The organism is Streptomyces sp. NPDC003393, assembly GCF_053589015.1.
The window spans coordinates 1-56,278 of record NZ_JBSFRB010000005.1 but is presented as its reverse complement, the minus strand read 5'-3'; the positions used below and the strand labels follow the sequence as shown (position 1 = coordinate 56,278).

General features: G+C 71.9%; 51 protein-coding genes and 3 pseudogenes (1 of these 54 cut by a window edge). 21 read left to right on the top strand and 33 right to left on the bottom strand.

The window, feature by feature from the left end; translation table 11 throughout:
* Window positions 1-21, top strand: the final stretch of a protein-coding gene (locus ACWDUZ_RS06980) for a chitinase (protein ID WP_451630758.1). It extends 1,044 nt beyond the left edge of the window; 21 of the gene's 1,065 nt are visible here — the last part of the coding sequence; its start codon lies beyond the left edge, outside the window; it ends in the stop codon at window positions 19-21.
* A gap of 8 nt (window positions 22-29) precedes the next feature.
* Here ACWDUZ_RS06980 and ACWDUZ_RS06975 read toward each other — a convergent pair whose 3' ends face one another.
* Together ACWDUZ_RS06975 and ACWDUZ_RS06970 are read right to left on the bottom strand one after the other, a co-directional pair.
* A complete protein-coding gene (locus ACWDUZ_RS06975) occupies window positions 30-641 on the bottom strand; it encodes a LysE family translocator (protein ID WP_451630757.1) in 612 nt (203 codons plus the stop codon).
* Between the two features lie 271 nt (window positions 642-912).
* Window positions 913-2,295 carry a glycine--tRNA ligase gene (locus ACWDUZ_RS06970; protein WP_451630756.1) on the bottom strand — a complete coding sequence of 461 codons (1,383 nt, stop codon included), beginning with the start codon at window positions 2,293-2,295 and terminating at the stop codon, window positions 913-915.
* A 183-nt stretch (window positions 2,296-2,478) separates the two neighbouring features.
* On the opposite strand from ACWDUZ_RS06970, the gene ACWDUZ_RS06965 reads away from it, so the two are divergent.
* From ACWDUZ_RS06965 to ACWDUZ_RS06950, 4 genes are all read left to right on the top strand, one after another.
* Complete coding sequence (locus tag ACWDUZ_RS06965) at window positions 2,479-3,435, top strand: metal ABC transporter substrate-binding protein (RefSeq protein WP_451630755.1); 957 nt, start codon at window positions 2,479-2,481, stop codon at window positions 3,433-3,435.
* A 20-nt stretch (window positions 3,436-3,455) separates the two neighbouring features.
* Window positions 3,456-4,247, top strand: a complete 792-nt coding sequence (locus ACWDUZ_RS06960; RefSeq protein ID WP_451630754.1) for a metal ABC transporter ATP-binding protein — start codon at window positions 3,456-3,458, stop codon at window positions 4,245-4,247.
* Window positions 4,247-5,149: a metal ABC transporter permease gene (locus ACWDUZ_RS06955; RefSeq protein ID WP_451630753.1), complete on the top strand. Its 903-nt coding sequence runs from the start codon at window positions 4,247-4,249 to the stop codon at window positions 5,147-5,149. The genes ACWDUZ_RS06960 and ACWDUZ_RS06955 overlap by 1 nt, the downstream gene beginning before the upstream one ends.
* A gap of 72 nt (window positions 5,150-5,221) precedes the next feature.
* Entirely contained in the window at window positions 5,222-5,641 is a 420-nt protein-coding gene (locus ACWDUZ_RS06950) for a Fur family transcriptional regulator (RefSeq protein ID WP_451630752.1), read from the top strand.
* A gap of 88 nt (window positions 5,642-5,729) precedes the next feature.
* Here ACWDUZ_RS06950 and ACWDUZ_RS06945 read toward each other — a convergent pair whose 3' ends face one another.
* The 3 genes from ACWDUZ_RS06945 to ACWDUZ_RS06935 form a co-directional block, all read right to left on the bottom strand.
* Window positions 5,730-6,596 carry an isoprenyl transferase gene (locus ACWDUZ_RS06945; protein ID WP_451630751.1) on the bottom strand — a complete coding sequence of 289 codons (867 nt, stop codon included), beginning with the start codon at window positions 6,594-6,596 and terminating at the stop codon, window positions 5,730-5,732.
* Between the two features lie 40 nt (window positions 6,597-6,636).
* Window positions 6,637-7,383 carry a DNA repair protein RecO gene (recO, locus tag ACWDUZ_RS06940; protein WP_451630750.1) on the bottom strand — a complete coding sequence of 249 codons (747 nt, stop codon included), beginning with the start codon at window positions 7,381-7,383 and terminating at the stop codon, window positions 6,637-6,639.
* A gap of 101 nt (window positions 7,384-7,484) precedes the next feature.
* Window positions 7,485-7,673, bottom strand: coding sequence for a hypothetical protein (locus ACWDUZ_RS06935; RefSeq protein WP_451630749.1), 189 nt, complete (start codon window positions 7,671-7,673; stop codon window positions 7,485-7,487).
* Window positions 7,674-7,715: 42 nt separating this feature from the next.
* On the opposite strand from ACWDUZ_RS06935, the pseudogene ACWDUZ_RS06930 reads away from it, so the two are divergent.
* Window positions 7,716-8,195: pseudogene (locus ACWDUZ_RS06930) on the top strand (Scr1 family TA system antitoxin-like transcriptional regulator); the annotation flags it as partial.
* A complete protein-coding gene (locus ACWDUZ_RS06925; RefSeq protein WP_451630748.1) occupies window positions 8,180-8,464 on the top strand; it encodes a DUF397 domain-containing protein in 285 nt (94 codons plus the stop codon). The pseudogene ACWDUZ_RS06930 and the gene ACWDUZ_RS06925, both read left to right, overlap by 16 nt.
* Here ACWDUZ_RS06925 and ACWDUZ_RS06920 read toward each other — a convergent pair.
* From ACWDUZ_RS06920 to leuA, 6 genes are all read right to left on the bottom strand, one after another.
* Window positions 8,461-8,922 (bottom strand): protein-tyrosine phosphatase family protein, encoded by a 462-nt coding sequence (locus tag ACWDUZ_RS06920; RefSeq protein WP_451630747.1) that lies wholly within the window; start codon window positions 8,920-8,922, stop codon window positions 8,461-8,463. The two genes, ACWDUZ_RS06925 and ACWDUZ_RS06920, sit on opposite strands and share 4 nt — an antisense overlap.
* A gap of 44 nt (window positions 8,923-8,966) precedes the next feature.
* A complete protein-coding gene (locus ACWDUZ_RS06915; protein WP_451630746.1) occupies window positions 8,967-9,632 on the bottom strand; it encodes a response regulator in 666 nt (221 codons plus the stop codon).
* A complete protein-coding gene (locus ACWDUZ_RS06910; RefSeq protein WP_451630745.1) occupies window positions 9,629-10,849 on the bottom strand; it encodes a sensor histidine kinase in 1,221 nt (406 codons plus the stop codon). Before ACWDUZ_RS06910 ends, ACWDUZ_RS06915 begins: the two co-directional genes overlap by 4 nt.
* A gap of 47 nt (window positions 10,850-10,896) precedes the next feature.
* Window positions 10,897-12,972, bottom strand: coding sequence for an MMPL family transporter (locus tag ACWDUZ_RS06905; RefSeq protein WP_451630744.1), 2,076 nt, complete (start codon window positions 12,970-12,972; stop codon window positions 10,897-10,899).
* A 310-nt stretch (window positions 12,973-13,282) separates the two neighbouring features.
* On the bottom strand, window positions 13,283-13,981 hold the full coding sequence (locus ACWDUZ_RS06900; RefSeq protein WP_451630743.1) for a TerB family tellurite resistance protein: 699 nt from the start codon (window positions 13,979-13,981) through the stop codon (window positions 13,283-13,285).
* Window positions 13,982-14,175: 194 nt separating this feature from the next.
* Complete coding sequence (gene leuA, locus ACWDUZ_RS06895; protein WP_451630742.1) at window positions 14,176-15,897, bottom strand: 2-isopropylmalate synthase; 1,722 nt, start codon at window positions 15,895-15,897, stop codon at window positions 14,176-14,178.
* 382 nt (window positions 15,898-16,279) lie between these two features.
* Between leuA and ACWDUZ_RS06890 the strand changes: the two genes are divergently transcribed.
* The 8 genes from ACWDUZ_RS06890 to ACWDUZ_RS06855 all read left to right on the top strand — a co-directional run bounded on the left by ACWDUZ_RS06890 (window position 16,280) and on the right by ACWDUZ_RS06855 (window position 22,761).
* The gene (locus tag ACWDUZ_RS06890) at window positions 16,280-17,350 is read left to right on the top strand and encodes a M4 family metallopeptidase (RefSeq protein ID WP_451630741.1); all 1,071 of its coding nucleotides are present in this window, start codon (window positions 16,280-16,282) and stop codon (window positions 17,348-17,350) included.
* 21 nt (window positions 17,351-17,371) lie between these two features.
* Window positions 17,372-17,638: a protealysin inhibitor emfourin gene (locus ACWDUZ_RS06885; RefSeq protein WP_451630740.1), complete on the top strand. Its 267-nt coding sequence runs from the start codon at window positions 17,372-17,374 to the stop codon at window positions 17,636-17,638.
* 85 nt (window positions 17,639-17,723) lie between these two features.
* Window positions 17,724-19,097, top strand: a complete 1,374-nt coding sequence (locus ACWDUZ_RS06880; RefSeq protein WP_451630739.1) for a GH1 family beta-glucosidase — start codon at window positions 17,724-17,726, stop codon at window positions 19,095-19,097.
* 116 nt (window positions 19,098-19,213) lie between these two features.
* Window positions 19,214-20,293, top strand: a complete 1,080-nt coding sequence (locus ACWDUZ_RS06875) for a PhoH family protein (RefSeq protein WP_451630738.1) — start codon at window positions 19,214-19,216, stop codon at window positions 20,291-20,293.
* 12 nt (window positions 20,294-20,305) lie between these two features.
* Window positions 20,306-20,803, top strand: a complete 498-nt coding sequence (gene ybeY / locus ACWDUZ_RS06870) for an rRNA maturation RNase YbeY (protein ID WP_306187084.1) — start codon at window positions 20,306-20,308, stop codon at window positions 20,801-20,803.
* 7 nt (window positions 20,804-20,810) lie between these two features.
* Window positions 20,811-22,118, top strand: a complete 1,308-nt coding sequence (locus tag ACWDUZ_RS06865) for a hemolysin family protein (protein WP_451630737.1) — start codon at window positions 20,811-20,813, stop codon at window positions 22,116-22,118.
* Entirely contained in the window at window positions 22,115-22,405 is a 291-nt protein-coding gene (locus ACWDUZ_RS06860) for a hypothetical protein (RefSeq protein WP_451630736.1), read from the top strand. The genes ACWDUZ_RS06865 and ACWDUZ_RS06860 overlap by 4 nt, the downstream gene beginning before the upstream one ends.
* On the top strand, window positions 22,402-22,761 hold the full coding sequence (locus ACWDUZ_RS06855; RefSeq protein WP_451630735.1) for an MmcQ/YjbR family DNA-binding protein: 360 nt from the start codon (window positions 22,402-22,404) through the stop codon (window positions 22,759-22,761). The genes ACWDUZ_RS06860 and ACWDUZ_RS06855 overlap by 4 nt, the downstream gene beginning before the upstream one ends.
* 49 nt (window positions 22,762-22,810) lie before the next feature.
* Here ACWDUZ_RS06855 and ACWDUZ_RS06850 read toward each other — a convergent pair.
* Window positions 22,811-23,287 (bottom strand): annotated as a pseudogene (locus ACWDUZ_RS06850) (MFS transporter); the annotation flags it as partial.
* Here ACWDUZ_RS06850 and ACWDUZ_RS06845 point away from each other — a divergent pair.
* Window positions 23,283-23,504: pseudogene (locus ACWDUZ_RS06845) on the top strand (MmyB family transcriptional regulator); the annotation flags it as partial. The pseudogenes ACWDUZ_RS06850 and ACWDUZ_RS06845 overlap by 5 nt on opposite strands.
* Before the next feature lie 39 nt (window positions 23,505-23,543).
* A complete protein-coding gene (locus ACWDUZ_RS06840; protein WP_451630734.1) occupies window positions 23,544-23,906 on the top strand; it encodes a cytidine deaminase in 363 nt (120 codons plus the stop codon).
* A 61-nt stretch (window positions 23,907-23,967) separates the two neighbouring features.
* Here the strand turns inward: ACWDUZ_RS06840 and ACWDUZ_RS06835 are convergent, their stop codons facing one another.
* Both ACWDUZ_RS06835 and ACWDUZ_RS06830 read right to left on the bottom strand, forming a co-directional pair.
* On the bottom strand, window positions 23,968-24,306 hold the full coding sequence (locus tag ACWDUZ_RS06835; RefSeq protein WP_030173001.1) for a P-II family nitrogen regulator: 339 nt from the start codon (window positions 24,304-24,306) through the stop codon (window positions 23,968-23,970).
* Window positions 24,303-25,616 carry an ammonium transporter gene (locus ACWDUZ_RS06830; protein WP_451630733.1) on the bottom strand — a complete coding sequence of 438 codons (1,314 nt, stop codon included), beginning with the start codon at window positions 25,614-25,616 and terminating at the stop codon, window positions 24,303-24,305. The genes ACWDUZ_RS06835 and ACWDUZ_RS06830 overlap by 4 nt, the downstream gene beginning before the upstream one ends.
* 151 nt (window positions 25,617-25,767) lie before the next feature.
* Between ACWDUZ_RS06830 and era the strand changes: the two genes are divergently transcribed.
* Window positions 25,768-26,754 (top strand): GTPase Era, encoded by a 987-nt coding sequence (era, locus tag ACWDUZ_RS06825; RefSeq protein ID WP_451630732.1) that lies wholly within the window; start codon window positions 25,768-25,770, stop codon window positions 26,752-26,754.
* A 252-nt stretch (window positions 26,755-27,006) separates the two neighbouring features.
* On the opposite strand, the gene ACWDUZ_RS06820 is transcribed toward era, so the two are convergent.
* From ACWDUZ_RS06820 to hrcA, 13 genes are all read right to left on the bottom strand, one after another.
* Window positions 27,007-29,094 (bottom strand): glycoside hydrolase family 31 protein, encoded by a 2,088-nt coding sequence (locus ACWDUZ_RS06820; RefSeq protein WP_451630731.1) that lies wholly within the window; start codon window positions 29,092-29,094, stop codon window positions 27,007-27,009.
* Between the two features lie 290 nt (window positions 29,095-29,384).
* Window positions 29,385-30,506, bottom strand: coding sequence for a carbohydrate kinase family protein (locus tag ACWDUZ_RS06815; RefSeq protein ID WP_451630946.1), 1,122 nt, complete (start codon window positions 30,504-30,506; stop codon window positions 29,385-29,387).
* A gap of 216 nt (window positions 30,507-30,722) precedes the next feature.
* Window positions 30,723-32,030 carry a glucarate dehydratase family protein gene (locus tag ACWDUZ_RS06810; protein WP_451630730.1) on the bottom strand — a complete coding sequence of 436 codons (1,308 nt, stop codon included), beginning with the start codon at window positions 32,028-32,030 and terminating at the stop codon, window positions 30,723-30,725.
* A gap of 1,533 nt (window positions 32,031-33,563) precedes the next feature.
* Complete coding sequence (locus tag ACWDUZ_RS06805; RefSeq protein WP_451630729.1) at window positions 33,564-34,568, bottom strand: adenosine deaminase; 1,005 nt, start codon at window positions 34,566-34,568, stop codon at window positions 33,564-33,566.
* Between the two features lie 20 nt (window positions 34,569-34,588).
* Window positions 34,589-35,494, bottom strand: coding sequence for a ribonuclease Z (locus ACWDUZ_RS06800; RefSeq protein ID WP_451630728.1), 906 nt, complete (start codon window positions 35,492-35,494; stop codon window positions 34,589-34,591).
* Between the two features lie 15 nt (window positions 35,495-35,509).
* Complete coding sequence (locus tag ACWDUZ_RS06795; RefSeq protein ID WP_451630727.1) at window positions 35,510-35,863, bottom strand: histidine triad nucleotide-binding protein; 354 nt, start codon at window positions 35,861-35,863, stop codon at window positions 35,510-35,512.
* A gap of 126 nt (window positions 35,864-35,989) precedes the next feature.
* Window positions 35,990-39,184: a S41 family peptidase gene (locus ACWDUZ_RS06790; protein WP_451630945.1), complete on the bottom strand. Its 3,195-nt coding sequence runs from the start codon at window positions 39,182-39,184 to the stop codon at window positions 35,990-35,992.
* A gap of 113 nt (window positions 39,185-39,297) precedes the next feature.
* Window positions 39,298-39,852 (bottom strand): hypothetical protein, encoded by a 555-nt coding sequence (locus ACWDUZ_RS06785; protein WP_451630726.1) that lies wholly within the window; start codon window positions 39,850-39,852, stop codon window positions 39,298-39,300.
* 162 nt (window positions 39,853-40,014) lie between these two features.
* Window positions 40,015-40,407 (bottom strand): VOC family protein, encoded by a 393-nt coding sequence (locus tag ACWDUZ_RS06780; protein ID WP_451630725.1) that lies wholly within the window; start codon window positions 40,405-40,407, stop codon window positions 40,015-40,017.
* Window positions 40,408-40,438: 31 nt separating this feature from the next.
* The gene (locus tag ACWDUZ_RS06775) at window positions 40,439-41,179 is read right to left on the bottom strand and encodes a 16S rRNA (uracil(1498)-N(3))-methyltransferase (protein WP_451630724.1); all 741 of its coding nucleotides are present in this window, start codon (window positions 41,177-41,179) and stop codon (window positions 40,439-40,441) included.
* Entirely contained in the window at window positions 41,176-42,264 is a 1,089-nt protein-coding gene (locus tag ACWDUZ_RS06770) for a nitronate monooxygenase (protein WP_451630723.1), read from the bottom strand. Before ACWDUZ_RS06770 ends, ACWDUZ_RS06775 begins: the two co-directional genes overlap by 4 nt.
* A 111-nt stretch (window positions 42,265-42,375) precedes the next feature.
* Complete coding sequence (dnaJ, locus tag ACWDUZ_RS06765) at window positions 42,376-43,512, bottom strand: molecular chaperone DnaJ (RefSeq protein WP_451630722.1); 1,137 nt, start codon at window positions 43,510-43,512, stop codon at window positions 42,376-42,378.
* The gene (gene hrcA, locus ACWDUZ_RS06760) at window positions 43,513-44,529 is read right to left on the bottom strand and encodes a heat-inducible transcriptional repressor HrcA (protein WP_451630721.1); all 1,017 of its coding nucleotides are present in this window, start codon (window positions 44,527-44,529) and stop codon (window positions 43,513-43,515) included.
* 148 nt (window positions 44,530-44,677) lie between these two features.
* Here hrcA and ACWDUZ_RS06755 point away from each other — a divergent pair, with 148 nt between their 5' ends.
* A complete protein-coding gene (locus ACWDUZ_RS06755) occupies window positions 44,678-45,418 on the top strand; it encodes an MBL fold metallo-hydrolase (protein WP_451630720.1) in 741 nt (246 codons plus the stop codon).
* A gap of 32 nt (window positions 45,419-45,450) precedes the next feature.
* Window positions 45,451-46,269 carry a DUF3097 domain-containing protein gene (locus ACWDUZ_RS06750; RefSeq protein ID WP_451630719.1) on the top strand — a complete coding sequence of 273 codons (819 nt, stop codon included), beginning with the start codon at window positions 45,451-45,453 and terminating at the stop codon, window positions 46,267-46,269.
* Here the strand turns inward: ACWDUZ_RS06750 and ACWDUZ_RS06745 are convergent.
* The 5 genes from ACWDUZ_RS06745 to lepA form a co-directional block, all read right to left on the bottom strand.
* Window positions 46,241-46,825, bottom strand: coding sequence for a Uma2 family endonuclease (locus ACWDUZ_RS06745; RefSeq protein WP_451630718.1), 585 nt, complete (start codon window positions 46,823-46,825; stop codon window positions 46,241-46,243). The genes ACWDUZ_RS06750 and ACWDUZ_RS06745 overlap by 29 nt on opposite strands.
* Before the next feature lie 99 nt (window positions 46,826-46,924).
* Window positions 46,925-48,157 (bottom strand): radical SAM family heme chaperone HemW, encoded by a 1,233-nt coding sequence (gene hemW / locus ACWDUZ_RS06740; RefSeq protein WP_451630717.1) that lies wholly within the window; start codon window positions 48,155-48,157, stop codon window positions 46,925-46,927.
* 107 nt (window positions 48,158-48,264) lie between these two features.
* The gene (locus ACWDUZ_RS06735) at window positions 48,265-50,136 is read right to left on the bottom strand and encodes a SpoIIE family protein phosphatase (protein WP_451630716.1); all 1,872 of its coding nucleotides are present in this window, start codon (window positions 50,134-50,136) and stop codon (window positions 48,265-48,267) included.
* Between the two features lie 209 nt (window positions 50,137-50,345).
* Entirely contained in the window at window positions 50,346-52,220 is a 1,875-nt protein-coding gene (locus ACWDUZ_RS06730) for an AMP-dependent synthetase/ligase (RefSeq protein WP_451630715.1), read from the bottom strand.
* A gap of 315 nt (window positions 52,221-52,535) precedes the next feature.
* A complete protein-coding gene (lepA, locus tag ACWDUZ_RS06725; RefSeq protein ID WP_451630714.1) occupies window positions 52,536-54,404 on the bottom strand; it encodes a translation elongation factor 4 in 1,869 nt (622 codons plus the stop codon).
* Window positions 54,405-54,613: 209 nt separating this feature from the next.
* On the opposite strand from lepA, the gene rpsT reads away from it, so the two are divergent.
* A complete protein-coding gene (gene rpsT, locus ACWDUZ_RS06720) occupies window positions 54,614-54,880 on the top strand; it encodes a 30S ribosomal protein S20 (RefSeq protein ID WP_451630713.1) in 267 nt (88 codons plus the stop codon).
* A 252-nt stretch (window positions 54,881-55,132) separates the two neighbouring features.
* Here rpsT and holA read toward each other — a convergent pair whose 3' ends face one another.
* Complete coding sequence (gene holA / locus ACWDUZ_RS06715) at window positions 55,133-56,122, bottom strand: DNA polymerase III subunit delta (protein ID WP_451630712.1); 990 nt, start codon at window positions 56,120-56,122, stop codon at window positions 55,133-55,135.
* Between the last annotated feature and the right edge of the window lie 156 nt (window positions 56,123-56,278).

The window sequence follows — 56,278 nt, the reverse complement described above, 5'->3', positions numbered from 1 at the left end:
AAGGCGCTCCAGGCGCGTTGAGACTCCGCTCACCGCGCGGTGAGGGCGAGTTTGGCGCCGAGCGCGACGAACGACCCCGCGAAGCTCCGCCGCAGCCACGTCATCACACGCGGCCGTGAGACGACGTGGCTGCGCACGGATGCGGCGAGGATGCCGTACGCGGCGAACACCACGAAGGTCGCCAGCATGAACACCGCGCTCAGCCCGAGCATTCGCGGCAGGGCGTGCGGCTCGCCCGGGTCCACGAACTGCGGCAGGAAGGCGAAGAAGAAGATCGTCAGCTTCGGGTTGAGGATGTTGATGAGCACCCCGCGCGCGATCACGCGCCCCGCCGAACCGGGAGTGTCCTCCTCCGCGACGACGATCGCCTCCTTGGACCGTGCCGTCGCCCACGCCATGTACAAGAGGTAGGCGACCCCGGCGTACTTGAGGACCTGGAAGGCCGCCGCACTGGCGTTCAGCAACGCGGCCAGCCCGCTCACACCGGCCAGGACATGCGGCACGATCCCCAGCGTGCAGGCAAAGGCGGCGACGACACTCGCGCGGCGCCCCCGGGACAGCCCGGCGGCGAGGGTGAAGACGACGCCGGTACCGGGCGTGGCGACGACGACCAGGGTGGTGAGGAGAAAGGCGAGACTCATGGGACCACCCTGTCGACACGGTGGCCGGACACACAGGTCCAAAGCAGGGCGCCTATCGGGGACCAATGAGTGACAGACGAACACCGGGCGAGCTGATCGCCGCGCCCACACCCGGTGGCCGCGCTCCGCGGCGAGCCGGGGGTGCAGGGGGCGGAGCCCTCGCTGGGGTCTGGGGCGGAGCCCCCGGGCGGTCGGCTCTCGAGTCACCGAGACGGGCGGGCGGGTGGGCGAAGAACCCACCCGCCGAGCCTGCGCAGCGACTCCCCAGGGACTAGGAGCCCAGAAGCCGCCCGGCCAGGTACCCCTCGATCTGGTCCAGCGACACGCGCTCCTGCTTCATCGAGTCACGCTCGCGCACGGTGACCGCGTTGTCGTCCAGGGTGTCGAAGTCGACCGTCACGCAGTACGGCGTGCCGATCTCGTCCTGGCGGCGGTAGCGGCGGCCGATGGCGCCGGCGTCGTCGAACTCGATGTTCCAGTTCTGGCGCAGGGCCTGGGCCAGGCCCTTGGCCTTGGGCGACAGCTCCGGGTTGCGGGACAGCGGCAGCACCGCGACCTTCACCGGGGCCAGGCGGTGGTCCAGGCGCAGCACCGTGCGCTTCTCCATCTTGCCCTTGGCGTTGGGCGCCTCGTCCTCGATGTAGGCGTCGAGGAGGAAGGCGAGCATCGCACGGCCGACACCGGCCGCGGGCTCGATGACGTACGGCGTCCAGCGCTCGCCGGCCTCCTGGTCGAAGTACGACAGGTCCTGGCCGGAGGCCTTGGCGTGCGAGGAGAGGTCGTAGTCGGTGCGGTTGGCGACGCCCTCCAGCTCGCCCCACTCGTTGCCGCCGAAGTTGAAGCGGTACTCGATGTCGGCGGTGCGCTTGGAGTAGTGGGAGAGCTTCTCCTTCGGGTGCTCGTACCAGCGCATGTTCTCCTCACGGAGACCCAGGCCGGTGTACCAGTTCCAGCGCTGCTCCATCCAGTACTCGTGCCACTTCTCGTCCTCGCCCGGCTTGACGAAGAACTCCATCTCCATCTGCTCGAACTCGCGGGTGCGGAAGATGAAGTTGCCGGGCGTGATCTCGTTGCGGAACGACTTGCCCATCTGGGCGATGCCGAACGGCGGCTTGCGCCGCGAGGTGGTCTGCACCTGGCCGAAGTTGGTGAAGATGCCCTGGGCGGTCTCCGGGCGCAGGTAGGCGACGGAGCCGGTGTCCTGGGTCGGGCCGAGGTGGGTGGAGAGCAGGCCCGAGAACTGCTTGGGCTCGGTGAACTGGCCCTTGTTGCCGCAGTTGGGGCAGTTGACGTCCGCGAGGCCGTTCTCCGGCACACGGCCGTGCTTGGCCTCGTACGCCTCCTCCAGGTGGTCCGCGCGGAACCGCTTGTGGCAGGCGGTGCACTCGGTCAGCGGGTCCGTGAAGGTGGCGACGTGACCGGAGGCCACCCAGACCTCGGGGGCCAGGATCACGGACGAGTCGATACCGACCACGTCCTCGCGCGACGTCACCATGTAGCGCCACCACTGGCGCTTGAGGTTCTCCTTGAGCTCGACACCCAGCGGCCCGTAGTCCCAGGCGGCGCGCTGGCCACCGTAGATCTCACTACTGGGGAATACGAAGCCACGGCGCTTGCTCAGGCTGACGATGGTGTCGATCTTGTCGGCGGCCACGGTGCTCTCTTCATTACGACGACGGGCGACGAAGCGAGACGCTTCACAGCGAATGCTTCAGGGTACCGGCGGGGGCTCCCCCTCAATCAAATCGGTGCCGGGTGCGGAGCCTGTTCGGGTCTCCAGGGCCCCTCCACGGGTGCTTGTTGACAATGGTTTCCATATTTGTTGAAAATGACTGTCATGAACGTACGACGACGCCTCATATCCGGGGCCGCGCTCGCGGCCTCCACCACCCTCGCTCTCGGAACCCTCTCCGCCTGCTCCACCGGCTCCGCGGCGGGCAGCACGGACAAGTTCGACGTCGTAGCGTCGTTCTATCCGATGGCCTTCCTCGCCGAGCGGATCGGCGGCAGCCACGTCCACGTCACCAGTCTCACCCAGCCCGGCCAGGAGCCGCACGACCTGGAGATCAGCGCCCGGCAGACCGCGCGCCTCCAGGAGTCCGACGCGGCGCTCTACCTCAAGGGCCTGCAGCCCTCGGTGGACAAGGCCATCGCCCAGTCGGAGATCAGGACGAAGATCGACGCCGCCTCCCTGACCACGCTGGAGGAGCACGGCAACGAGGTCGGCGGGCACGCCGCCGCGCACGACACCCACCAGGGCGAGGAGACCGGCGGCAAGGACCCGCACGTCTGGCTCGACCCGGTGCGCTACGCCCAGATCGCCGAGGGTGTCGGCGAGGCGTTCGAAAAGGGCGACCCGGACCACGCGGCCGACTACCGGAAGAACACCGCCGCCCTGGTCAAGCAGCTGAACGAGCTGAACACCCGGTTCAAGGACGGTCTCGCGCACACCAGGACCAAGGTCTTCATCACCACCCACGCCGCCTTCGGCTACCTCGCCGAGCGCTACGGCCTGACCGAGGAGGCCATCAACGGCCTCGACCCGGAGTCCGAGCCCAGCGCCGCCCGGGTCAAGGACCTGGAGACGATGGCCGAGGCCGACGGCGTCACCACCGTCTTCTACGAAACGCTCGTCAGCGGCAGCACGGCGAAGACCATCGCCGCGGACGCGGGCCTGAGGACGGACGTCCTCGACCCGATCGAAGGCATCACGAAGAAGTCCCGGGGCACCGACTACTTCTCGGTCCAGGAGGCCAACCTCAAGGCCCTCCAGCAGGCCCTGGGCGCCCGGTGACCGACATGGAGGACCACGTCATGCGGGATGTCACGAGCGGTGCCGGCGCCGAGCCCGTCATAGCGATGCGCCGGGTGACCGCCGAACTCGGCTCGCGCCCCGTCCTGCGGGGCATCGACCTGACCGTGCGCCGCGGCGAGGTCGTCGCCCTGCTCGGCGCGAACGGCTCCGGCAAGTCCACCGCCGTGCGCAGCCTCATCGGCCAGGTGCCGGTCAGCGGCGGCATCATCGAACTGTTCGGCACCCCGCACCGCTCGTTCCGCGACTGGGCGCGCGTCGGCTACGTGCCGCAGCGCACCACGACCGCCGGCGGGGTCCCCGCGACGGTCACCGAGATCGTGTCGTCCGGCCGGCTCTCCCGCACCCGCTTCGGCGTCTTCCGCCGGGCCGACCAGGCGGCCGTGCGGCGGGCCCTCGAGCGGGTCGGCATGGCGGACCGGGCCAAGGACTCGGTGAACGCCCTGTCCGGCGGCCAGCACCAGCGGGTGCTGATCGCCCGCGCGCTCGCCGCCGACCCCGAGCTGCTGATCATGGACGAGCCGATGGCGGGCGTGGACCTGGCCAGCCAGGAGGTGCTGGCCCACACGCTTCGCGAGCAGACCGCCCGGGGCACGACGGCCCTGCTGGTGCTGCACGAACTCGGCCCGCTGGAGCCGCTCATCGACCGGGCGGTGGTCCTGCGCGACGGCTGCGTCCTGCACGACGGCCCACCGCCGAAGGCGGTCGGCCAGCATGCCCTGCCCGGCCACGACCATGTACACCCGCACGGCGCCATGGGCGCCGATCCGATCCGCACGGGACTGCTGAGCTGATGGACCTGTTGAACTACGCCTTCATGCAACGGGCGCTGCTGGCCGCCGTCCTGGTCGGCATCACCGCGCCGGCCGTCGGCATCTACCTCGTCCAGCGCCGCCAGGCCCTGATGGGCGACGGCATCGGCCACGTCGCGATGACGGGCGTCGGCCTGGGCTTCCTGCTGTCCACGTCGCCGGTGTGGATGGCGACACTGGTGTCCGTACTGGGCGCCGTCCTGATGGAGCTGATCCGCTGGTACGGCCGCACCCGGGGCGACATCGCCCTCGCCATGCTCTTCTACGGCGGCATGGCGGGCGGTGTCATGTTCATCAACCTCGCCCCGGGTGGCTCCAACGCCAACCTCACGTCGTATCTCTTCGGCTCCCTCTCGACGGTCTCGCAGTCGGACGTCGTGGCGATCTGCCTGCTGGCGGCCTTCGTCGTGCTGGTCACCCTGGGGCTGCGCCGCCAGCTGTTCGCGGTCAGCCAGGACGAGGAGTTCGCCCGGGTGACCGGACTGCCGGTGCGCGCCCTGAACCTGCTGACGGCGGTCACGGCGGCGGTGACGGTGACGGTCGCGATGCGGGTGGTCGGCCTGCTGCTGGTCTCGGCGCTGATGGTCGTCCCGGTCGCGGCGGCCCAGCAGCTCAGCCGCAGCTTCGCGGCGACGTTCGCGATCGCCGTCGCCATCGGGGTGAGCGTCACGATCGGCGGCACGGTCACGTCGTACTACCAGGACGTGCCGCCCGGTGCGACGATCGTGTTGCTGACCATCGCCGCGTTCATCGCCCTCACCGCGCTCGCCACGCCGCTGGCCCGGCGCCGCGCCCGGGCGCTGGCCGCGGCGCGGCCCGCCGGGGACCCGGCGGAGTGCGCGATCCCGGCCGGCCGGGGTGCCGGGGACGAGGTCGGCGTCTGACCCCGCGGTGCCCGGACTGGCACAATGGCCCGGGCAGACGCACGTGTGCGCGCCAGCAGAAGGAGGCAACCGGTGACGACCGCTGGACCGCCCGTCAAGGGCCGCGCGACCCGGCAGCGGGCAGCCGTGGCGGCGGCCCTGGACGAGGTCGACGAGTTCCGCAGCGCGCAGGAACTCCACGACATGCTCAAGCACAAGGGCGACTCGGTCGGCCTGACCACGGTCTACCGCACCCTCCAGTCCCTCGCCGACGCCGGCGAGGTCGACGTCCTGCGCACCTCCGACGGCGAGTCCGTCTACCGCCGCTGCTCCACCGGCGAACACCACCACCACCTGGTCTGCCGCGTCTGCGGCAAGGCCGTCGAGGTCGAGGGCCCGGCGGTGGAGAAGTGGGCGGAGTCGATCGCGGCGGAGCACGGCTACGTCAACGTGGCCCACACGGTGGAGATCTTCGGCACCTGCGCGGACTGCGCGAAAGCCTCCAGCGGTTGAGCCGGGGCCTGTGTGCGAGTGAGCTGAACTGACCGGCCCTGGGGGCTGCCGCCCCGAGCCCCCCGGCTTGGGCCTGAACGGCTCGTCCTCAATCTCCCTGAGAGGAGGCACCCCCGGACAGGCCGCTTTCGTCGCCCTCCATCGCGAGCAGCTCCTCGTTCGGGATCGCGCCGCCGAACCGCCGGTCCCGGGAGGCGAACTCGACGCACGCCCGCCACAGGTCGCGCCGGTCGAAGTCCGGCCACAGCACGTCCTGGAAGACCATCTCGGCGTACGCGCTCTGCCAGAGCAGGTAGTTGGAGGTGCGCTGCTCGCCGCTGGGCCGCAGGAACAGGTCCACATCCGGCATGTCCGGGTAGTACAGATACTTCTGGATCGTCTTCTCGGACACCTTCGCCGGGTCGAGGCGCCCCGCCCTCACGTCCTCCGCCATCGCCTTCGCCGCGTCGGCGATCTCGGCGCGCCCGCCGTAGTTCATGCAGAAGTACAGCGTGAGCAGGTCGTTCCCCTTGGTCTGCTCCTGCGCGACCTGCAGCTCCTTCGCGACCGACTTCCACAGCCTGGGCATGCGGCCCACCCACCGCACCCGTACGCCGAGCTCGTCGAGCTGGTCGCGGGTCTTGCGGATGAAGTCGCGGTTGAAGTTCATCAGGAAGCGGACCTCTTCCGGCGAACGCTTCCAGTTCTCGGTGGAGAAGGCGTAGAGGGAGATGTTGCGGACGCCGATCTCGATCGAGCCCTGGAGGACGTCGAGCACCCGCTCGGCACCCACCTTGTGCCCTTCGGTCCGGGGCAGGCCACGCTCCTTGGCCCACCGCCCGTTGCCGTCCATGACGATGGCCACGTGGTTCGGCACCAGCTCGCCGGGGAGCTTGGGCGCACGCGCACCGGACGGGTGCTGTTCCGGCGCCCGGTACTCGCGCCGCTGGCGCCCCAGAATCCCGCGTACCACCATGTTGCTTCTCTCTCCTGACGTGCCGTGCGTACTTGTCCGCTTACTTCTCTACGTACCGCAGGGAGCGCAGCCCGCGCTCCAGATGCCAGTGCAGGTAGGCGGACACCAGTCCGCTGCCCTCACGGACGTGGCGCGCCTCGCACGCGTCCGCGGTCTCCCAGTCTCCCGTAAGCAGCGCGCCCAGCAGCACCAGGGTCTGCGGCGACGGTACGACGCTGCCGGGGACCCGGCAGTCGGCGCAGACCGAGCCGCCGGAGGCCACCGAGAAGAACCGGTTGGGGCCGGGCATCCCGCACCGGGCGCAGTCGCCGAAACTGGGTGCGTAGCCGTTGACGGCGAGCGAGCGCAGCAGGAACGCGTCGAGCACCAGATGCGGGGCGTGCTCCCCGCGCGCGAGGGTCCGCAGGCCGCCCACGAGCAGCAGGTACTGCTGCACCGCCGGCTCGCCCTCGTGGTCGGTGAACCGCTCGGCGGTCTCCAGCATGGCCGTCCCGGCGGTGTACCGGGCGTAGTCGGTGACGATCCCGCCACCGTACGGAGCGATCGTCTCACTCTGTGTGCACAGCGGCAGCCCGCGCCCGACCAGTTCGCTGCCCCGCGCGAAGAACTGCACGTCGACATGCGAGAACGGCTCCAGCCGCGCCCCGAACTTCGACTTCGTGCGCCGTACCCCGCGAGCCACGGCCCGCACCCGCCCGTGCCCCCGCGTGAGCAGTGTGATGATCCGGTCCGCCTCGCCCAGCTTCTGGGTGCGCAGCACGATGCCGTCGTCGCGGAACAGACTCATGCCCCCATTCTCGCCCATGCGCCGGGCGCCGGGGCCCACTCCCCGGGAGGCGCGGCTCACTGCCGGGGACCGACGGCCGGCGAGGCGCCGCCCGGGGGCGGTCACGGCACCTCACCCCGGCTGCGGGCGTTGGCGTGCGCGGTGGCGGTGTCGAGCCGTTCGGCCGGGGTCGCGGCCCGCACCCGATCCGGCGGGCAGTCCCACTCCCTGCCCCCGCCGAGCGGGCGCAGCTGCACGTACGGTCCCTCGTGCCCCATGACGACGCCGACCCTGCCCGTGACGGTGTCCATCGCATACGAGCCGACCGCCGGCCGCACGGCGCTCACCGCAGCACCGCGGCGAGCCGGGTCGCGGTCACGATCGCCGCCAACCCCTTCAAGACCGACGCCTACGTCGCCGAGATCGTGGCCGCCCGCCTAGAGCGGTCACTGATCCTGGACGACGCCGCACGGCCCGAGTACTGGGTCACCGTGCTGCGCATCCCAGTGGGCGGCCGGGCTGCCGTGGCGGCCCAACTGGACCACGTCGCAGGGCTGGTGAGGAAGCGCACGGCGGTGGTGACGGTACTGCCGTATGCAGGCGGGGCGCACGCGGCCATGGGCGGGATGCTGCAACTCATGGAGTTCGAGGACGCGCCACCGGTCGCCTGTACAGAGACGTCGTTTTCGGGAACGCTCGTCGACGAACCGGCCGTGGTGAAGCGGGCGCGGCGCACATACGATCTGCTCAGGGTCGCCACGCTGTCGCCGGAGGCGTCTCTGACCCTGGTCGAATCGGCGGCGGAGGACTTCAGACGATGTGCGAGTACGACCTGGCCAAAGCCCGCTGGCAGAAGAGCAGTTACAGCAATGGCGAGGGCGGCAGCTGCGTCGAGGTCGCGTACGACTTCCCCGGCGCCGCCCGCTGGCGGAAGAGCACGTACAGCGGCGGCGACGGCGGCGAGGCCTGCGTCGAGGTCGCCGACGGAGTCCCCGGTGTCGTCCCCGTCCGGGACAGCAAGGTGCCGGACGGGGCCGTGCTGGTGGTGCGGGCCGGGGCCTGGGCCGCGTTCGTGGGCGCCGTGGGGGCGGACCGCCTCTAGGGGGTGATCGTCGCCGGCGGCGCGAAGTGCCGTACGTACCGCTTCTGCCACGGCGTCTCCACCGCGTGCCGGTCGTAGTGCTCGCGCACATAGGCCACCGCCTCCCCCGGCGGGACGCCGTCCAGGACCGCCAGACAGGCCAGTGCCGTGCCCGTGCGGCCCCGGCCGCCGCCGCAGGCCAGTTCGACGCGTTCGGTGGCCGTCCGTCGCCAGACCTCGGCGAGCAGCGCGCGGGCCGCCGTGCGGTCGGCCGGGAGGCGGAAGTCCGGCCAGCGCAGCCAGCGGGACTCCCAGGGGAACTCGGGCGGCCGCTTGCCCAGGAGGTAGACGCCGTACGTCGGGTTCGGCGCGCCGGGGTCGCGGGGGAGACGCAGGCCGCGGCCCCGTACCAGCCGTCCCGACGGCAGCCGCAGTACCCCCGGCTGTCCTTCCTCCCACCGCGCTTCCCCGTTCGTCATCCGGCCATTCGAACCCGGGCCCGGGCGGTCCGCAACCGGATCCCTCACATGCCGCCCGGAGAGACCAGCCCCGACTCGTAGGCAACGATGACCAGTTGCGCCCGGTCCCGCGCGCCCAGCTTGCCCATGATCCGGCTGACGTGGGTCTTCGCGGTGAGCGGGCTGACGCCGAGCGCCTCGCCGATCTCGGTGTTGTTCAGGCCCCGCGCGACCAGGGTGAGGACCTCGCGCTCGCGGTCGGAGAGGCAGTCGGGGCCGCCCGTGACGGGGGCGGCGGGACTGCGCAGGAAGCGGGCTATCAGGCGGGAGGTGGGGCCGGGTGAGAGCAGGGCGTCCCCCGCGGCGACCGTGCGGATCGCGTCCAGGAGGTCGGCCGGGCGGGTGTCCTTGACCAGGAAGCCGGAGGCGCCGGCGCGCAGCGCCTCCACGATGTTCTCGTCGGTGTCGTAGGTGGTGAGGACGAGCACCTTCACCCCGGCCAGGTCCTCGTCGGCGGCGATGAGCCGGGTGGCCTCGATGCCGTCCAGGTCGGGCATGCGGATGTCCATCACCACGAGGTCGGCGCGGGAGCTGCGGGCCAGCGCGACGGCCTCGCGCCCGGTGCCGGCCTGACCGACGACCTCCATGTCGCCGGCCGACTCGACGAGCATGGCGAAAGCTGCCCTGACCAGCGTCTGGTCGTCCGCCAGCAGGACTCGGACGGCGCTCACCGGCCCCCCTCCAAAGGCAGTACGGCCGTGACCTCGAAGCCCCCGCCGGACCGGGGGCCCGCGTCCAGCGTCCCGCCCACGCTGCGGGCCCGCTCCCGCATGCCGACGAGCCCGAAGCCGGCGCCGGCGCCGGGCGCGGTCCCCGCGCCGTCGTCGGTCACGGAGAGGCGCAGTGCCCCGTCCTCGGTGTGCAGGTCGACACCGACGGACGGTTCGGGCCCGGCGTGCCGTACGGCGTTCGTGAGCGCCTCCTGCACTATGCGGTAGGCGGCGGCCCCGACGGCGGGCGGGACGTCGGCGGCACGCACGGACAGCTCCACCTTCGCCCCGGCCAGCCGTGCGGTCTGCGCCAGGTCGGCGACGCCGTGCAGCGCGGGCAGCGGGCCGCGCCCCTCGGCGGCGCCCTCCCGCAGCACCTCCAGCGTGGTGCGCAGTTCACCGCGCGCCGTCCGGCAGGTCTCCGCGATGTCGTCGAGGGCCTCGGCGACGGCGGCGCGGTCCAGGCGCTGGGGGTCGGCGGCCAGGACGTGCGCGGCCACGGAGGTCTGGACGCCGATGAGGGTGATGCTGTGGGCGAGCAGGTCGTGCAGGTCGCGGGCGATGCGCAGGCGTTCCTCGGCGACGCGGCGGCGGGCCTCCTCCTCGCGGGTGCGTTCGGCGCGTTCGGCGCGTTCGACGATGGAGGCGACGTACTGCCGGTAGTAGCGGACGTCGACGCCGAAGAAGAGCACGGCGATGATCCAGCCGGAGACCCGCAGGAGTTCCACGGCCTGGTGGGTGTTGACGGTGAGCATCACGCTCGTGGCGACGGTGACGACGATGACGCCGGTCAGGATCGTGCGCAGCGGGCGGCTGGTGACCGCGATCGTGTAGAGGGCCACGTACGCGGCCGGGGTGGGCGCGAAGTGGTTGTTGTCCAGGGCGTGGTACGGCATGATCAGCGCCACCATCGCCGCCAGCACCAGCAGCGGCCTGCGCCGCCGCCACACCAGTGGCACGTGGGCGGTCAGGAGCAGCGCCCAGCCGAACGCGTCCGGCCGCCGGCCGGCGTCGCCGAACAGTGCCAGGCACGTGGCCACCAGGGCGAGTGCCGCGGCGAGCAGCGCGTCGTTGCGGATGCCGTGCGGCGCGGTCCGGGGGTCGCGGTTGATCGCCGCCATGATCCGTTCGCCCACGCGGGGCCGCTCCGCTGTCATGGTTGGTTGCACGGGGTTCATCCTCCGACAGGGGGGCGCCCCTCCGGGAGGGAGGGGCGCCCGGCGGCTCACACCGGCTCCGGCTGGCGCTCGGGCGGCGGCGCCGGTTCGGGGGTTCGCGACAGCGGGCCCGGCCACCAGACCTTCCGGCCCAGTGCCACGCTCGCGCTGGTCACCAGGTAGGTGCGGACGAGGAAGGTGTCCAGCAGCACACCGACGGCGATGACGAAGCCGAGTTCGACGAGCTGGACGAGCCCCATGTTCGTCAGCACGGCGAAGGTGGCGGCGAGGACGAGCCCGGCGGACGCGATGACCCCGCCCGTGGTCCGCAGCGCGGTCAGCGCGGCGGCGGACGGCTCCGTGCCCTTGAGGGACTCCTCCCGCATGCGGTGCATGAGGAAGATGCCGTAGTCGACGCCGAGGGCGACGAGGAACACGAAGGACAGCAGCCCGAGTCCGGGATCCGTGCCCGCGAAGCCGAACAGCGGGCCGAACACCAGTCCGCCGATGCCGAGCGCGGCGCCCCAGACCGCGATGACGGCGGCCACCAGGATCAGCGGCGCGACCAGGGAGCGCAGCAGGGCGATCAGGATCAGCAGGACGGAGACGAGGACGATGGGGATGACGACGAGCCGGTCGCGGGCGTTGGTGTCCTTCAGGTCGATCTGCTGGGCGCTGGGCCCGCCGACGTAGGAGCCGGGCAGCCGGTGGCGCAGGTCCTCGATGGTGGCGGTCTCGGCCGCGGACTGGGGCGGGGCGGTGGCGATCACGGAGATCTCGGTCCAGCCGTCGCCGGTGCGGCCCGTCCGGGCGTTCGCGACGCCGTGCGCGGCACGGACGGTGGCCAGGGTGGCGTCGGCCCGATCGGCGGGGGTGATGACGTCGATGGGCTGGGCGGACCGCTCGGGGTAGGCCTTGGCGAGGGTCTCCAGGGCGGCGACCGACTCCGGCTTGTCGACGAACGCGTCCTGCTGCTTGATCGTGCCGGGCAGGTTGAGGGCGCCGAGGGCGAGGGCGCCGAGCAGGACGGCGCCGGAGGCGAGGACGGTCAGGGGGCGGCGTCCGGCGGAACTGCCCATCGCCGCGAACAGCGAACGGCGCGCCTTGGGGATGCTGCCGTAGGCGGGCACGAGCGGCCAGAACACCCGGCGGCCCAGCAGGACGAGCAGTGCGGGCAGCAGCGTGAGCATCGCGACCAGCGCGCACAGCACGCCGACCGTGCCCAACGGGCCCATGCCGCGGCTGGAGTTGAGGTCGGCGGCGAGCAGGCACAGCAGGCCCGCGGCGACCGTGCCGGAGGAGGCGAGCACGGCCGGGCCGCAGCCGCGCAGGGCGGCGCTCATGGCGTCGTACGGCCGTTCGTGGCGCCGTAGTTCCTCGCGGTAGCGGGAGACGATCAGCAGGGCGTAGTCGGTGCCGGCGCCGAAGACGAGGACGGTCATGATGCCGGTGCTCTGTCCGGAGACGGTGGTGCCGAAGGCCTGGTGGAGACCGTAGGCCACGCCCGTGGACAGGAAGTCGCCGATCCCGGCCACGACCAGCGGGACCAGCCACAGCAGCGGGCTGCGGTAGATGAGGATCAGGAGGACGGCGACGACGGCGACGGTGGTGTAGAGCAGCGGTCCGCCGAGGGACTGGTAGACGCCGGCGGCGTCGGTGGCCATGGCGCTCGGGCCGCCGACCTGGACGCTCATTCCGTCCTGGTCGTGGGCGACGCCGCGGACGTCGTCGACGAGGGCGTCGCGCTTCTTCTCGTCGGTGCCGGGCTCGTTGCTGGTGACCGGGTACATCACGGTCGTGCCGTCCTTGGACGGGACGGGCTGCGGTGTCCCCGTCAGGGCGTGCTGCCGGCCGATGGCCGCGACCTGCCGTGCCGCCGTCGCCCGGTCCGCGGCGGTCAGGCCGGAGTCGCGGTGGTAGACGAGGACCAGTTCGGTCGTCTGGCCACCCGGCAGCCGGTCCTGGATCTTCGCGACCTGGGTGGAGTCGGCGCTCGCGGGCAGGTAGTCGGTGACCCGGTCGTGCTGCACGTCGCCCAGTTTCGACGCGAACGGCGCGACGACCGCGAGCACGCCGACCCACAGCGCGAGCAGCAGCCAGGGGACGGCCCGTTGTCGCGTACGTTTCGTTTCTGCGGCCCCCATGGAACGGGCCCTCCCTCCGGCGCGGCTGTCTGGATGCGGTTCCAGACTCCCAGCACGGGGGGCGGGTTCCGTCCCGCCGGAGGGCGAGTTCGGGCGTACTGCGCGGGGTGGTCCTGCGGGCGGACTACTCCCCGGGGAGTAACACGGGGAGCAGCCCGGCAGGTGCCGCGGGGAACCGCCCGGGACGTGGCGCGGCGAACGACCCGCGAGGTGGCGCGGCGAACGACCGGCAAAGGTGGCGCGCGGAACGCCGCAAGAGGTGCCGCACGCAACGACCCGGGAGGTGACGCGGGGCGCGCCGCGGTGGGTGTCAGGACGGCGTGCGCGCCGCCGCGAGCAGTCGGGTCACATCGTCCGCGCAGATCGTCAGGGCCGCGCCGACGGTGGCGAGGGTGTCGCGTTCGGCGGGCGTGTAGGGGCCGTCGGCCAGGGCGATGCGGGCGGCCTGGAGGAGGATCGACTCGCGGCCGGCGGCGGCGAGGTGCGGGGCCAGCGGGTCCAGGGCCTCGTGGAGCTCTATGGCCAGGCCCGCCACACTCGGCTCGCCCTCGTACACCCGGCCGGTGTCCGCGGCCAGCGCCTCGACCAGGGCGGCCAGCTGCTCCTCGGTGCACTCGGCGAAACCGGCCGCGCGCACGGCGACCGCGGCGGTCTCCAGGGCCGTACGGGAGGAGGCGCCGCCGGCGGAGAGCACCGCGAGGGCGACGGTGTGCACGGCGTCGCGGAGCATCGCGGAGAAGCGGGAGGTGGTCGGGTGGTCCAGGGTGTCGGTGCCGAAGTGCCCGCCGCACGCCGCGCACTCCACGACCGGCCCGGTCGCTCCGCGCGGCAGCAGGGGCACCCCGAGGACGGTGAAGCGCCGCCGCCCGCTCAGGCGCTGGTAGTTGCGGTCCCCGCCGCAGCCGGGGCAGAAGAACTCGCCGTCGCCGACGGGAGTCCACGAGATGCGGGTGCCCAGCACCCGGGCAAGCCCGGCGGCACGGCCGTTTCGACCCCGTACTGGCAGCACGTCGCACCTCCGTAACCACGCGGCAACATCGCCACGTGGGCGTGATGTTAGCCACATCCGTGAGGCTGAGTCAGTACCCCGGAAGAGACCTGTTCGTGACCTGGCCGGTAAACGACCGTGAAAGAAAGGGCCCCGATCGCCTCAAAAGACGGTCGGGGCCCCGGGAAATCACCGGTCAGCGCCGGTCGGCGGGGTCAGCGCGTGGCGCGGTTGACGGCCGAGACGACCGCCTTCAGCGACGCACGTGTCGTGTTCGCATCGATGCCGATGCCCCACAGGACCTTGTCGTCGATGGCGCATTCGATGTAGGAGGCGGCCTGCGCGGAGGCGCCCTCGCTCATCGTGTGCTCCTGGTAGTCCAGCAGGCGTACGTCGACGCCGATGGACTGGAGGGCGTCGAAGAAGGCCGAGATCGGACCGTTGCCGGAGCCGGTCAGGACGGTGTCCCGGCCGTCGACCGTCGCCTCGACGGTGAGGGTGTCCACGCCGTCGGTGTCCGTCGTCGACTGTCCCGTCCTGACCTGGATGCGGCCCCAGGGGTTCTCCGGGTTCGGCAGGTACTCGTCCTGGAAGACCGCCCAGATCTCCTTCGGCGTGATCTCGCCGCCCTCGGCGTCGGTCTTCGCCTGGATGATCTTCGAGAACTCGATCTGCATCCGGCGCGGCAGGTCCAGCTTGTGGTCGTTCTTCAGGACGTAGGAGACACCGCCCTTGCCGGACTGGGAGTTGACCCGGATGACGGCCTCGTAGGAGCGGCCGACGTCCTTGGGGTCGATGGGCAGGTAGGGCACCGCCCACTCGATGTCGTCGACGGTGACGCCCTTGGCCTCGGCGTCGGCCTCCATGGCGTCGAAGCCCTTCTTGATGGCGTCCTGGTGGGAGCCGGAGAAGGACGTGTAGACCAGGTCGCCCACGTACGGGTGGCGCGGGTGGACCTCCATCTGGTTGCAGTACTCCCACGTACGACGGATCTCGTCGATGTCGGAGAAGTCGATCTGCGGGTCGACGCCCTGGGAGAACAGGTTCATGCCCAGGGTGACCAGGTCGACGTTGCCGGTGCGCTCGCCCTGGCCGAACAGGCAGCCCTCGACGCGGTCGGCGCCGGCCATGACCGCCAGCTCGGCCGCCGCCACGGCCGTGCCGCGGTCGTTGTGCGGGTGGGCGGACAGGCAGACGTACTCGCGCCGCGACAGGTTGCGGTGCATCCACTCGAAGCGGTCCGCGTGCGTGGACGGGGTCGAACGCTCCACGGTGGCGGGCAGGTTGAGGATGATCTCGCGGTCCGGGCCGGGCTGCCAGACGTCCATGACCGCCTCGCAGACCTCCAGGGCGAAGTCCAGCTCGGTGTCGGTGAAGATCTCCGGCGAGTACTGGTAGCCGAACTCCGTCTCCGGGCCCAGCAGCTTCTCCGCGTACTCCATCGCCAGACGGGTGCCGTCGACGGCGATCTGCTTGATGTCGTCCTTGGAGCCGCGGAAGACGACCCGGCGGAAGACCGGGGCGGTGGCGTTGTACAGGTGGACGTTGGCCCGCTTGGCGCCCTTGAGGGACTCCACGGTCCGCTCGATCAGGTCCTCGCGGGCCTGGGTCAGCACGGAGATCGTGACGTCGTCCGGGATCGCGCCCTCCTCCTCGACGATGGAGCGCACGAAGTCGTAGTCGGTCTGCCCGGAGGCCGGGAAGCCGACCTCGATCTCCTTGTAGCCCAGCTTGACCAGCAGGTCGAACATCGCGCGCTTACGGGCGGGCGACATCGGGTCGATCAGGGCCTGGTTGCCGTCGCGCAGGTCGGTGGAGAGCCAGCGGGGGGCACTGGTGATCCGCTGGTTCGGCCAGGTGCGGTCGGGGATGTCGACCTGCTCGTAGCGGCCGTACTTGCGGATCGGCATGGGACTGGGCTGCTGGCGGTTGGCCATGTTGCGTGGGCTCCTCGGTTGGTCCGCGGTCGGTGCGGTGCCGGAAAGGGCGGCCGACGGCGCAACGCCAGACTCCGCGGGGAGGGGGTCGGCCTACGACTACAGGCCCTCGCCGCGGCAGCTAAGGAGAAGCAGCCCGAAAAGCATGATGCTCCGCAGCCTAGCCGAGCCGCACCGACCGTGCGGGCGCGTTCCAGTATGCGAAACCGAAGGGAGAAAAGGGACAAAAAGTGCGCCATCTCACCAAGGGACGATCACGGCGTCACCGTGCGCGACACTCCCTACCACTACGTGACGACACCGCAGCCCCCTTGCCCCGATATTTCACCAATCATGGTTGCGGGTGGTGACAGCGGGATAACACAGTGCAATGGTGCGAGGCATGACGACCAACGGGGGCCTCGAGCCCGTCTTCTGCACCATCGTGCCGCCGCACATCCTCGACCGCCTCGCGCGCCACGAGGATCCCGCGCTCTCCGGACCGGCGCGCCGCAGCCTGGAGCGCGACGCCCTGGAGCGCACCCGCCGCCGGCTGACCACCGTCGTCGGCGCGCCCGCCGTCGCCGCGCCCGCCGGCAAGCGGGCCGAGGAGCCGCACCGCACCATCTACGACGCCCATCACGGCACCGACCTGCCCGGCCGCAAGGTCCGCGGCGAGGGCCAGGAACCGGGTACCGACGCCACCGTCAACCGCGCGTACTCAGGTCTCGGCGCCACCTTCGAGCTGTATCTGACGGCGTACGCCCGCGACTCCATCGACGGCGCGGGCCTGCCCCTGGACGCGACCGTGCACTACGACGAGAAGTACAACAACGCCTTCTGGAACGGCGAGCAGATGGTGTTCGGCGACGGCGACGGCGAGATCTTCCTCGACTTCACCATCCCGGTCGACGTCATCGGCCACGAGCTGACCCACGGCGTCACCCAGCACACCGCCAATCTGGAGTACTTCGGCCAGTCCGGGGCGCTCAACGAGTCGGTGTCCGACGTCTTCGGCTCGCTGATCAAGCAGTACACGCTCGGCCAGACCGCCGCCGAGGCCGACTGGCTGATCGGCGCCGGCCTGCTCGCCCCGGACGTCACGGGCACCGCGCTGCGCTCCATGAAGGCGCCCGGCACGGCCTACGACGACGACGTGCTCGGCAAGGACCCGCAGCCGGCCACCATGGAGCACTACGTCCGCACCAGCAGCGACAACGGCGGCGTGCACATCAACTCCGGCATCCCCAACCACGCCTTCTACCTGACCGCCACCGCGCTCGGCGGCCACGCCTGGGAACGGGCGGGACAGATCTGGTACGACGTGCTGAGCCGCGGCGAGCTCAAGGACGACGCGCTCTTCGCGGACTTCGCCACGCTCACCGTGAAGGCCGCCCGCGAGCGGTACGGATCCGGCGACGAGCTGCAGGCGGTGCAGAAGGCCTGGGAACAGGTCGGGGTGCGGACCCTGTGATTTCGTACTAGACACGAACCCATGCGGATTCAGGTGAGGCGCACGGGCGGGTTCGCGGGCATCGAACGGTTCGCCGAGGTGGACACCGCGGGGCGTGCCGACGCCCACGAGTGGCATGCCCTGGCCGAGCAGGCGCTGGCCGCAGGCCGGGGCACACCGCCGGTGGCGGTGCCGGACGGCTTCTGCTACCAGATCACGGTGGACGGCAGGACGGTGTACGCCGCCGACCCCCGGCTCACCGACGCGGAGCGGAAGCTGATCACCCGGGTGCTGAAGGAAGGCGCGTGACCGGTATGGGCGGGCGCGCGCGTCCGGCGGGACGCCCGAATCCGGTGTGCCGCAGGGGCGTTGACTTCTGTTACCGCGGGTACGGATGATCCGTCGCATGGCGACTGACGCGGGCACGGCGACGGCACCGATCCCCCGGTTCCCGGACGGCTTCCTGTGGGGCGTGTCCACCTCGGCCCACCAGATCGAGGGCGCGGCCGGCGAGCGGGAACCGTCCGTCTGGGACGTGTTCACGGCCGAACCGGGACGGGTCAGGGACGGCACGACGGCGGCGGTGGCCTGCGACCACTACCACCGCCACCGCGAGGACGTGGCGCTGCTGGCGGATCTCGGCGTGGACGCCTACCGCTTCTCGATCTCCTGGCCCCGGGTGAACTCCCCCGGCGGCCTCGACTTCTACGACCGGCTGGCCGACGAGCTGTGCGCGGCCGGCGTCCGGCCGGTCCCCACCCTCTTCCACTGGGACCTCCCGGCCCGTCTGGACTGGCTGGAGCGGGACACGGCGTCCCGTTTCGCGGAGTACGTGTCGCTGGTGGCCACCCGCCTGGGCGACCGCGTCACGAAGTGGATCACGCTCAACGAACCCGCCGAGCACACCCTGCTGGGCCACGCCCTGGGCGTGCACGCGCCGGGGAAGCGGCTGCTGTTCGACGCCCTGCCGGTCGCCCACCACCAGCTCCTCGCCCACGGCCTGGCGGTGCGGGCGCTGCGCGCGGCAGGCGCGGCGGACATCGGCATCGCCAACTCCCACGCCCCGACGTGGCCCGCGTCGCGGGAGGCGGCGGACGTCGAGGCGGCCGACTTCTACGACGTCCTGCTCAATCGGATGTTCGCCGAGCCGGTCCTGCTGGGCCGCTACCCGGAGGGCATCGGCGAACTGTTGCCCGGCGACGTCGAGGCGGACCTGAAGATCATCGCCGAGCCGCTGGACTGGTACGGGATCAACTACTACGCCCCGGCCCGGGCTGGCGCGCCGCAGGGTGCCGGGACGGAGTTCGGCGGGGTGACCATACCGGCGGAGCTGCCCTTCTCACTGCGGGCGATCGAGGACCGCCCGGTCACGGACTTCGGCTGGCCGGTGGTCCCCGAGGCGCTGACGGAACTGCTGACCGGCTTCCGCGACCGCTACGGCGACCGGCTCCCGCCCGTCGTGATCACCGAGAACGGCTGCTCCTACGAGGGCGTCGACGACCAGGACCGCATCGCCTACCTCGACGGCCACGTCCGTGCCCTGCACCGCGCGGTGGAGGCGGGCGTCGACGTGCGCGGGTACTTCGTGTGGTCGCTGCTGGACAACTTCGAGTGGGCGGAGGGCTACGCCCGCCGCTTCGGGCTGGTGCACGTGGACTTCGAGAACCCCGCGGCGCTCACGCGGACACCGAAGGCGTCGTACCGCTGGTTCCAGCGGGTGCTGCGGGCCCAGGTACGGCCGGCCAGGCCCTCGGCGGATCACCTGTGAGGTCCACGAAAAGTCCTACGGCGTTGTCACTCCCCCGTCGTACCCTGGGAAGCGCGAGGCCGCCCTCAGCTACGCGGCCGTGACGAGGAGGAACCGCAGGCCTACAGCGCCGGCCCATGACTCAGACACCCGCAGCCAAGACCCCCGCGCAGGGGCAGGCGAGAGCACAGTTCACCGTCCCCGCCCAGCACCCCATGGTGACCGTGCTGGGTTCCGGCGACTCCCTTCTGCGCGTGATCGAGAAGGCCTTCCCGGGGGCCGACATCCATGTCCGGGGCAATGAGATCAGCGCGGTCGGCGACTCGGCGGACGTCGCCCTGATCCAGCGCGTGTTCGACGAGATGATGCTGGTGCTCCGCACCGGACAGCCGATGACGGAGGACGCAGTGGAACGCTCGATCGCCATGCTCAAGGCGAGCGAGAACGGGGAGAGCGAGGGCCAGGAGACCCCGGCCCAGGTGCTGACACAGAACATCCTGTCCTCGCGCGGCCGCACGATCCGCCCCAAGACGCTCAACCAGAAGCGCTACGTCGACGCGATCGACCAGCACACGGTCGTCTTCGGCATCGGCCCCGCCGGTACCGGAAAGACCTATCTGGCCATGGCGAAGGCGGTGCAGGCCCTGCAGTCCAAGCAGGTCAACCGCATCATCCTGACCCGTCCCGCGGTCGAGGCCGGCGAGCGGCTCGGCTTCCTCCCGGGCACGCTCTACGAGAAGATCGACCCCTATCTGCGCCCGCTGTACGACGCGCTGCACGACATGATCGACCCGGACTCCATCCCGCGGCTGATGGCGGCGGGGACGATCGAGGTCGCACCGCTGGCCTACATGCGCGGCCGGACGCTCAACGACGCCTTCATCATCCTCGACGAGGCACAGAACACCTCGCCGGAACAGATGAAGATGTTCCTCACCCGCCTCGGCTTCGACTCGAAGATCGTGATCACGGGCGACGTGACGCAGGTGGACCTGCCGAACGGCACCAAGAGCGGTCTGCGGCAGGTGCAGGAGATCCTGGAGGGCGTCGAGGACGTCCACTTCTCCCGGCTGTCCTCGCACGACGTCGTACGGCACAAGCTGGTGGGCCGTATCGTCGACGCGTACGAGAAGTACGACAGCAGGTACGGCACCGAGAACGGCACGCCGAGGCCCGCCGGGCACGGCAGACCGGGACACGGACACAAGGGGAAGTAGACCAGCACGACCATGTCGATCGACGTCAACAACGAGTCCGGAACCGAGGTCGACGAGCAGGCGATCCTCGACATCGCCCGCTACGCGCTCGCGCGGATGCGCATCCACCCGCTCTCCGAGCTCTCGGTGATCGTCGTGGACGCCGACGCCATGGAGCAGCTGCACGTGCAGTGGATGGACCTGCCGGGGCCCACGGATGTCATGTCCTTCCCGATGGACGAGCTGCGTCCGCCGGGCAAGGACGACGACGAGCCCCCGCAGGGTCTGCTGGGCGACATCGTGCTGTGCCCGGAGGTGGCCGCCAAGCAGGGGGCCGAGGCCCCGACGAAGCACTCCATGGACGAGGAGCTGCAACTGCTCACCGTCCACGGGGTGCTGCACCTGCTCGGCTACGACCACGAGGAGCCGGACGAGAAGGCCGAGATGTTCGGCCTCCAGGCGGCCATCGTGGACGGCTGGCGTGCGGAGCGGGGCCTGACCGGGCCGTCCCCGGCACCGACGGTCTCGTAGGCCGCCCATGAGTCCGCAGATCGTCGTCGGCGCGATCGCGCTGGTCGTCGTCGCCTGGCTCGCCGCCTGCGCGGAGGCGGGCCTCGCGCGCATCTCCAGCTTCCGGGCCGAGGAGGCCGTGAAGTCCGGCCGCAGGGGCAGCGCCAAGCTCGCCCAGGTGGCGGCCGACCCGACCCGCTATCTGAACGTGGCGCTGCTGGTGCGGGTGGCGTGCGAGATGGCGGCGGGCGCGCTGGTCACGTACGCCTGTCTGGAGGCCTTCCCCAGCAAGGCCGAGGCGCTGGTGATCGCCATCGCGGTCATGGTGCTCGTCTCGTACGTCGCCGTCGGCGTCTCCCCGCGCACCATCGGCCGGCAGCATCCGCTGAACACGGCCACCGTCGCGGCGTACGTGCTCGTCCCGCTCGCGCGGATCATGGGGCCGATCCCGCCCCTGCTGATCCTCATCGGCAACGCGCTCACCCCCGGCAAGGGCTTCCGCCACGGCCCGTTCGCCTCGGAGGCGGAGCTGCGCGCGCTGGTCGACCTGGCCGAGCAGGAGTCGCTGATCGAGGACGAGGAGCGCCGGATGGTGCACTCGGTCTTCGAGCTCGGCGACACCCTCGTGCGCGAGGTCATGGTCCCGAGGACCGACCTGGTCGTCATCGAGCGCTTCAAGACCATCCGCCAGGCCCTCACGCTGGCGCTGCGGTCCGGTTTCTCGCGCATCCCGGTGACGGGTGAGAGCGAGGACGACGTGGTCGGCATCGTGTACCTGAAGGACCTGGCCCGGCGCACCCACATCAGCCGGGACGCCGAGAGCGACCTGGTGTCCACGGCGATGCGCCCGGCCGTCTTCGTGCCGGACACGAAGAACGCCGGCGACCTGCTGCGCGAGATGCAGAAGGAGCGCAACCACGTCGCCGTCGTCATCGACGAGTACGGCGGCACGGCCGGCATCGTCACCATCGAGGACATCCTCGAGGAGATCGTCGGCGAGATCACCGACGAGTACGACCGCGAGCTGCCGCCGGTGGAGGACCTCGGCGCGGACCGCTACCGGGTGACCGCCCGGCTGGGCATCGGCGACCTGGGCGAGCTGTACGGCCTGGAGGAGTACGACGACGAGGACGTGGAGACGGTCGGCGGGCTGCTCGCCAAGGCGCTGGGCCGGGTGCCCATCGCCGGGGCGTCGGCCGTGGTCGAGCTGCCCGACGGCCGGGAACTGCGGCTGACCGCGGAGGCCGCCGCGGGTCGCCGGAACAAGATCGTCACCGTGCTGGTGGAACCGGTGGCGCAGGCGGACGTGCCCGCGGAGGAGGCGAAGGCGGAGTGACGGAGACCGACCGGGGACCGGTGGCGCGGATGCGCGTGACCAACCGGGGCACGGACATGCTGGAACTGATCCTCGAACCCTACGGCAGTGACCACTGGCTGCGGCCCGGTGAGACCTTCGTCGTCGTGACGTACGGCTTCGGGGACGGCGACCCGTTCGAGATCGAGCACCGACCGGCCAGGGTGGTGGTTCACCTCGACGGCCACGGCGACGTGACCGACCTCCACGGCCACGTGATCGACTGCGCCCACGGCCGCCCCGAGACCGGCGGCGGGGCGACCGCATGACCCCCCGGCAGCTGCGGACCCTGTGTCTGTCCTTCAACGCCGCCGTGGAGGACTTCCCCTTCAACCCGGAGACCTCCGTCTTCAAGGTCCGGGGCAAGCTGTTCGCGCTCACGGCGCTGGACGCCGAGCCGCTGACGGTCAACCTCAAGTGCGACCCGGAGGATGCGATCCGGCTGCGCGGCGAGTACCCGGGCCTCATCGTCCCGGGCTGGCACATGAACAAGCGGCACTGGAACACGGTGACGGTCGACGGCGGACTCCCGGACCGGCTGGTCCGGGAGCTCGTGGAGGACTCGTACGACCTGGTGGTGGCCGGCCTGCCGCGCGCCGAACGGCTCCGCCTCGACCGGCCCTAGGGTTGCCTGTCCGGGCCTTCCATCGGGCCCGCATGTTCCGGCGCCCGGCCTAGGACGCGCGCCGGACCCGCAGGCCCAGGGCGACCAGGGCGGCCGCCGCGAGGACGATCGTCGCGTCCAGGGCCAGCACGGTGTGGACGCCGGCGAGGAGATCGCCGGAGGTCGTGGCCAGGACGCCCAGCAGCGGGATGCCGACGGTGATGCCGACCTGCTGAGTGGAGGTGACCAGGCCGGTGGCCAGGCCCTGTTCCTCGTCGGGCACGCCAGAGGTGACGGTCAGGCCGTAGGAGATGATCGCGCCGAGGTGGCACATGCTGGCCGGCGCGACGGCCGCCGTGGCGAGCCACACCGACCAGGTGTGGGCGTTCAGGCCGAGCAGCGCGGCGATCAGCGCGCCCTGCCCGGCGAGCGAGCCGAGGAGGGTGCGGCGGGCGCCGAACCGGCCGATGACCTTCGCCGCGTAGGTGCCCGCGACCGCCGACAGCACGCCCTGGACACCGAAGACCAGCCCGGTCTGGAAGGCCGAACGGGACATCGAGGACGCCGGGCAGATCCGCAAGGAGCTCGACCATCCGCTGGTGGGACTGCTGTGCGTGGAGTCGACGGCCCTGAAGGTGCCGGCCCGGCCGGACCTGACGGTCGTGCTGCACACGCCGCTGGACGAGGCGAACACCGCGGCGAAGCTGGAGTGGCTGGCCTCGCCGGAGGGGCGGCGCGGTGCGATGTATCCGGTGGCGGGGTGACCCGGGCGGTCGCCGGTGCGGCTTTCGTATGCTCGGATCATGACCGACAGCAACGGGCTCGACCCCGAGGACCGCAAGATCGTCACCCTGGCCCGTTCGGTGCGGGCCCGCAACGGCGTGCCTGAGGGCGCGGCCGTACGGGACGAGACGGGCCGTACGTACGCCGCCGGGTCGGTGCACCTCGCGTCGCTGAAGCTGAGCGCCCTGCAGACGGCGGTGGCCATGGCGGTGGCCTCCGGTGCCACGTCCCTGGAGGCGGCCGCGGTGGTCAGCGAGGCGGAGGGCATCGCGCCCGAGGACCGGGCCGCGGTCGGGGACCTGGGCGGCCCCGGCACGCCGGTGCTGCTGGCCGGGCCGGACGGCACGGTCCGGCTGACCGAGCCGGCGGGCCCGGCGCGGTAGGGAGCGGTACGGACCGGCGCAAAGATCGATCGACCGCGGGACGGGGCGGGCCCGGTGGGCGCTACAGCGCGTCGGGTCCGCGTTCGCCCGTCCGGACGCGTACGACCGTCTCCACGGGCACGGACCAGACCTTGCCGTCGCCGATCTTGCCGGTCTGCGCGGCCCGGACCACCGCGTCGATGACCGCGTCCGCGTCGGCGTCCTCGACGACGACGTCGATGCGGACCTTCGGCACCAGGTCCACCCGGTACTCGGCGCCGCGGTACACCTCCGTGTGGCCACGCTGGCGGCCGTAGCCGCTGGCCTCGGTCACGGTCAGACCGTCCACGCCCATCTCCTGGAGCGCGGTCTTGACCTCGTCGAGACGGTACGGCTTGATGATCGCGGTGATGAGCTTCATGCCTGGGTGCTGACCTTCTGGGCGGTGGTGACGAAGGGGGACGCGCCGACCGGGGCGCCGTGCCCCAGGACCCCGTGATCGTAGGCGGTCTCGGCGTGCACCGTAAGGTCCAGGCCGGTGTGCTCCTGCTCCTCGCTCGCACGCAGGCCCATCACCTTGTCGAGCAGTTTCCCGATCCCGTACGTCGCGCCGAAGGCATACACCGCCACGGCCGCCACGGCCAGCAGCTGCCGGCCGAGCTGGGCGAGTCCGCCGCCGTAGAGCAGCCCCTCGGCTCCACCGGTCATCGCCTTCTCGGCGAACAGGCCGATCAGCAGGGTGCCGACGATGCCGCCGACCAGGTGGACGCCGACGACGTCGAGGGAGTCGTCGTAGTTCAGCTTGAACTTCCAGCCGACCGCGTAGGAGCAGACGACGCCCGCGGCCAGGCCCACGACCAGCGCGCCGAGCAGGGAGACGGTGCCGCAGGACGGGGTGATCGCGACCAGGCCGGCGACCGCGCCGGAAGCGGCGCCCAGCGTCGTGGGGTGTCCGTCGCGCCTGTGCTCCACGAAGAGCCAGCCGAGCAGACCGGTGCAGCCCGCCGCCAGAGTGTTGAGGAAGGCGGCGGCGGCCAGGCCGCTGGCGCCCATCGCCGAGCCAGCGTTGAACCCGAACCAGCCGAACCAGAGCAGACCGGCGCCGAGCATCACCATGGGCAGGTTGTGCGGGCGCATGGCGTCCTTCTTGAAGCCCAGTCGCGGGCCCAGGACCAGGCAGAGGGCGAGGCCGGAGGCACCGGAGGTGATCTCGACGGGGAGGCCGCCGGCGAAGTCCAGCGCGCGCAGGTGCTGACCGATCCAGCCGCCGGGGCCCCACACCCAGTGCGCGACGGGAACGTATACCAGCAGCGCCCACACCGGCACGAACACCAGCCAGGCGCCGAACTTCGCCCGGTCCGCGACCGCTCCGCTGATCAGCGCGGCCGTGATGACCGCGAAGGTGAGCTGGAAGGTGGCGAAGAGCAGGGTGGGTACGCTGCCGTGCACGCTCGACGGGCCGAGACCGGCCATGCCGGCCTGGTGCAGGCCGCCGATCAGGCCGTCCGCGACGTCGTCGCCGAAGGCCAGGGAGTAGCCGCAGGCCAGCCAGACCACGGTGACCAGGGCGATCGACACGAAGCTCATCATCAGCATGTTGAGCACGCTCTTGGTGCGCACCATGCCGCCGTAGAACAGGGCGAGGCCCGGTGTCATCAGCAGGACGAGAGCGGTGGCGGCGAGCAACCAGGCGGTGTCGCCGGTGTCGATGTGTGCGGCGGCGAGGGTCACGGGCGTCTCCAGCGGTCCGGGGGCACGACCGAGGGTCACCGCAGCGCGTTTCCGGTCGCGTACAGGTGTGTTTCCGTGACGTTTCGTTGCGCGCGGGTTACCACGACCTCACGGTGCCGCCGGGCTCCGCGCATCAGGGAGAATGGGCGGCATGAGCGTTCGCAACCCGTCATCCGAAGAGCCGGCCGAGGGTGGGGGCACCTCCCACGCCGTCAAGGCAGTGGGGGACCACCGCGCCGGCTTCGCCTGCTTCGTGGGCCGTCCCAACGCGGGCAAGTCCACCCTCACGAACGCTCTGGTCGGGCAGAAGGTGGCGATCACCGCGAACCAGCCGCAGACGACGCGGCACACGGTACGCGGCATCGTGCACCGGCCGGACGCCCAGCTGATCCTGGTGGACACCCCGGGCCTCCACAAGCCGCGCACGCTGCTCGGCGAGCGGCTCAACGACGTCGTGCGGACGACGTGGGCCGAGGTCGACGTGATCGGTTTCTGCCTTCCCGCGAACGAGAAGATCGGTCCCGGCGACCGTTTCATCGCCAAGGAGCTGGCCGGGATCAGGAAGACCCCGAAGGTCGCCATCGTCACCAAGACCGACCTGGTCGACTCCAAGGCCCTCGCCGAGCAGCTGATCGCCATCGACCAGCTGGGCAAGGAGCTGGGCATCGAGTGGGCGGAGATCGTCCCGGTGTCGGCGACCGCGGGCAAGCAGGTGGACCTGCTGGCCGACCTGCTGATCCCGCTGCTGCCCGAGGGGCCGGCGCTCTACCCCGAGGGCGACCTGACGGACGAGCCCGAGCAGGTCATGATCGCGGAACTCATCCGGGAAGCCGCGCTGGAGGGCGTCCGCGACGAACTGCCGCACTCCATCGCGGTGGTGGTCGAGGAGATGCTGCCGCGTGAGGACCGGCCGGCGGACAAGCCGCTGCTGGACATCCACGCGAACGTGTTCATCGAGCGGCCGAGCCAGAAGGGCATCATCATCGGGCCCAAGGGCAAGCGGCTGAAGGAGGTCGGGATCAAGTCGCGCAAGCACATCGAGGCGCTGCTGGGGACGCCGGTCTTCCTCGATCTGCATGTGAAGGTGGCGAAGGACTGGCAGCGGGACCCCAAGCAGTTGCGGCGGCTCGGTTTCTGAGGGGGCGTCGCCCATCCGCCGCCCGACTCGGTGGCTCCGGAGGTGCCGTCCTGGGGCTGCGCCCCTACGCCGCCGGGGCTCCGCCCCGGACACGGCGGAGACTCCGTCCCCTCCACCCTTGCGGAGGGCGCGTCTCTGGTTCCCCGCGGGCCGCGTTCCCCGGCCCCCTGTGGCGACCACATCCCCACCCCCGCATGCCCGTGGGCCGGTCGCCCCTCGGCGGCCGGCCCTTGGATCGTGCGGGTGGGTTTCTCAGCGCAGGGCCCGCAGGGCCTTGTCCGCTCCCTTCGCGCCCAGTTTCACGAAGACCGGGGTGGTGCCCAGGGGTGTGGCGTAGGAGGTGAGGGTCCGGCCGCCGTGGACCGCTCTGCCGTGGGCCACGTCGTACCAGGTGCCCGGGGGCAGGTGGATGCTCCGGGTGGGGGCGTCGGTGAGCTGGGGGGCCGCCAGGACGGCCGGGCCCAGCATCCACTCGTCGGTGATCGTGTAGGCGGGCTTGTCCTGCGGGAAGTCGAAGAAGAGGGGGCGCATGACGGGGTCGCCGGTCCTCAGGGTCTGCTGGACCTGGTCCCAGATGTACGGGGCGAGGCGGGCGTGGCGGGCGATGGCCTGCCGGTAGAGGGCGATCGTCTCCTCGTCGTACACCACCTTCTGGCCCGTTCCGGGGTCGATCGTGTCCACGGGGGACGTGGAGGCGTACATCAGCGGCATCAGGGCGGCCGACTGCGCCCAGCGGACCAGTACCTGCTTCGTCGGCGCGGGCTGAGCGCTCGAGCCGCCGATCATGTCGGTGGTGACGAAGGGGTATCCGATGGTGGAGATGGCGAGGTTCTGGGTGACGGAGGCGCGCAGGGAGTTCCAGCCGGTGCCCTTGTCGACCTGGCGGGTGACGAAGCCGGCCTGGTGGGCGGCGGTGTCCCAGTGGACGCGGATGCCCACGCCCTGGAGGTCGTACTCGTCGGCGAGTCCGGCGCCCAGGCGCTGGTAGTCCGTGGGCTTGTAGCCCTCGTGGGGCGCGCACCGCTCGTCGAAGAAGCGGGTGTCGAACTTCAGGCCGTCGACGTCGTAGGTGTCCATGAGGGACTTCAGCCGGCCCTCGTACCAGGCCTTCGCCTCCGGGTTGCCGAGGTCGACGATGCCGGCGGTGCCGTTCCACCAGGTGACCGTGCAGGGCTTGGTGGTGTCGGCGGCGTCCTTGAGCAGATAGCCGTGGTCGGCGGCGTACTGGTACTGGTCGGAGTCGAGGTTGATCCACAGGGTGACCCAGAGGCCGAAGTCGAAGCCCAGGTCGTGGATCTTCTGCGACATGGCCTTGGGGTCGGGGTACGCCTTCGGGTCGAAGGTCATGTTCCCGTAGTTGGACTCCCACTTGTCGTCGAGCTGGAGGGCGTGGCCGGTGATGCCGGCCTCGTGCAGGTCCTGGGCGTAGTCGAGGAGCTTGGCCTGGTCGACCTTGGTGTAGAACTGCGCCCAGGAGTTCCACACGGGCTCGGCGTACTGCCGGTATCCGGCGTCGCTCTTGGCGGGTTTGCCGACGATGCCGACGTAGTCGCGGTAGACGTCGAGGGGGGTCCGCTCGACGAAGACCGTGGCCCGGTACGGGTCCGCCGACTCGATGTCGAAGCGGCCGGCACCGTCGGTGTCCTGGTTGATCGCCACGTCCATGACGTGACCGGTGTCGACGCGCAGTCCGGTCGCGGTGGACGTGTACCAGAAGGGGTCGATCATGTAGTACGAGGCCGGGCCGAAGCCGGGGTGGACGACCTGGCCGCTGTCGAGCGGCCAGGGCTGGTCGGTACCGGGGCCGCCGTTCGGGGTCTGGGCCTCGCCGTGGCCGTACCAGTGGCCGGCGGACTTCAAGTCGTAGGCCAGGCCCAGGCGTTCGGGAGTGAGGCCGCTGACCTGCCAGTCGAGTTGGTAGCGGTCGGCGGAGGGGGTGACGCGTGCCTGCACCGTGGCACCGGGCGCGGTGGTGGCGGCGGTGAGAGTCAGGACGCCGTTCTTCCAGGACCAGTCGGTGACGCGGGTGGCGTGCTGCCAGGTCCCGGCGGCGCGGAAGCGGAGGGCTCCGGTGTCACCGGATGCGGTGGCCAGGACGGTGGTGCCGGAACGGCGGGTGGTGAGGGCGAGTTGCTCCCTCGCCACCTGGAGGGTGTAGCCGGGTGCGGTGCGGCCGCCGGGGACGGTCAGGGTGAGTTCCGTCGCGGACGCGGTCAGTCGGGGGGTTCGGGGGGCGGGGGCGGCCTGGGCGCGGTTCTGCGCGGAGAGGCCGACGGGGAGGGCGAGGGCCAGGGCGAGGGCGGCGAGGAGCACTCGGGGTCTGCCTGTTGGTCTGCGCACGACGCATGTCCTTCGACGGTGGGAGTCCGGAGCAGCAAGTCATGGTCAGGAGGTGCGGGAGCCCATGCGGTCATCGTGCCTGCCTGCTCGATGACTGCAAAATCGTGCTTGATTCAGCCGATAATTGAGCAGGAAACGTCAACTGTCAATGGCGCGCTCCGGCGTGGGCCCGGCTCGGCGCCATGACCTGGTGCGCCTGCGGGCAAGGGGGGTCCGCGGAGTCGACCCCGTGGGTCAGCCCGGTATGTGCCGCGAGCGGTAGAGGGGCCCGTGTCGCCGGGTGCGGCCGGTCACGCGGACCTGCCGAAGCCGATGGTGGGTACGGCCCGGCGTCGCGGCCACGGCTCCGCGCAGGTCTCCGGCACCAGGTCCGCCAGGAAGGCGTACCGTCGCAGGGCCGCCGGGTCCTGGGCGTCCACCGACTGCACCTTGCGCCACCAGGCCGCCACCTCGGACCAGCCGGGCGCCGACAGCGAGCCGCCGAACTCCTGCACGGACAGCGCGGCGGTGAGGCCGGCGAAGGCGAGACGGTCGGCCAGCGGCCAACCGGCCAGCGTGCCGGTGACGAAGCCGGCCACGAAGACGTCGCCGGCGCCCGTGGGGTCCAGCGCCTCGACGGCGATGGCGGGCACCTCGGCGGTCTCCCCGGTGCGCCGGTCGACGGCGCAGGCGCCCTCCGCGCCGAGGGTGACCACCGCGACCGGCACGAGGGCGGTGAGCGCGCGTGCGGCCGCCCGCGGGCAGTCGGTGCCGGTGTAGCGCATGGCCTCCTCGGCGTTGGGCAGGAACGCCTCGCAGTGCTCCAGGTCCGGCAGGGCCGCGAGGTCCCAGGCTCCGGTCTCGTCCCAGCCGACGTCGCCGAAGATGAGTGTGCCCCGGTGCGCGGCCTCGGCGATCCAGGGCGAACGCCTGCCGGGCACCAGGGAGGCCACGGCGGCTCGCGCGCGGGGCGGGCAGGCGAGTGCGCCCTCCTGCGCGAACTCGGCGTCGGGGGGTGGCTCGTGGCCGTGCGAGACCATCGTCCGCTCACCCTCGTAGGCCATGGAGACGGTGACCGGGGAGTGCCAGCCGGGAACGGTGCGGGACGGCGAGAGGTCGATGCCCTCGCCCTGTTCGAGCGCGTCCCAGCAGTACTCGCCGTAGTGGTCGTCGCCGAAGGCCGCCGCGAGCGCCGTGCGCAGGCCGAGGCGGGCCAGTGCGGTGGCCATGTTGGCCACGCCGCCGGGGCTCGACCCCATGCCGCGTGCCCAGGACTCGGTCCCGCGCACCGGTGCGGAGTCGAGCCCGGTGAAGATGATGTCCAGGAAGACGGTGCCCGTGAGGTACACGTCCCAGGGCGGGTCGCCGCTCGTCCGCAGCCCGGCCAGCGGATCGAACTGCGGACCGAGGGGGGCGTGCGGCGCCCCGACGATGTACTCCCGGCCCTCCGGCTCCTGGTCCTGGCGGTGTCCCTGGTCCTGGCGGTCCGGCCCCTCTCCGGTGGGTGTGCTGGACGCGGTCACGGTGCGCTCCCTGACGTGGTGCCGATCAGGCCAGTGTGCACCAGCGGGCTGACAACGCGTCGACGGTCACGCCGGGACGGGGCGGCGCGGGCGGGGCGACCCGGGCCGGTGGGGGCCGGCGGGCGCCTACCAGCGGGGCACCGCGGGCGTCACCCAGCCCGGCTGGGCGACCCGCATCGCTGCCGCGTCGTCACGGTCCCTGAGCGAGCCGTCGTCCGCGGCCCACCGCCGGTGCAGCCGGGCCAGTTCGTCGCGGTCGAGTGCGACACCGAGGCCGGGGGCGTCCGGGACGGCGACCCGGCCGCCGTCGAAGGCGAGGCGCTCGGTGAGGACGTCCTCGGACTGCCACGGGTAGTGGGTGTCGCAGGCGTGGTGCAGGTTCGGCACGGTGGACGCCACGTGGGTCATCGCGGCCAGGCTGATCCCCAGGTGCGTGTTGGAGTGCATGGACACGCCCACGCCGAAGGCGTCGCACAGGGCCGCCAGGTGCTGGGTGTTGCGCAGGCCGCCCCAGTAGTGGTGGTCGGAGAGGACCACCTGCACCGCGTCCTTCGCGAACGCCTCCCTGATCTCGGCGAACGTCGTCACGCACATGTTGGTGGCCAGCGGCACCCCGGTGCGCGCCGCCACCTCGGCCATGGCGGGTGTGCCCAGCGCCGGGTCCTCCAGGTACTCCAGCAGGTCCCCCAGCTCCCGGGCCACCCTCACCGACGTCTCCACCGACCAGGCGCCGTTGGGGTCCAACCGCAGCGGGTGCCCGGGGAACGCCTCCGCCAGCGCCCGCACGGCGGCGATCTCCTGCTCGGGCGGGAAGACCCCGCCCTTGAGCTTGAAGGAGGTGAAGCCGTGGCGCTCCTTGAACCGGCGGGCCTGCTCCACCACTCCCGCCGGGTCGAGAGCGGCGCCCCAGTCGTCCTTCTCGGACGGCACGCCGTCGGGATGAGCGGCGTTCTTGTAGAAGAGGTAGGCGCTGTACTCGACCGAGTCGCGCACCTTCCCGCCGAGCAGCGCGTGCACGGGCAGGCCGAGCGCCTTGCCGAGGGCGTCGAGGCAGGCGACCTCGAAGGCGGACAGCACGGACAGGCGCAGCTTGTCGGCGGTCTGGACCCCGCGCAGTCCGCCCGCGTCCACCTTCCCGCTGACCCGGGACTCGTCCACACCGAGGTCGGTGGCGAACAGCCGGTTCACGTCCGTGACCGACCGTCCGGTGAGCCACTCGGCGAGCGGACGGACGAGTTCCAGGTACTTGGTGTCGCCGTAGGTCTCTCCCAGCCCGGTGATCCCGTCGGCCGTGACGACCTCCACGATCAGCCGGGGCGTGTACGGCTGGTGGACGCCCTGCGTGTTCAGCAGCGGCGGGTCGGCGACCAGGATCGGCGTCAGCCGCACCTCGGCGACGGTCAGATCACGGGCTGCGTCTGCGGCAGGGGTCACGGGGAGGCTCCTACGAGGTCGGTCGGGCGGTGAGGAGAACCTTGCGGTCGAGGGGTCGGCGGGTTCGTGCGCCGAGGGGCGGGGGTCGCCCGGGCCGGCTGGGGCGTACGCCGGTCACAGACTATCCCTCTATCTTTTCTTGTGAATACCGTCCATATACAAGAACAAGAGTGCTGGCTTCTACCCGTACCCCTCATCCCGCAAACCGATAAGTGACGCAGATCGCACCGTTCACTGTTCTTTCCCGAACCATGTGCTTGGTACAACTTGTTTCGCGCGGGCACGTCCGTCGACGACCGTCGCCTCCCTCCCTCTTTCCTGAGTCCGTTGTACCGAGCCGTTTTCTGGGAACGCCCGTGTCCGCCCGCCGCCCCCTGCCCTGGCCCCTCGTCGCCCTTTTCACGGCCGGGAACCTTGCCTGCTACCTGCTGCCGACCACCGTCGGCAGACTCGAGACCGGTCTGCCGCTCACCGCCACCCGGGCGGGCGCCATCGGCAGCGCGCTGCTGCTGAGTTCGGCGACGGCGGGTCTGCTGCTCGCCTCCCGGGTCGACCGGATCGGCACCCGCCCGCTCGCCCGCCTCGGTCTCGTGCTGGCCTTCCTCGGCTACGGCGGCGCCGCCCTCACCACCGTCGTACCGGCCGTCGTCGCCGGTGCGGTGGCCGGCGGGTTCGGCTCGGGCACGCTCACCGCGGTCGCCGTGAGCGGCTTCGCCGCCCATCGCGACCCGCACCGCGTCACGACGTACGGACTGCTCTGCGTCTCCGCCCTCGCCGGGGCCCTGTACCTGACGCTGCCTCACCTCGGGCCCGGCCACGGCCTCCCGCCGGCCGCGATCGCCCTGACCGCGCTCGCCGTATGGCCGCTCACCGGCCGCCTGACCGGTCCCGAGGTCTCGGACCGGGCCGTGACCGGCGAGCGGCGGCTCCCCCACCGCCGCGCCGGGCTGCTGCTGGCCGCGACCATGCCCTGCTGGTCCCTGGCGCAGAACGCCCTGTGGGGCATGAGCGGCCGGCTCGGGCTCACCCAGGCGCATCTGACCGAGGTCACCGTCGGCGCGGTGTTCGCGGTGGCGCTGGGCGCGGGACTGGCCGGGGTCGCCGGTGCGGGCGCGCTCGGCACGCGGCTCGGCCGGGCCGTGCCCATCGGCGGCGGCACGGTGCTGATCGCGGCCTGTGTCGCGCTCAGCGCCTCGGCGACCGACCTGCGCACGTTCGCCGGCGGGGAGATCGCGTGGAACCTGTTCTACCCGGTGGTGCAGACGTACGTCATCTGCCTCGCCGCCTCGCTCGACCCGAGCGGCCGCTGGGCGGTGTTCGTCGGCTCGGCGTGCTCACTGGGCACCGCGGCGGGCCCGCTGACCGGGAGCCTGCTGGTGCAACGCGCGGGCTTCCCGGTGACGGGCGCGGTGCTGGCCCTCGTGCTGCTGCTGACCGCCGTGCCGTTGACGGCGGTGGCGCTGCACGGGCGCGGGCGGCTCCTGCCCGTCGTGGCAGCCGGGTGGAGGCGCCCGCCGCGGCCGTGCGCAGCGCCTACGACACCGCGTCCGCGAACTGGTACGCCTCCACCTCGCCGAGGTAGCGGGCGCGCCGCTCCTCGTCGTCCTCCAGGAAGGAGGCGAGGAAGGAGTTGCGGGCCAGTGCGCGCAGCCGCTCCCCGGTCAGGCCGAGGGTGCGGTGGACGGCGGCGAAGTTGTCGCCGGCGTAACCGCCGAAGTAGGCCGGGTCGTCGGAGTTGACCGTGCACAGCAGACCGGCGTCCAGCATGGCGGGCAGCGGGTGGTCGGCCAGGGTGTCGACGGCCCGCAGCCGTACATTCGACAGCGGACACAGGGTCAGCGGCACCCGCTCGCGGACCAGCCGCTCGACCAGCGCGGGGTCCTCCAGGCAGCGCAGCCCGTGGTCGACGCGCTCCACTCCGAGCACGTCCAGCGCCTCGGTGATGTACCGCGGCGGACCCTCCTCACCGGCGTGCGCCACGCGACGCAGCCCGAGGGCGGCGGCGGCCTCGTACACCGCGCGGAACTTCGCCGGCGGGTGCCCGGCCTCGGCGGAGTCGAGTCCGACGCCGGTGATCCGGTCCAGGTACGGCTTGGCCGCGTCCAGCGTCTCGAGGGCCGACTCGGCGGACCGGTCGCGCAGGAAGCACATGATGAGCCTGGTGGAGACCCCGTGGTTCTCCGTGCTGCGGCCCAGCGCCCGCCACAGGCCCTCGACGACCGTGCCCATGCCGATCCCGCGCGCGGTATGGGCCTGCGGGTCGAAGAAGATCTCGGCGTGCCGCACGCCCTGCGCGGCGGCCCGCGCGAGATAGGCGTTCGCCAGGTCCTCGAAGTCCCGCTCGGTGCGCAGGACGGCCATCAGTTCGTAGTACAGGTTCAGGAAGGACTGGAGGTCCTCGAACCGGTAGGCCTCGCGGAGCGCGTCGGTGTCGGCGTAAGGCAGCGTCACGCCGTTGCGCGCGGCCAGCTCGAAAGCCAGCTCGGGCTCCAGGGTGCCTTCGATGTGCAGGTGCAGTTCGGCTTTGGGCAGGGGCATCAGAGCATCGTACGGCCTGGTCACCGTCGTTTCGGGAGCGGCACCCGGAGCAGGTCGTACGCCACGGTCAGCTCGCCCTCGAACCCGGCCGCCCGCGCCTGCCGCTCGAACTCCTCGGGGTCGGTGTAGCGCTGGCTGAAGTGCGTCAGCACCAGGTGGCGTACGCCCGCGTCCCGCGCCACCCGCGCCGCCTGACCGGCCGTCAGGTGGCCGTACTCCTCGGCCAGCGTCTCGTCCCCGTCGAGGAAGGTGGACTCGATCACCAACAGGTCGCAGCCCTCCGCGAGGGCGTGCACCCCCTCGCACAGCCGGGTGTCCATGACGAACGCGAACCGCTGTCCGCGCCGCACCTCGCTCACCGCCTCCAGCGGGACGCCGTTCAGTGCCCCCTCCCGCTGGATCCGGCCCACGTCCGGGCCCTTGATCCCATGCGCGGCGAGCCGGTCGGGCAGCATGCGGCGCCCGTCGGGCTCGATGAGCCGGTAGCCGTAGGACTCCACGGGGTGGGAGAGCCGGCGGGCCTCGAGGGTGTAGTTCTCCGTGGTGGCGAGGGTGCCGTCGGCGTCGACCGGGGCCTCGGCGAGCGAGACGGTCTCGCGGTAGGCGGTGGCGTACCGGAGGCGGTCGAAGAAGCGCCGGCCGGAGCGCGGGTAGTGCGCGGTGATCCGGTGCGGCACCTTGTCCAGGTTGATGCGCTGGATCACCCCGGCCAGGCCCAGCGAGTGGTCGCCGTGGAAGTGGGTGACGCAGATCCGGTTCAGGTCGTGCGCCGCGACTCCGGCGCGCAGCATCTGCCGCTGGGTGCCCTCGCCGGGGTCGAACAGGATGCCCTCGCCGTCCCAGCGCAACAGATAGCCGTTGTGGTTGCGGTGACGGGTCGGGACCTGGCTGGCAGTGCCGAGGACGACGAGCTCGCGGACGGACATGTCTGCTGTCCGCTCCTAGCCGGGGGGCCACTGGAGGCCGCGGCCGCCGAGGACGTGGGCGTGGGCGTGCCAGACGGTCTGACCGGCGCCGTGACCGGTGTTGAAGACGATGCGGTAGCTGTCGAGCTTGTCCTCGTCGGCGATCGCCTGGGTCTCGCGCAGCACGTCCGCGGCGAGTTCCGGGGCATCGGCCGCGAGGGCGGCGGCGTCCTTGTAGTGCGCCTTCGGGATCACCAGGACGTGGGTCGGCGCCTGGGGGTTGATGTCGCGGAAGGCGACGGTGGTGTCCGTCTCGCGGACGATCGTCGCCGGGACCTGCCCCGCGACGATCTTGCAGAACAGGCAGTCGTCCTGGGGTTCCCCTGCCATGGGCGCTCCTTGGGAGTGATCGAGTACGGGGGCATGGTACCGAGGGCGGCGAGAACCGGCCCGTCCGGCGCCTGGGGACGGGCCGTTCAGGCCGATGGGGGGTCCGGGGGCGGCGCCCCCGGACGGTCACGGCAAGGACGGTGGTGTCTTGGCCGGGGTGGTCCCCAGGGCTTCCAGGGCGAGCCGGATCGCCTCGTCGAGCTGGGTGTCGCGGCTCGCCGCGTGGTCCTGCGGCCGCTGGACGACCTCCACGTCCGGATCCACGCCGTGGTTCTCGACGTCCCAACCGTAACCCTCCAACCAGAAGGCGTACTTCGGCTGGGTGATCAAAGTGCCGTCGACCAGGCGGTAGCGGCTGTCGATGCCGATGACGCCGCCCCAGGTGCGGGTGCCGACGACCGGACCGATGCCCAGTGCCTTGATCGCCGCGTTGACGATGTCGCCGTCGGAGCCGGAGAACTCGTTGGCGACGGCCACGACCGGCCCGCGCGGCGCGTCCCGCGGGTAGCTCTCGGCCCGCATGCCGCGGGGCAGGTCCCAGCCGACGATCCGCCGGGCCAGCTTCTCCACCACAAGCTGGGAGGTGTGGCCGCCGCGGTTCTCCCGGACGTCCACGACCAGGCCCTCGCGGGCCACTTCGACGCGCAGGTCGCGGTGGATCTGCGCCCAGCCGGGAGCCTGCATGTCCGGCACGTGGAGGTAGCCGAGCCGGCCGCCGGACTTCTCGTGGACGTAGGCGCGGCGGTCGGCGACCCACGCGTGGTAGCGCAGCGGTTCCTCGTCGTCGAGGGGCACGACCACGGCATGGCGCGGATCACCGCCGCCGGACGGGGAGACGGTCAGCTCGATCGGCTTGTCCGCCGTGCCGACCAGCAGCGGGCCGGGCCCGGTCACCGGGTCGACCGGACGGCCGCCGACCGCGACGATCGCGTCCCCGGCGCGCACCGCGACACCGGGCGCGGCGAGCGGGCTGCGCGCCTTGGGATCGGAGGTCTCCGAGGGAAGGATCCGGTCGATGCGCCAGGTGCCGTCCTCGTGCCGGGAGATGTCCGCGCCGAGCAGGCCCTGCCGGGGGCCGTCGCCGAAGTTCCCGTAGGGGGTGACGTAGGCGTGCGAGGTGCCCAGTTCGCCGTGCACCTCCCACAGCAGGTCCACGAGGTCGTCGTGGGTGGCGACGCGGTCCAGGACGGGCCGGTAGCGGTCGAGGACGCCGTCCCAGTCCACGCCGCCCATGTCCGGCCGCCAGAAGTTGTCCCGCATGATGCGGCCGGTCTCCTCGTACATCTGCCGCCACTCGGCGGCCGGGTCGACGGTCTGCCGGACCCGGGCGAGGTCGACGGTGATGTTGGAGTCGCTGTCCTCGTCGCCGGAGGCGCGCCGGTCGCTGGGCACGACCTTCAGCTTGCCGTCGGTCCACAGCAGGACCCGCTTGCCGTCCCCGCTGACCTCGAAGTGGTCGGCGTCGGCGGCGAGGTGCTCGATGCGCTGCTGCGCCAGGTCGTAGCGCTCCAGCTCGGTCTTCGGGTCGGGGTCGTCGGGCGTGGCGCGGGAGGCGCCGAGCACTCCGGTGACCGGGTGCCGCAGCCACAGCACGCCGTCGCGGGCGGCGCGCAGGTTGGAGTAGCGGGCGGCCTCGACCGGGAAGGGCACGATGCGGTCGGCGAGTCCGTCGAGGTCGATCCTGGTCGTCGGGGTTCCCTCGCTGTCCGGGGTCTCCTCCTTCTCGGAGACCTCGAAGGGGCGGCCGTGCCGCTGCGGGCCGAACGGGGAGGGCGTCGTCGCGGCCAGGGTGATCAGATGCGGGCGGGAACTCTCCACGAACGCCAGGTCGAAGACGTGCTCGTCATAGACGGGATCGAAGGAGCGGTGGGAGAGGAAGGCGAGGTGCTTGCCGTCCAGGGTGAACGCGGGGGCGTAGTCCTGGAAGCGCAGCGGGGTCGCCTCGGTGACCGACAGGTCGGTGGCGTGCGCCAGCCGGATCTGGCTGAGCGGGCGCGGGCCGGGGTGGGACCAGGCGAGCCAGGTGGAGTCGGGGGAGAACGCGAGGCCGGTGACGTCGCCGTGCTCGCTGCGGTCGACCTCGCGGACCTCGCCGGTCTCGCGTTCGACGAGCAGCAGCCGCCCGTCGTGGGAGGCGACCGCGGCCCGGCTGCCGTCGGGGGCCATGGCCAGTTCCAGGACCCGGCCGAGCCGCCCCGCGGCCAGCCGGCGCGGGGTCGCGCCGGGCGCCGGGCCGGTGGCGGGCGCGAACTCCAGGGCGTCGTCCCCCTCGGCGTCCGTCACCCACACCACCCACTCCTCGCCCTCGGCACGGAAGGTGCGCGGCAGCCTGGCCCGTACGCCGGGCTCGGCGGCCAGCGCGCGGGCGGGGCCGGAGCGGTGGGTGACCCAGTGCACCGCGCCGCGCACGGCGACGGCGCTGCCGCGCGCGGTGTGGTCGGGCGCGGCGGAGCCGAACCAGCGGGAGGCGTTCACCGGATAGGGCTGGAGGTCCACGCGCGGGCCGCCGAGCCGGATGTCGAGCCGGCGCGGTTCGGCGCCGTCGAGGCCGTCCAGGAGCCAGAGTCCGCCCGCGCTGGAGTAGACGACCCGGGTGCCGTCGGTGGCGGCGTGGCGGGCGTAGAAGCCGTCGAGAGGCGTGTGCCGCCGCAGGTCGGAGCCGTCGGCGAGGGAGGAGTACAGCGCGCCGGTGCCCTCGTGGTCGGAGAGGAACGCGATCCTCTCCCCCACCCACAGCGGGTACTCGAGGTTGCCGTCCAGCTCCTCGTGCAGCCGTACGAACTCGCCGGTGTCCTCCCGGTCGATCCACAGTCTGCCCGCGGTGCCGCCCCGGTACCGCTTCCACCAGGCCGCCTCGCGGCCCATGGGCGCCGACAGCAGGACGGTGTGCGGTCCGTACGCGATGTCGCCGACCGGGCCGTACGGCAGGGTGGCGGCCGGTCCGCCGTCCAGCGGGACGGCGCGTGCCCAGCTGCGGCGCAGGCTCGCCTGGCCCTGCGTGCTCAGCGCGAGCACCCGGCCGTCCGGGGTCCAGCCGCGCACCTGGGTGCGCCAACTCCCCCAGTGGGTGAGGCGTTTGGCGGGGCCGCCGTCGACCGGGGCGACGTGCACCTCGGGAGCGCCGTCCCGGGTGGAGGTCCAGGCGACGGCGGTGCCGTCGGGCGAGATGCGGGGGTGGTTCACCGGCACGTTGTCGGCGCTGACCCGCCAGGCGCGCCCGCCGTCCAGCGGCGCGAGCCACACGTCGTCCTCGGCGGTGAAGGCGACCGACTCGCCGTGCAGATGGGGGAAACGGAGGTACGCCGTCGACGCGGACAGCAAAGACGATGCGGACTGAGTCACCCGATCACCCTACGCAGCGGCGGCGGCCGCGGACAGGGGTCCGGATCACTTGGACGTGCTTCCTTCGCACGTCACGCCGTGGACAGGGCCCTTCACTTGCCCGGGACCGGCCAGCAGGTCGGGTCGCCGTGGCACCAGATGGTCCGGGTCACGGTGACCGTGACCGTCGGGCCCGGCTGCCCGTGGGTGCCGGGCGGCCGGTAGGTGGGGCCGCCGACGGCGTCGCAGTCGCCGAGCCCGCTGACGTGGAAGACCACCCTGCCGCCCGCCTCGGCACTCAGGTCGCCGCGCACACAGGCACCGCTGACGGCCCGGGTGACCTTGCCGGTGACGGTGATCTTCCGGCCGTCCTCGGTCTCCCCCCGGCAGTCGACGGAGGCCACGGTGGCACGGGACGCCGACGGCGCCGGCGTGGCGGTCCTGCCGCCGCCGTCGTAGTGGGCCGTGCAGTTCAGCCGGCGCACGGAGGTGTGCCGCCGGTTCAGCTCGGCGGTCGCCGTACGGTCGGTCGTATAGGCCACCGACGCGGTACTCAGCCCGCCGGGATCGCATGCGACGGCCCCGCCCGCGACGAGCACCACGAGCCCCGCCGCGGCCATCACCCGCCGCCCGCGCGGCAGTTGCCGCATCCACCTCGACACCCCCATGCACGCCAGCGTGCCACCGGCCCGCGCCCCGTGGAAGGGCGCATACGGCCACGCGCGCGCCGCACGGGCGCCGTCCGGGCCCTGGCCGACGCGGCCCGGCGGCGCGGGCTGCTGCCCGGCGCCAGGGAGGCGGCCGGCCGGGAGCTGTCGAGGCCGTCGCCGTCAGCCGCGCAGCAGCAGCCACTCCTGGAGTTCCACGAGGTTGCCCTCCGGGTCCTTGAGGTGGGCGACGCGCATGCGGTCCGTCATGGGGGCCGGGCCGTGCAGCAGGGTCGCGCCGCGGGCGGTCAGCTCGGCGCAGTAGGCGTCGAGGTCGTCCACGCGCAGCACCACCAGGGAGCGGTGGCCGCTGGCCTCGTCGCCGAGCTCGCCCAGCACCTCGGCCATCATCGCCCGGTCCTGCAGGGCGATGCCCGCGGACCCGGTGGCCGGACTGAACTTCTCGTACGGCCCCTCGGCCGCCCCGGACTGCGGCTTGAGGCCCAGGACCTCGGCGTAGAAGCGGTAGGCGGCGGCGAAGTCGGTGACGAGCAACCGGACTTGGGCGAGTTCCACGACATCCCCTACGGTTCGGGACCGGCGATTGTCAGGACCAGCGGCCGGTGCGGCCCATCAGCAGGGCGGCCGCCGCGGTCCCCGCGGTCGATGTACGCAGCACCGTACGCCCGAGGACGTACGCCTTCGCTCCCGCCTCCTCGAACGCCGCCAGTTCCTCCGGGGAGACACCCCCTTCGGGGCCGACGACGAGCACGATGTCGCCCTCGGTGGGCAGTTCGGCGCCGGCCAGGCGCTCCTCGCCGCTCTCGTGGAGGACGGCCGCGAAGTCCGCCTCGGCCAGCAGTGCCGCGACCTGTCCGGTCGTCGCCGCGTCCGCGACCTGAGGGAAACGGACCCGGCGGGACTGCTTGCCGGCCTCGCGGGCGGTCGCCCGCCACTTGCCGAGCGCCTTCAGGCCGCGCTCGCCCTTCCACTGCGTGATACAGCGGGAGGCCTGCCAGGGCACCACGGCGTCCACGCCGACCTCGGTCATCGTCTCCACCGCCAGCTCACCGCGGTCCCCCTTGGGGAGGGCCTGCACGACGGTGATGCGGGGGGACTCCGGGGGCTCCTCGTGCACGGTCTCCAGGTCCGTGACGACCAGCCGGTCCTTGCCCTCGGCGGCCTTCACCACCCCCTCGGCCCAGCGACCTCGGCCGTCGGTGAGCACCACGTCCTCTCCGGGCCGCAGCCGCTTCACGGAGACCGCGTGCCGGCCTTCGGGACCGTCGAGCACGAACTCCGGTCCGGTCCCGGCCAGCTCGTCGACGACGAACACCGGTGCGGTCATCGCACGTCACCTCCCGCCGGCGGACGGACGGACAACGCCGTCCGGGCGGCGTCGAGTTCGGCCGCCAGCAGCTCCACCAGCTGTCCGGCGGGCAGCTCGCGGGCCATGCGGTGGCCCTGGCCCGCCCAGAGCGCCATGCCCTGCGGATCGCCCGCCTCGGCGGCGGCCCTGCGCAGGGGGGCGACGAGGTGGCTGATCTCCGGGTAGGCGGCCGGCGCGTACCGGCCGTGCTCGCGCACGAACCGGTTGACCAGGCTGCGGGCGGGACGGCCGGAGAACGCGCGGGTCAGCTCCGTGTGCGTGAACAGAGGGTCGGTCAGGGCCTGCTTGTGCAGGTCGTGCGCGCCGGACTCGGGGGTGGTCAGGAACGCGGTGCCCAGCTGGGCGGCGCTCGCGCCGGCCGCGAGGACGGCGGCGATCTGGCCGCCGCGCATGATGCCGCCGGCGGCGACGACCGGGAGGTTGACCGCCTCGCGGATCTGCGCGACGAGGGAGAGCACGCCGATACCGCAGCCGTCGTTCTCCGGGCAGTCGCGGTGGGCGCCCTGGTGGCCGCCGGCCTCCACGCCCTGGGCGACCACCGCGTCCGCGCCCGCCCGCTGCACGGCCAGCGCCTCCTCGACGGTCGTCGCGGTGACCAGGGTGAAGGTGCCGGCCCGGTGCAGGGAGTCGATCACCTCGCGGGTGGGAACGCCGAAGTGGAAGGAGACCACCGGCACCGGGTCGTCGAGGAGCACGGCCAGCTTGACGTCGTAGCCGTCGTCCCGCGCGCACTCCGGATCGCCCAGCTCGGTCCCGTACCAGGTGGCCTCACCGGCCAGCTGCTGGGCGTAGAGGTCGAGCGCGCCGGACTCGGCATGCTCGGCCTGGGGCACGAAGACGTTGACGCCGAAGGGACGGCCGGTCAGTCCGCGCAGCTGCTTGATCTCCTGGTACATCCCGTCGGCGGTCTTGTACCCGGCGGCGAGGAACCCGAGCCCGCCCGCGTCCGACACCGCGGCGGCGAGCGGCGGCCCGGAAGGACCGCCCGCCATCGGGGCCTGCACGATCGGGTGCGGGAAGAGATCGGTCAGTGCGGAGGACATGAGCGCATGGTGCCACGTCCTGCTCGAGGCTCCGAATCGGGCGGACCCCCGGCCTGCGCGAGGGGCGCCCACTGCCGGCAGCGGGCGCCTCCTCTCGATCAGCGGCCCAGCTCAGCGGCCGTTGAACGCGTCCTTCAACCGCGAGAACAACCCTTGCTGCCCCGGCTGGAACTGCCCCTGCGGCCGTTCCTCGCCGCGCAGCTTGGCCAGCTCGCGCAGCAGGCGCTCCTGCTCGGGGTCGAGCTTGCCCGGGGTCTGGACCTCGACGTGGACGACGAGGTCACCCCGGCCGCCGCCGCGCAGATGCGTGACGCCCCGGCCGTGCAGCGGGATCGACTGGCCGGACTGCGTGCCCGGGCGGATGTCGACCTCCTCCAGGCCGTCCAGGGTCTCCAGCGGCACCTTGGTGCCGAGGGCCGCCGCGGTCATCGGGATGGTGACCGTGCAGTGCAGGTCGTCGCCGCGCCGCTGGAACGTGGAGTGCGGCAGCTCGTGGATCTCGACGTACAGGTCACCGGCCGGGCCGCCGCCGGGGCCGACCTCGCCCTCGCCGGCCAGCTGGATGCGCGTGCCGTTGTCCACACCGGCCGGGATCTTCACCGTCAGCGTGCGCCGGGCACGGATGCGGCCGTCGCCCGCGCACTCCGGGCACGGGGTGGGCACGACGGTGCCGAAGCCCTGGCACTGGGGGCAGGGCCGGGACGTCATGACCTGGCCCAGGAAGGACCGGGTGACCTGCGAGACCTCACCGCGGCCACGGCACATGTCGCACGTCTGGGCGGAGGTCCCCGGGGCCGCGCCCTCGCCGTTGCAGGTGTTGCAGACGACGGCCGTGTCGACCTGGATGTCCTTCGTGGTGCCGAAGGCGGCCTCGTCCAGCTCCACCTCCAGCCGGATCATGGCGTCCTGGCCCCGGCGGGTGCGCGAGCGCGGTCCGCGCTGCGACGCCGTCCCGAAGAACGCGTCCATGATGTCGGAGAAGTTGCCGAAGGCGCCGGCCCCGAAGCCGCCCGCACCCGCGCCGCCGGACTGCGAGAGCGGGTCGCCGCCGAGGTCGTAGACCTGCTTCTTCTGCGGGTCCGACAGCACCTCGTAAGCGGCGTTGATCTCCTTGAACCGCTCCTGGGTCTTCGGATCCGGGTTGACGTCCGGGTGCAGCTCGCGCGCGAGCCGCCGGAAGGCCTTCTTGATCTCTTCCTGCGACGCGTCGCGACGCACGCCGAGAACGGCGTAGTAGTCCGTGGCCACTTACGACTCCGCCAGGATCTGTCCGACGTACCGTGCCACTGCGCGTACCGCTCCCATCGTTCCCGGGTAGTCCATGCGGGTCGGTCCGACCACGCCGAGCTTGGCGACTGCCTCGCCGCCCGAACCGTAGCCCACCGACACGACGGACGTGGAGTTGAGTCCTTCGTAGGCGTTCTCGTGACCGATGCGCACGGTCATGCCCTGGTCCTGTGTCTCACCGAGCAGCTTCAGCAGGACGACCTGCTCCTCCAGCGCCTCCAGGACGGGGCGGATGGTGAGGGGGAAGTCGTGTGCGAAGCGGGTCAGATTGGCGGTGCCGCCGATCATCAGCCGCTCCTCGTTCTCCTCGACCAGGGTCTCGAGGAGCGTGGACAGCACCGTGAAGACCGTACCGCGGTCCTCGAGGTCGAAGCCCTCGGGGAGATCTTCCACCAGGTGCGGCACATCCGTGAAACGGCGGCCGGCGACCCGGCTGTTCAACCGCGCCCGCAGGTCCGCGAGCGAGGTCTCGCCGAACGGGGCCGGGCAGTCGATCATCCGCTGCTCGACCCGCCCGGTGTCCGTGATCAGCACCAGCATCACGCGCGCGGGCGCGAGCGAGAGCAGCTCCACGTGCCGCACGGTCGAACGGGTCAGCGACGGATACTGCACCACGGCGACCTGCCGGGTCAGCTGCGCCAGCAGCCGCACCGTGCGGGCCACCACGTCGTCGAGGTCGACGGCGCCGTCGAGGAAGTTCTGGATGGCGCGCCGCTCCGGCGGGGTCATCGGCTTGACCCCGGCGAGCTTGTCGACGAAGAGGCGGTAGCCCTTGTCGGTGGGGATGCGGCCCGCGCTGGTGTGCGGCTGGGCGATGTAGCCCTCGTCCTCCAGGGCCGCCATGTCGTTGCGGACCGTGGCCGGTGAGACGCCGAGGTTGTGCCGCTCGGTGAGGGCCTTGGAGCCGACCGGCTCCTCGGTTCCGACGTAGTCCTGGACGATGGCACGCAACACCTGAAGCCGTCGCTCACTGAGCATCGCGTGCACCTCCAAAACTGCCTCGGATCCCGCCTGGCACTCGGCGCATACGAGTGCCAGCATTCCCGCGCCCAGTGTACGGCCGTCGGGTACACCGTCGGCAAGGCTGGTGCCGACGGGCCGGTGCGGGGAGGGATAGCGTCCCGGTATGACGGTGACTTGGGAAGAGCTGGGGTGGGAGCGGCTGGCGGAGGGGGTCGGCCGGGTGCGGTTGCCGGTGTGGGACTGCACCGTCGGGCTGGTCGTCTCGGGCGGCACGGCGCTGCTGGTGGACGCCGGGTCGAGCCTGGCGGAGGGAGCCCGGCTGCGGGCGCAGGCGCGGGAGCTCGGCGGCGGCGATGTGACACTTCTCGCGCTGACCCATCCGCACTTCGACCATGTCTTCGGGGCGGCGGCGTTCCCGGCCGCGGCGGTCTTCGCCGCCGGGGGCGCGCGTGCCGCGTCCGAGGACGGCCGCGCGCGCGAGGAGTTGCGCGCGGACGCCGTACGCAACGGACTGGACGCCGAGGCGGCCCGCGAGGCCGCGGCGGCGCTGGTGCGGCCCGGCCGCGAGGTGCGCGGCCGGCTGACCGTGGACCTCGGGGGCGGCCGTCGGGCGCTGCTCGCGGACGTGGGGCCCGGCCACACCGCGCACGACCTGGCGGTGGTGGTGCCGGGGCTCGCGGACGGGCGGACCGTGGTGTTCTGCGGCGATCTCGTCGAGGAGTCCGGCGAGCCGCAGGCCGGCCCCGACGCCGTGCCGTCCCGCTGGCCCGCCGCTCTGGACCGCCTGCTGGAGCTGGGCGGCGAGGACGCACTGTACGTGCCCGGTCACGGAGCGGTGGTCGGCGCCGAGTTCGTGCGCACCCAGCGCGACGCGCTCGCCGCCCGCTTCGGCGTGTCGAGCTGATCGCGTACGGCCTTCTCCATATCGTCACTCGAATGCGGCAGTACTCACCCGACCTGACCCCTCCGTGGAAGAAGCCGAAGGCCGTGCCCGAGGTGGCGGCGGAGCCGGGCCTGGTCGTCGAGGAACCGGGCACCGGCTTCTGCGGGGCGGTGATCCGCTGCGAGGCGGGCACGGTGACCCTGGAGGACCGCTTCGGCAAGCACCGGGTGTTCCCGCTCCGGCCCGGCGGCTTCCTGCTGGAGGGCAGGGCGGTGACGCTGGTGCGGCCGGCCTCCGGGCCGGCGCGTCCCACCCGCACGGCGTCCGGTTCGGTCGCCGTTCCCGGCGCACGCGCGCGCGTGGCCCGCGCCGGGCGGATCTATGTCGAGGGGCGGCACGACGCCGAGCTGGTCGAGAAGGTGTGGGGCGACGACCTGCGCGTCGAGGGCGTGGTCGTGGAGTACCTGGAGGGCGTCGACGACCTGCCGGCGATCGTGGAGGCCTTCGCTCCGGGCCCGGACGCGCGGCTGGGCGTGCTGGTGGACCACCTGGTGCCGGGCACCAAGGAGTGGCGCATCGCGGAGTCGGTGACCAGCGAGCACGCACTGGTGGTGGGCCACCCGTACATCGACATCTGGGAGGCGGTGAAGCCGGCCGCACTGGGCATCCCGGCCTGGCCCGCCGTCCCGCACGGCCAGGACTGGAAGACGGGCGTGTGCCGTGCGCTGGGGTGGCCCTCGGAGAACACCGGGGCGGTGTGGCAGGCGATCCTGAAGCGAGTGGGGTCCTACAAGGACCTGGAGCCGGAGCTGCTGGGGAGGGTTGAGGAACTGATCGACTTCGTCACGGCAGCGGGAAGCGGTGGGGCTTGACGTCGGGGAGGGTGCCGAACCCGCTGGTGTCCAGTTCGACGCCCAGTGCCTCGATACGCAGCGGTTCGCCGAACTTCCTCTTGGTCTGCCCCTTGTAGTCGGCGCTCTCGCCCTCGCCCTCGGGCCGCGTCAGCAGGACGCACTGCGCCATGACCGGATCGACGATGAGGTAGACGGGGATCCCGCCCGCTGCGTAGATGGAACGCTTGACGCAGTAATCCCTCTCGACGCTGGTCTTCGACACCACCTCGACGACCATCGTGATGAGACTGGCCGGGAGGAGCCGACCTGAAGCGGGCAGGATTTCGGGAGCAACGACAACAAGATCCGGGACAGGCTCGCTGGCTTCGTCGATGATGTCGACGTCCTGGGTCTGAAGGCTGTACCAGTGCTCAAGTGGAATCTGCCTCCCGAGCAGCATCACGATCAGGTTATGGACCAGATCAGGGATCGCCGTCATCACGATTTCCCCCCGCAGAAGCTCCACCGTGAGTCCGTCGGGTGGCTCGAACCCCTCGAAGAACTCTGCGACTCCACGTTCGTCCACAGCGGTCATCTCCGTGGCCTCCACATTCGCCGCGTACTGTCAGCGGCAGCCTACGAACCAGGTTAGGGATCGAACCGGTTCTCCGGGGGCATTCACCGGCCGGAGTGATCAGTCCACCAGGTCCCGCACCACGGCGTCCGCCAGCAGCCGCCCGCGCAGCGTCAGCGCCGCCCGGCCCTCCTCGTACGGCCCGCTCCGCAGGAGCCCGTCCTCCAGCGCCCGCCGGGACGCCGCCAGTCCCTCGGGACGCAGCAAGTCCAACGGTGCCCCCTCCCGCAGCCGCAGCTCCAGCAGGATCCGCTCCACCCGGCGGTCCTCCTCCGACAGAACCTCACGCCCCGCCCCCGGCGACCGCCTCTCCGCGAGCGCCGCCGCGTACGCGCCCGGGTGCTTGACGTTCCACCAGCGCACCCCGCCCACGTGCGAGTGCGCCCCCGGGCCCGCGCCCCACCAGTCGGCGCCGCGCCAGTACAGCTCGTTGTGCAGGCAGCGCCCCGCCTCGGAGGTGGCCCAGTTGGAGACCTCGTACCAGTCGAAGCCCGCCGCGGACAGGGTCTCCTCGGCGATCAGGTAGCGGTCGGCGTGCACGTCGTCGTCCGTCATCGAGATCTCGCCGCGCCGGATCCGGCGGGCGAGCCGGGTGCCCTCCTCGACGATCAGCGCGTAGGCGCTGATGTGGTCCGGACCCGCGCCCAGCGCCGCGTCCAGCGACGCCCGCCAGTCGTCGTCGGACTCGCCGGGGGTGCCGTAGATCAGGTCGAGGTTGACGTGGTCGAAGCCGGCCGCACGGGCCTCGGCCACACACGCCTCGGGGCGGCCGGGGGTGTGGGTCCGGTCGAGGATCTTCAGCACGTGCTGCTTCGCGCTCTGCATGCCGAAGGAGATCCGGTTGAAGCCGCCCTCCCTGAGGGCCGTCAGATACGCCGGGTCGACCGACTCCGGGTTGGCCTCCGTGGTGACCTCCGCGTCCGGGGCCAGGCCGAACTCGTCGCGGACCGCCGCCAGCATCCGTACGAGGTCGCCGGCGGCCAGCAGGGTCGGCGTGCCGCCGCCGACGAAGACCGTGCGGACCTCGCGCGGGTCGTCGCCGAGCACCTTGCGGGCGAGGCGGATCTCGTCGATCAGCGAGTCCGCGTAGTTGTCCCGGGAGGCCAGAACTCCGCCCGTGCCGCGCAGCTCGGTCGCCGTGTAGGTGTTGAAGTCGCAGTACCCGCAGCGGGTCGCGCAGTACGGGACATGGAGGTAGAAGCCGAGCGGGCGGTCGGCCGCCCCGGCGAGCGCCGGTGCGGGCAGTGCGCCGTCGGCGGGGACGGGCTCGCCGTCGGGGAGTGCGGAAGGCATGCCTTCCATTGTCCAGCACCCGGGTGGTAGCCCCGCTGTCCCTACCCGGGCGGTCGCCCGCCGCGCCGGCCCGGGGCGGTGGCCCCCCGGCACCGCGCGTGCCGCGCCTACTGGGCCTGGAGCACCATCAGGGCCAGGTCGTCCTCGGGCGGGCGTTGCGCGAACTCGTGCACCAGCAGCCGGATGCGCTCGGCGATCGAGCCGGCGTCCAGCCCGGCGCAGCCGGCGAGGGCGGCGGCGAGCCCGTCGCCGTCGTCGAACTGGCGGGAGCCGCAGCGCCGCTCGGTCACCCCGTCGGTGACGCACAGCAGCGTGTCGCCGGGTTTCAGCTCGAATGCGTCGCTGGTGTACGTCTCGTCCTCGATGACACCGAGCAGGGTCTGCGGACGCGCGACCGGGCGGACGTCCCCGGCGCGGGTGAGGAGCAGCGGGAGCGGGTGCCCGGCGCTGGCGAGGGTGCACCGGACGCCGCCGTCGAAGGGGGCCAGCTCGCCGTACAGGAGGGACAGGAAGCGGGTCTGGGGGCCGTCACCGGGTGCGGCGGGGCCCACCAGAGCCCGCGCGGCGGCGTCGGCCGCCTCGGTGGCGTCGTCGAGGAGGAGCTGGTTGAGGCGGTCCAGGACGTCGGCGACGCCGTAGCCCTCGCGGGCCAGCAGCCGCAGCCAGGGCCGGGCGAGTCCGATGACCACGGCGGCCTCCGGGCCCTTGCCCTGTACGTCGCCCACCGCGAAGCACCAGCGGCCGTCGCCGGCCGGGAAGAGGTCGTAGAAGTCCCCGCTGGGGCCGCCCTGGTCGCAGGGCTCGTAGACGAGGGCGCTGCGCACTCCGGGGATCTCGGCGACCGCTCCGGGCAGCAGTCCGCGCTGGAGCACGGCGCTGATGGTGGCCTGGCGGGCGTACTGCCGGGCCGCGCCGATGCCGAGCGCCACCCGGCGGCTCAGGTCCTCGACCAGCCCGGTGATCTCGTCGGGGAAGCGCGTCAGGCCGGCCCGGCCGATCACGAGGGTGCCCAGCGGGCGGCCGCCGGCGATCAGGCGGTAGGCGAGGGCTGCGCCGTGGGCCGCGCGGGGTCCGAGGGCCTGGGCGGGCCAGGGGTAGGGGGCCGGGCCGGAGGAGCGTAAGTCCTCGGTGGGCTGCGGCGGGTCCTTCTCCAGGGCGCGGCGCAGTTCCTCCAGGTGGTTCTCGCTGCCGTGCCAGACCCGGGCGAGGCGCGGCCCGGCGGCGCCCGTGCCGTCGCTCCAGCCGCCCCGGGCAGTGGCCTCGTCCTCCAGCCACACCGCGCACCAGTCGGCCAGCCGGGGCACGATCAGCTGCCCGGTGAGCGCGGCGACCAGGTCCTCGTCGAGCTGTCCGGCGAGCAGGTCGGACGCCTCGGCGAGGAAGGACAGGGCGCCGCGGCCCAGCCACTCGCGGTCGCGTTCGGCGCGCTGCGGGTCGGGAGCGAGGACCTCGGCGACGGCGAGGCCGGGCTCCGCGCCGTACGCCTCGGTGTCCTCCTCGTCGCTCTCGGCGGGCAGCCGGGCCCACACCGTCTTGGCTCCGGTCCGGTAGGTGATGCCCCACTCCTGCGCGAGCGCGGCGACCAGCCGCAGCCCGCGGCCGTACTCCGGGGGTTCGCAGGGCGCGTCGCCGGCATGGTCGCGGGGGGCCCGCGAGGGGTGCTGGTCGGACACCTCGACGACGCACGCGCCGGTCTCCGGCTCCAGACGGCAGACCAGTTCGACGTCGGTGCCCGCGTGCACGACGGCGTTGGTGACCAGTTCGCTGACGGCCACCAGGACGTCGTCGGCCAGGCGGTCGGGGACGGTCAGGCCGAGTTCCCGCCACTCCGTGACCGCCGCACGCGCCAGCGCCCGGGCGGAACCCGGCGCGAGGGGGCTTCCGGGCAAGGTCGCCTGCGCCTGGGTACGCCCCTGAGCACGCTGCTCCGTGTCACCGCCCCGGGAGAGGGTCTCCCGTTGCGTCGGAATGGCCACCATGACGGCTCCCCGGACAGTGCGGACGCGCGCCCTAGGCACGCACGACGCGGACAGGGTGACAGAAAGACCGCGTCCATGAGCACCGAGTAACCGAAATGAGCCATGCAAGACAAGAACCGGGCGCGATCCGCATGCGAAGACGGACAGATCCGATCAACGGATCTGTCCGCTTCGTTCGTTCGGTTGATTCCGGTTTGTTTCGGCCGCGGTCAGGCCTCGCGGGTGCCCGCGTACATCTCGTCGATCAGATGCTTGTACTCGCGCTCCACCACCGGCCGCTTCAGCTTCAGGGACGGGGTGATCTCGCCGTGCTCCACGTCCAGGTCGCGCGGGAGCAGACGGAACTTCTTGACGGTCTGCCAGCGCTGGAGGCCCGCGTTGAGCTGCTGGACGTAGCCGTCGACCATCTCCACCGTCTGCGGCGCGGCGACGACGTCCGCGTAGGACCTGCCCTCCAGGCCGTTCTCCTTGGCCCACTCCAGGATCGCGACCTCGTCCAGGGCGATGAGGGCGGTGCAGAAGTTCCGGTCGGCGCCGTGGACCAGGATGTTGGAGACGTACGGGCACACGGCCTTGAACTGGCCCTCGACCTCGGCGGGCGCGATGTACTTGCCGCCGGAGGTCTTGATCAGGTCCTTCTTGCGGTCGGTGATGCGCAGATAGCCGTCCGGCGAGAGCTCGCCGATGTCGCCGGTGTGGAACCAGCCGTCGGACTCCAGCACCTCGTCGGTCTTCTCGGGCAGCTTGTGGTAGCCCTGCATGATGCCGGGGCCGCGCAGCAGGATCTCGCCGTCGTCGGCGATACGGACCTCGGTGCCCGGCAGCGGCTTGCCGACGGTGCCGGTGCGGTAGGCCTCGCCCGGGTTGACGAAGGAGGCCGCGGAGGACTCGGTGAGGCCGTAGCCCTCCAGGATGTGGATGCCGGCGCCGGCGAAGAAGTAGCCGATCTCCGGGGCGAGCGCGGCGCTGCCCGACACACAGGCGCGCAGCCGGCCACCGAATGCCTCGCGGATCTTGGCGTAGACGAGCCGGTCGGCGACCTTGTGCTTGGAGGCCAGGGCGAAGGGCGCGGAGTGGACGCCGGTGCGCTTGAAGTTGTCCTGGGTGACCTTGGCGTACTCGCGGGCGACCTCGGCGGCCCACTGGAAGATCTTGTACTTGGCCGCGCCGCCCGCGCGCGCCTTGGCGGCCACACCGTTGTACACCTTCTCGAAGATGCGCGGCACGGCCGCCATGTAGGTCGGCTGGACCACCGGCAGGTTCTCGATGATCTTGTCGACCCGGCCGTCGACGGCGGTGACGTGGCCGACCTCGATCTGACCGGAGGTGAGGACCTTGCCGAAGACGTGCGCGAGCGGCAGCCACAGGTACTGCACGTCGTCCGGGCCGATCAGGCCGGTGGAGGCGATCGCCTTCGCCATGTACGACCAGTTGTCGTGCGGCAGCCGGACGCCCTTGGGGCGGCCCGTGGTGCCGGAGGTGTAGATGAGGGTGGCGAGCTGGTCCTTGGTGAGCGCGCCGACCCGCTCCTTGATCAGCTCGGGGTGCTTGTCCAGGTAGGCGGCGCCGCGCTGTTCCAGCTCGGCGAGCGTGAGCACCCAGTCGCCGCTCTCGACGCCGGCCGGGTCGATGACGACGACGTGGTGCAGGTCGGGCAGCTCCGCCCGCTTCTCGGCCGCCTTGGCCAGCTGTGCCGCGTTCTCCGCGACGAGGACCTTGCTCTCGGAGTCGGAGAGGATGAAGGCCGATTCCTCCGCGTTGGTCTGCGGATAGATCGTGGTGGTGGCCGCACCCGCGCACATGATGCCGAGGTCGGCGAGCAGCCACTCCACCCGCGTGGCGGAGGCGAGCGCGACCCGCTCCTCGGGCCGCACACCCAGCTCGATGAGGCCGGCGGCGATCGCGAAGACCCGCTGGGCGGCCTGTGCCCAGCTCAGCGACTTCCAGTCGTCCGGGCCCTCGCCGGAAGCGGGCGGCACCGGATACCGGTAGGCCTCGGCGTCCGGTGTGGCCGCCACACGCTCCAAAAAGAGTGCCGCCACGGACGGCGGACGGTTCTCGATCAGGGTCTGTGCGTCGCTCACGACATCCTCCGGGGCCCGCGACAGTGCGGCGGCTGGCTCAGGTGCGGCTGGGCTGGATCAGGTGCGGCTGGGTGGATCAGGGTGCGCTGCGGCCACTCACGGGGTCACGGCTCGGGGCCGTTGTTTAACTCGTGAGTAACTACCGAGCAGGGACAGATTAAGGGGCCTTCCGTCACCGCGTAAGGGGCTGCGGCCTGTCACTTCCTACCGACAGGGGGCACCCCCATGCACCGGGGCCCGCCGCACTATCGCGCGACGGGCCCCATTTCACCCGGTTCGCCGGGGTGCCGACCGCCCGCTCCGGGCGATCGTCGGTTACTTCTTGCCCTTGGCCGAACCCGCGCTGTCATCACTGGAGAGCACCGCGATGAAGGCCTCCTGCGGAACCTCCACGGAACCCACCATCTTCATGCGCTTCTTGCCCTCCTTCTGCTTCTCCAGCAGCTTCCGCTTACGGGAGATGTCACCGCCGTAGCACTTGGCGAGGACGTCCTTGCGGATGGCGCGGATGGTCTCGCGGGCGATCACGCGGGAGCCGATGGCGGCCTGCACGGGCACCTCGAAGTTCTGCCGCGGGATCAGCTCCTTGAGCTTGGCGACGAGCCGGACGCCGTAGGCGTACGCCTGGTCCTTGTGGGTGATCGCCGAGAAGGCGTCCACCTTGTCGCCGTGCAGCAGGATGTCGACCTTGACCAGGGAGCTGCTCTGCTCGCCCGTGGGCTCGTAGTCCAGGGAGGCGTAACCGCGCGTCTTGGACTTCAGCTGGTCGAAGAAGTCGAAGACGATCTCCGCGAGCGGCAGCGTGTAGCGGATCTCCACACGGTCCTCGGAGAGGTAGTCCATGCCGAGCAGCGTGCCGCGCCGGGTCTGGCACAGCTCCATGATCGCGCCGATGAACTCGGTGGGCGCGAGGATCGTGGCCCGCACGACCGGCTCGAAGACCTCGTCGATCTTGCCCTCGGGGAACTCGCTCGGGTTGGTGACGACGTGCTCCGTGCCGTCCTCCATGATCACGCGGTAGACCACGTTGGGCGCGGTGGCGATCAGGTCGAGACCGAACTCGCGCTCCAGCCGCTCGCGGATCACGTCCAGGTGGAGCAGGCCGAGGAAGCCGACGCGGAAGCCGAAGCCGAGGGCGGCGGACGTCTCCGGCTCGTAGACCAGTGCGGCGTCGTTGAGCTGGAGCTTGTCCAGCGCCTCGCGCAGCTCCGGGTAGTCGGACCCGTCCAGCGGATACAGCCCGGAGAAGACCATGGGCTTGGGGTCCTTGTAGCCGCCGAGCGCATCCTCGGCCCCCTTGTGCTGGCTGGTGACGGTGTCACCGACCTTGGACTGGCGGACGTCCTTCACCCCGGTGATGAGGTAGCCCACCTCGCCGACGCCCAGGCCGTCGGCCGGAAGCATCTCCGGCGAGTTGGTGCCGATCTCCAGCAGCTCGTGGGTGGCGCCGGTGGACATCATCCGGATCCGCTCACGCTTGTTGAGCTGGCCGTCGACCACACGGACGTACGTCACGACGCCCCGGTAGGAGTCGTAGACCGAGTCGAAGATCATCGCGCGGGCGGGGGCGTCGGCGACGCCGACCGGGGCGGGGATCTGCTCGACCACCTTGTCCAGCAGCGCCTCGACGCCGAGGCCGGTCTTGGCGGAGACCTTCAGCACGTCGTCGGGGTCGCAGCCGACGAGGTTGGCCAGCTCCTCGGCGAACTTCTCCGGCTGGGCGGCCGGCAGGTCGATCTTGTTGAGGACCGGGATGATCGTGAGGTCGTTCTCCATCGCCAGGTAGAGATTGGCGAGGGTCTGCGCCTCGATGCCCTGGGCCGCGTCGACGAGGAGGATGGTTCCCTCGCAGGCGGCGAGCGAGCGGGATACCTCGTAGGTGAAGTCGACGTGCCCCGGCGTGTCGATCATGTTGAGGATGTGCGTGTTGCCGGGGTCGTGGGTGGGGGCCCACGGCAGACGCACCGCCTGGGACTTGATCGTGATGCCGCGCTCGCGCTCGATGTCCATGCGGTCGAGGTACTGAGCGCGCATCTGCCGCTGCTCGACCACACCGGTCAGCTGGAGCATCCGGTCGGCGAGCGTGGACTTGCCGTGGTCGATGTGCGCGATGATGCAGAAATTGCGGATCAGAGCCGGGTCGGTACGGCTCGGCTCGGGCACATGGGTAGGGGTCGCGGGCACGCAGGGTCCTGATTCTTGAGGCGTCCGCATACGTGTGCTTGTCCGTCTGCGGTCTCGGGTCGGATCGATACGTAGTCTCCATGGTCCCACGGACGGCGACCTGGGACGGGTTTGGGCCACCCGATGGGCCGCTGGTACTGTGGGGGGCTGTGTCTCATGCCCTCTCAGCGCGAGGCACATCGGAAAATTTCGAAAGAGAAGGCTCATTCGTGGCGAACATCAAGTCCCAGATCAAGCGGATCAAGACCAACGAGAAGGCTCGGCTGCGCAACAAGGCCGTCAAGTCCTCCCTGAAGACCGCGGTCCGCAAGGCCCGTGAGGCCGTTGCCGCGGGTGACGTCGAGAAGGCCACCGAGTACCAGCGCGCCGCCGCGCGTCAGCTCGACAAGGCCGTCTCGAAGGGCGTCATCCACAAGAACCAGGCCGCCAACAAGAAGTCGGCGCTGGCTTCCAAGGTCGCGTCCCTCAAGGGCTGAGCTTCCTGACTTGACGCCGGGAGGACCAGAGCGGGCCCTCTCTCATCCGCTCCCGACCGGCACCCAGGATCCATGCGCGGCCTGCGTTCGCCACGCGGGCATGGATCCACGAGCGTGACCGAAGGCCCCGACCGCCTCCCTTCCCCAGGGAGAGCGGCCGGGGCCTTCGGCTTGCCGGCCCACGCCCTGCCTCCGGGGATCTCGAGTCCCCGTCCCGAGTCGTCCGGCCCGCCGGGGATGCGGGACAGCCCTTCAGGCCCGTCCCCGTGAGCGTGCCGCTCGGGCGATGGTGACGACGGCCTTCTCCAGGGCGTACTCGGGGTCGTCGCCGCCGCCCTTCACACCGGCGTCCGCCTCGGCCACCGCGCGCAGAGCCACCGATATCCCGTCCGGGGTCCAGCCGCGCATCTGCTGCCGGACCCGGTCGATCTTCCACGGCGGCATGCCGAGCTCCCGCGCCAGATCGGCGGGGCGTCCGCCGCGTGCGGACGCCAGCTTCCCGATCGCGCGCACGCCCTGGGCGAGCGCGCTGGTGATCATCACCGGGGCCACGCCCGTGGCGAGCGACCACCGCAGCGCCTCCAGTGCCTCCGCGGCCCGGCCCTCCACGGCCCGGTCCGCGACGGTGAAGCTGGAGGCCTCGGCCCGCCCGGTGTAGTAACGCCCGACGACGGCCTCGTCGATGGTCCCCTCGACGTCGGCGACCAGTTGCGACACCGCCGACGCCAGCTCGCGCAGGTCACTGCCGATGGCATCCACCAGCGCCTGGCACGCCTCGGGCGTCGCCGAACGCCCCAGCCCGCGGAACTCGCCCCGCACGAAGGCGAGCCGGTCGGCCGGCTTGGTCATCTTCGGGCAGGCCACCTCCCGTGCCCCCGCCTTGCGCGCGGCGTCCAGCAGTCCCTTGCCCTTGGCGCCGCCCGCGTGCAGCAGCACCAGGGTGATCTCCTCGGCCGGCGCCCCGAGATACGCCTTCACGTCCTTGATCGTGTCGGCCGAAAGGTCCTGTGCGTTGCGCACGACCACGACCTTGCGCTCCGCGAAGAGCGACGGACTGGTCAGCTCGGCGAGCGTGCCGGGCTGCAACTGGTCCGGGGTGAGGTCCCGTACGTCCGTGTCGGCGTCGGCGGCCTTCGCGGCGGCCACCACCTCCCGCACGGCACGGTCGAGCAGCAGGTCCTCCTGCCCGACGGCGAGCGTCACCGGGGCGAGAGGGTCGTCATTCGCAGTCTTCCTGGCCATCGGGACAAGCATCCCACGGGGCACTGACAACGAGCGGCGGGCGGCAAGCGGCGGGCGGCGGGCGGCAAGCGGCGGGCGGCGGGCGGCGGGCGGCGGGCGGCGGGCGGCGGGCGGCGGGCGGCGGGCGGCGGGCGGCGGGCGGCGGGCGGCGGGCGG

Coding starts and splice junctions, on each gene's coding strand:
- ACWDUZ_RS06975 (WP_451630757.1), bottom strand. CDS start 641: ATGAGTCTCGCCTTTCTCCTCACCACCCTGGTCGTCGTCGCCACGCCC.
- ACWDUZ_RS06965 (WP_451630755.1), top strand. CDS start 2,479: ATGAACGTACGACGACGCCTCATATCCGGGGCCGCGCTCGCGGCCTCC.
- ACWDUZ_RS06960 (WP_451630754.1), top strand. CDS start 3,456: ATGCGGGATGTCACGAGCGGTGCCGGCGCCGAGCCCGTCATAGCGATG.
- ACWDUZ_RS06955 (WP_451630753.1), top strand. CDS start 4,247: ATGGACCTGTTGAACTACGCCTTCATGCAACGGGCGCTGCTGGCCGCC.
- ACWDUZ_RS06945 (WP_451630751.1), bottom strand. CDS start 6,596: ATGGTGGTACGCGGGATTCTGGGGCGCCAGCGGCGCGAGTACCGGGCG.
- recO (WP_451630750.1), bottom strand. CDS start 7,383: ATGAGTCTGTTCCGCGACGACGGCATCGTGCTGCGCACCCAGAAGCTG.
- ACWDUZ_RS06935 (WP_451630749.1), bottom strand. CDS start 7,673: ATGGACACCGTCACGGGCAGGGTCGGCGTCGTCATGGGGCACGAGGGA.
- ACWDUZ_RS06925 (WP_451630748.1), top strand. CDS start 8,180: ATGTGCGAGTACGACCTGGCCAAAGCCCGCTGGCAGAAGAGCAGTTAC.
- ACWDUZ_RS06920 (WP_451630747.1), bottom strand. CDS start 8,922: ATGACGAACGGGGAAGCGCGGTGGGAGGAAGGACAGCCGGGGGTACTG.
- ACWDUZ_RS06910 (WP_451630745.1), bottom strand. CDS start 10,849: ATGAACCCCGTGCAACCAACCATGACAGCGGAGCGGCCCCGCGTGGGC.
- ACWDUZ_RS06905 (WP_451630744.1), bottom strand. CDS start 12,972: ATGGGGGCCGCAGAAACGAAACGTACGCGACAACGGGCCGTCCCCTGG.
- leuA (WP_451630742.1), bottom strand. CDS start 15,897: ATGGCCAACCGCCAGCAGCCCAGTCCCATGCCGATCCGCAAGTACGGC.
- ACWDUZ_RS06890 (WP_451630741.1), top strand. CDS start 16,280: ATGACGACCAACGGGGGCCTCGAGCCCGTCTTCTGCACCATCGTGCCG.
- ACWDUZ_RS06885 (WP_451630740.1), top strand. CDS start 17,372: ATGCGGATTCAGGTGAGGCGCACGGGCGGGTTCGCGGGCATCGAACGG.
- ACWDUZ_RS06880 (WP_451630739.1), top strand. CDS start 17,724: ATGATCCGTCGCATGGCGACTGACGCGGGCACGGCGACGGCACCGATC.
- ACWDUZ_RS06875 (WP_451630738.1), top strand. CDS start 19,214: ATGACTCAGACACCCGCAGCCAAGACCCCCGCGCAGGGGCAGGCGAGA.
- ybeY (WP_306187084.1), top strand. CDS start 20,306: ATGTCGATCGACGTCAACAACGAGTCCGGAACCGAGGTCGACGAGCAG.
- ACWDUZ_RS06865 (WP_451630737.1), top strand. CDS start 20,811: ATGAGTCCGCAGATCGTCGTCGGCGCGATCGCGCTGGTCGTCGTCGCC.
- ACWDUZ_RS06855 (WP_451630735.1), top strand. CDS start 22,402: ATGACCCCCCGGCAGCTGCGGACCCTGTGTCTGTCCTTCAACGCCGCC.
- ACWDUZ_RS06840 (WP_451630734.1), top strand. CDS start 23,544: ATGACCGACAGCAACGGGCTCGACCCCGAGGACCGCAAGATCGTCACC.
- ACWDUZ_RS06835 (WP_030173001.1), bottom strand. CDS start 24,306: ATGAAGCTCATCACCGCGATCATCAAGCCGTACCGTCTCGACGAGGTC.
- era (WP_451630732.1), top strand. CDS start 25,768: ATGAGCGTTCGCAACCCGTCATCCGAAGAGCCGGCCGAGGGTGGGGGC.
- ACWDUZ_RS06805 (WP_451630729.1), bottom strand. CDS start 34,568: ATGCCCCTGCCCAAAGCCGAACTGCACCTGCACATCGAAGGCACCCTG.
- ACWDUZ_RS06800 (WP_451630728.1), bottom strand. CDS start 35,494: ATGTCCGTCCGCGAGCTCGTCGTCCTCGGCACTGCCAGCCAGGTCCCG.
- ACWDUZ_RS06795 (WP_451630727.1), bottom strand. CDS start 35,863: ATGGCAGGGGAACCCCAGGACGACTGCCTGTTCTGCAAGATCGTCGCG.
- ACWDUZ_RS06785 (WP_451630726.1), bottom strand. CDS start 39,852: ATGGGGGTGTCGAGGTGGATGCGGCAACTGCCGCGCGGGCGGCGGGTG.
- ACWDUZ_RS06775 (WP_451630724.1), bottom strand. CDS start 41,179: ATGACCGCACCGGTGTTCGTCGTCGACGAGCTGGCCGGGACCGGACCG.
- ACWDUZ_RS06770 (WP_451630723.1), bottom strand. CDS start 42,264: ATGTCCTCCGCACTGACCGATCTCTTCCCGCACCCGATCGTGCAGGCC.
- hrcA (WP_451630721.1), bottom strand. CDS start 44,529: ATGCTCAGTGAGCGACGGCTTCAGGTGTTGCGTGCCATCGTCCAGGAC.
- ACWDUZ_RS06755 (WP_451630720.1), top strand. CDS start 44,678: ATGACGGTGACTTGGGAAGAGCTGGGGTGGGAGCGGCTGGCGGAGGGG.
- ACWDUZ_RS06750 (WP_451630719.1), top strand. CDS start 45,451: ATGCGGCAGTACTCACCCGACCTGACCCCTCCGTGGAAGAAGCCGAAG.
- ACWDUZ_RS06745 (WP_451630718.1), bottom strand. CDS start 46,825: ATGACCGCTGTGGACGAACGTGGAGTCGCAGAGTTCTTCGAGGGGTTC.
- hemW (WP_451630717.1), bottom strand. CDS start 48,157: ATGCCTTCCGCACTCCCCGACGGCGAGCCCGTCCCCGCCGACGGCGCA.
- ACWDUZ_RS06735 (WP_451630716.1), bottom strand. CDS start 50,136: ATGGTGGCCATTCCGACGCAACGGGAGACCCTCTCCCGGGGCGGTGAC.
- holA (WP_451630712.1), bottom strand. CDS start 56,122: ATGGCCAGGAAGACTGCGAATGACGACCCTCTCGCCCCGGTGACGCTC.